Here is a 56,677-nt window from a genome sequence, read left to right as displayed (position 1 = left end):
ATCAACTGTTCGAATACCCCGAGCACGCGCCGATAGAAGAAGTGCTCTTGACCATCGCCCGCAGTTTCCAGGCCCTGATCAGCAGTGACGAAGCCGTCAAACTCAGTCGCCTGATCATGGCCCAGGGCAATAGCGATCCAGGCTTTGGCGAGTATTTCTACGAGGCCGGGCCCAAGCGGGTGCTGGCGGGAATGGAGGCCTTGCTGCGCGGGGCCGACGAGCGCGGGCTGTTGCGGATCGATGACCCGCTCAGGGCAGCGGAGCATTTCTTCTGCCTGGTAAAAGGCGCGCCGGATTACCGCCTGATGCTGGGCTGCGCCGAGCCGCTGTGCGGCGAAGCGGCCGAGGCGCATGTGTGCGAGGTGGTCGAGGTGTTTCTGCGCGCATTCAGGCCCTGAGTCGGACCAGACTCGACAACCCACGTTGGTCGTCCAGGGTTGCCTGCGGCGCAGGGCCCGGCCACTCTCATGCGGTGCTCAGCCTTTCAAGGCCTTCTTGGGGTAGATGTCATAGCGGCTCGACTTGCCCTCAAGGCCGTGGCTGGGTTTGGGTCCGTCGATGATCGGCGCCTTGCGCGGTCGCTTGACCACCACGCGGTGGGTCGCCAACGCCAGCGCCGCTTCGAGCAGCGCCGGGGCGTCCAGGTCGTCGCCGACCAACGGGCGGAACACGCGCATTTCCTTTTTCACCAGTGCGCTCTTGTCCCGGTGGGGAAACATCGGGTCCAGGTAGATCACCTGCGGCGGCTCGCCTTCCCAGTTGCGCATGCACTCGATGGCGTTGCCCGTCAGCAGGCGCATGCGCGCGACGATTGGCCCGACGTCCTCATCGGCACGGGCCCGCACCAGCCCGTCTTCCAGTAGCGCAGCCACAAGCGGCTGGCGCTCGATCAGGGTCATGTGGCAACCCAGACTGGCCAGCACGAAGGCGTCCTTGCCAAGCCCTGCGGTAGCGTCGAGTACCACCGGCCTCACACCCTGGGCGATGCCCACGGCCTTGGCGATCATCTGCCCGTTGCCACCGCCGAACTGGCGCCGGTGGGCAGCCTGGCCTTCGACGAAGTCGACCCGCACCGGGCCGGGGGCCTGGGGCCCCAACTGCTGGACCTGCAAACCCTCGGGGCCCAGCTGAACGGCGAACTGCGCGTCGTCATCCTGCAAGGGCAAGCCCAAGCGCTGCGCCCATGCCTGCGCCTGGCCCGCATACTCCTCGGACATCGCCTCGACCCTGATCCCCACGCCTTGCTCTTGCATCGCTCACACCTGAAAAAAACAACCTGGCCCTTAATGAACCGGCCAACGCGGCCGATACAGGCAATATCCCGCTATTCTGCCAGAGCACAACGCGCGCGACTGCCATGTCAGAAATTCTTCCTATCGGCTTGACCTACCTGTCGCCTGTCGACAACTACAGTCAGCACAACACCCAGGCACTGGGGGGCGTCAGCCACCTGTGGCAGGATTTCTTCGCCCGGGCAATGGCGGAGCAATCTGAAACGCCCGTCGACAGCGTCAGCCAGTCATTCGTGCAGTACGACCAGGCCAGCGGAGAACCTGTCGGCGGCGCCCGTGCCCTGGCCTTGATCGACGCGCAACGCGCCTGCCCGGTGCAAGACACCGTGGTCGCGCCACCCGAGCCGTTGTTCCTGCCCAAGGCCGAACTGGAGGCCAACCTGCTGCCGCCCGCCCCCGAGCCGTTCGGTGCGCTGGAAATGATCGAGCAGCAGCGTCAGCTTGATATCGACAACAGTTGGGTTCGGCCCGTGGTCGCCCGTCAGGGCCAACCCTTAGCTGAACCGGGTCCCGGCCCTGCACCACGGCCTCTGTTCCTGCCGATCGCCGAGTTCGACAGCACTTTGCTGGACCCGGCCCCCGAACCGTTCGATGAACCGACCCTGGCACGCCAGCAGCACGACCTGGCCTTCGACATGCACTGGGCGCGCCCAGTGGTGTTGAACAACGTGCGCGCTTACGCCTGAGGCTAACGGCACACCTGCCAACGGCCCATGTCTACATGAAAGTGATCGCGGTGCGCAGCATTGTACTCCGGCCCCAGCACCGTGCTGAAGTGCTCGCACGCCGCCTGACGTACCTCACGCAAGAACATCGCCTTGTCCCCGGTCCCCTGCCAGTCGCGCGCCAGGACGATGCGTTGGCCGTCCCGCAGACGAAAACCTGCAATGTCCAGGGCGTTGGCGCTGGCATGCTGGCTCAAGCGCCCTGCCTTGCGGTTGTAGACGTTGCGGCAGGCAAAGCTACCCAGGTGATCGACCTGCACCACCGACTGGCCCAGCACGCGCTGAGCCACCGGCTGCAGGCCGTGGCGCTCGAACAGGGCGTAGGCGACCGCCAGCGGGCAGCTGGCCAGGAAACTGCTGCTCAAGCGGGCCTGCCCACCTTCGATACGCCAGACATTGCTCAGTGGGCATTTGGCCGAGGCTGGGCTGTCAGCCTGCGCCCGGTAGCGCAGTTGACTGCTTTGAAGCGCCTGTTGGCAAAGCGCCGGGTCGTCGCGCAGACGCTTGAGCTTGAAGCCAGTCAGCCAGTTGGGCGGCTGGCTGACGTCCAAGGGGGCAAGCGGGTTCCACTGCGCAGGCGGGCGCCAGCCCAGGTGCCACGCCTGGCCGGCGGCCAGCACCAGCACGCCCAGAAGCAGCAGAACGACTTTCATCCGCGGCGGAACAGCTCATTGAGCTGATCGAACGGCAAGGCCTGCTCGGCGTAGCCAAACGTACCCTGTTCACGGATTTCCTGCGCAGCCCGCTGTAAGGCGCCAAAGGCCGCACGCGCCATCGACGAACCGACGCTAACGCGCCGTACACCCAGGTCCTGAAGCTGGTTGACGCATAACGGCACCCCCGCCATGCCCATCAGCACGTTCACTGGGCGAGGCGCCAGCGCCTGCACCACTGCCCGCACTTCCTCGGCCGTACGCAGCCCAGGGGCGTAGAGCACATCGGCGCCCGCCTCGGCGAAAGCCTGCAGGCGCTCGATGGTGTCGTCCAGGTCCTGGCGCCCGTGCAGCAGGTTTTCCGCGCGCGCGCACAAGGTGAAGGGAAAAGGCAGGCTGCGCGCCGCCTGCACGGCAGCACGAACACGCTCCACCGCAAGGCCCTTGTCGTAGATAGGTGACGCGGCGCGGCCACTGGCGTCCTCGATGGAGCCACCGACCAGCCCTGCTTCAGCAGCGCGCAGAATGGCCTGGGCGCAATCCTCGGGCAGATCCCCGAAGCCGTTCTCAAGGTCCGCAGCCACTGGCAATGCGGTGGCGTCGACGATTTCGCCTGCGTTGTCCAGCACGTCATCGAGGCTTAGCGCCCCTTCGGCATCCGGGCGCCCCAGGCTGAAGGCAAGCCCGGCGCTGGTGCTGGCCAAGGCCTCAAAACCCAGGCTGGCCAGCAGCTTGGCTGAACCGGCGTCCCAGGGGTTGGCCATGACGAAGGCGCCATCGCGTTGATGCAAGGCCTTGAAGGCTTCGGCTCGCAGGGTTTGCACATCCATGATCAAGCACTCCGGCAATGGGGAAGAAATCAGAGCAGGCCCAGCTGTTCGACCTCCGGCGCTCGCGGCAATTCCGGCAGTGCGGCCAGCCCGGGCAGGCGTAGCATGAGCCGCTGGTGGAAACGTTGCGCCAACGCGGCCGCCAGGCGGTTGTCAGCAGTGTGCAAGAAGATGTACGGGCTGCGCCCCTCTTCGATCCACGCAGCCAACTTGTCCACCCAAGGGGTCAGGAAGGGTTCGTTGTACTCAAGCGCCGGATGGCCGATGAAGCGCACCTGCGGACGCTGACTGAACGCGGCTGGTCGCGGCGGAACGTTGGGCTTCTTGGACTGGGCATGCACGATGGCGGGGTCAGTGGAGGTACAGCTGAACAGCGCCCTGGGATCGAGACACACCCGCTCGACACCCAAGTCGGCCAGCAGGCGGTTGAGCGCGCGTTCATCCTCGCCCTTGGCGAAGAACGCCGGATGGCGCACCTCCACTGCAACGTTTACACCCACCTGCTGCAGGAACTGGCTCAGCTCTGCCAGTCGCCCCGGGCCGTACGAAGCGGGCAACTGCAGCCAGTAAGGGGACACGCGCGGCCCGAGCGGCGCCATCAGGCGAATGAAGTCAAAGGCAGGTTCGAGATGGTCGCGCAGGTCGCCACCGTGGCTGATGTCGCGGGGGAACTTGGCCGTGAAGCGAAAATGCGCTGGCATCGTTGCCGCCCACCGGACCACCGTGGCAGGCGATGGCCTGGCATAGAACGTGGTATTGCCTTCGACGGCATTGAAGACCTGGCTGTACAGCCCAAGCATCTGCGCGGCGCTGGCGTCGGCAGGGTACAGGTACTCACGCCAGGCGTTTTCGCTCCACGAGGGGCAGCCAATGAAATAGGGGATGGACGGCAGGCTCATCCGTCAAATGTACAGGTCTAGCCCCAGTACTTCCATGTCCCAGTCGGTAAAGCCCGCTGTGCTCAGGTAACTGGCGAGTGCCGAGGCGGTGCGCCGGTCACGGGCGCGGGGGAACACCATGTCCTGCTGACGGGCTGGCAGCGTCCCGGTACGGCGACGAGCAGCAGGCTCCTGGGCTGCCATGGCGATCTCTTCCACCAGTTCGCCATCATCGGCCACGTCATCATGCACCGCTGCCTTGCGCGGCGTGCGCTTGATCGGAAAGGACTGTGATGAGAAACCGTCGACACGCATGGCATGAGCACCCAGGACCAATGATGGCAATTTAGCAGCATTGATGGCCCGCCGCTAATGCTCGGTTGAGAACTTGACCACACTTTATGCAAAAGGTTGTAGCACTATCGAGCGTGCCCGACGAACAGCCTTACTGCTTTTTGGGCGTTGCCACGTTATCGCGCAGGTAAATCGGCTGAGCCTGCTCAGCTGCGATGGCTTCACCCCGGGCCCAGGCAAAGCGCGCCAGGCTCAGCACATCAAGGGCACTGGGCAAGGCCGAGGGGTCGCTTGCGTCAGCAGTGACCGCCAGGCGCTCGGCATAGCCCCAACCCGTACCTGCTCCGAACCATGGTCCTTGCGCCCCTGCTGGCAACGCCACACATTCGGGTGGCAGCACCGCTTCAGCACCTTGCAGGCGCATTTCCCCGGCTACGGCCTGATAGCAGCCCCAGTACACTTCGTCCATACGCGCATCGATGGCGGCGGCCACTTGCTGGGCACCCTGTTGACGCAGTGCGCCCTGGGCCAGCGCTGCGAGATTGGACACCGGCAACACGGGCCGCTCCAGGGCGAAAGCCAGCCCCTGCACCACGCCGATGGCAATGCGCACACCAGTGAACGCACCCGGGCCACGGCCGAACGCAATGGCATCGACCGTGCCCAGGGCTACGCCGGATTCGGCCAGCAGTTGCTTGATCATTGGCAGCAACTTCTGGGCATGCATGCGTGGGATCACCTCGTAATGGCTGGTTACCTCACCGTTATGCAGCAGTGCAACGGAACAGGCTTCGGTGGCGGTATCCAGGGCCAACAAGGTGGTCATCGAACAGGTATCCAGGTGTGAGTGGGAAAGAGCGCGAGTATAGAGCAGCCGCGCCTTCGTGTCCCAAAGGGCCGCCGTGTGGGCTGCCGGGGATACGCCCACACCGCACAAGGCCAAAAACGACAACGGCCCGCAAGCGGGCCGTCGTTCAATGACAACGTGCCGATCAGCTCAGCGCGGCCAGTACCTTGGCAGTGATCGCTTCTACCGAGCCCACACCTTCGATGTGGCTGTACTTGGGCTTGCCACCGTTGCCCGCCGACAGCTTCTGGTAGAAGTCTACCAGTGGCTTGGTCTGGCTGTGGTAGACCGACAGGCGATGGCGAACGGTTTCTTCCTTGTCGTCATCGCGCTGGATCAGGTCTTCGCCAGTGACATCGTCCTTGCCTTCGATTTTCGGCGGGTTGTACTGGATATGGTAGGTACGGCCCGAGGCCAGGTGCACACGACGGCCTGCCATGCGGCCAACGATCTCTTCGTCGTCCACGGCGATCTCGACCACGGCATCAATGTCCACGCCCGCAGCGACCATGGCCTCTGCCTGCGGGATAGTGCGGGGGAAACCGTCGAACAGGCAGCCGTTGGCGCAATCAGGCTGGGCGATGCGCTCTTTGACCAGGCTGATGATCAACTCGTCGGAGACCAGTTGGCCGGCATCCATGACTTTTTTCAGCTCCAGGCCCAGGGGCGTGCCGGCCTTGACCGCCGCACGCAGCATGTCACCGGTGGAGATCTGTGGAATACCGAACTTTTCGGTGATGAACTTTGCCTGAGTACCTTTACCGGCCCCGGGAGCTCCCAGCAGAATTACGCGCATCTTGTGCTCCTCAAATTTTTGTATGCAATTCAATGGATTCGGCAACCAGGGCCAAGTCCGGAAATTAGGTATGACCATGAATCGGTCAGAAGGCTGCTCAAGATACACAGCGCCTGCCAGCCCGACAAGCGTCCCAAAGTTGCATGAATGCACCACTTCAGGTCGAGCGGGTCAGTGGTTGCGCCCAGCGCAACCCCCGTGCCGTCGCTGTTCGATGCCCCCCTGCACCTTTCTGAAGCAGCCCCGCCCCCTCCCCTCAACCGGTGTTGCGCAGCCCCGCGGCGATACCGGCGATGGTCACCAGCAACGCCTGCTCCAGCGGGCTGTCCAGAGCGGCCTGGCGGTCACGCGAACGCGCCAGCAGTTCTGCCTGTAGCCGATGCAGCGGGTCCAGGTAGGTGTTGCGCAGGCGGATGAATTCCAGGGTTTCGGGGCTATGCGCCAGTAGCACCTGCTGCCCGGTCAGGCTCAGCACGACCTGGCACGACTGCGACAATAGGTCGCGCAGCTGTGTACCTAAAGGTAGCAGGTGCGGTTGCACCAGACGTTGGTCGTAGGCCTCTGCAATTTGGGCATCGGCTTTGGCCAGCACCATCTCCAGCATGTCGATGCGCGTGCGGAAGAACGGCCACTGCTCGCGCATCTGCGCAAGCAACGGGCCCTGCCCGGCAGCTAGCGCGTTGTTCAGTGCCGTCTCCCAACCCAGCCAGGCTGGGAGCATCAGTCGAGTCTGGGTCCAGCCGAAGATCCAGGGGATGGCGCGCAGGCTTTCGATACCGCCGGCACGTCGCTTGGCCGGGCGACTGCCCAGCGGCAGGCGCCCCAACTCCTGCTCGGGGGTCGACTGGCGGAAGTACTCGACGAAGTCCGGGTGCTCACGCACCACGTCGCGGTAGGCCTTGACCCCATCGGCAGCCATCTGATCCATGAGGTCGCGCCAGGCCGGCTGCGGGGGCGGCGGTGGCAGCAGCGTGGCTTCGAGCACGGCGGCCAGATACAGGTTGAGGTTCTGCTCGGCAATGCCAGGCAAGCCGAACTTGAAGCGGATCATCTCCCCCTGTTCGGTGGTGCGGAACCGCCCGGCGACCGAACCCGGCGGTTGCGACAAAATGGCGGCGTGAGCCGGGCCGCCGCCGCGCCCCACCGTACCGCCCCGGCCATGGAACAGCAGCAACTCGACCTGGTGCTCGGCGCAAATGCGCACCAGGCTTTCCTGGGCGCGGTACTGGGCCCAGGCCGCGGCCGTGGTGCCCGCATCCTTGGCCGAATCGGAATAGCCGATCATGACCTCCTGAGGGCCATGCAGGCCGGCGCGATAACTGGGCAGCGCCAGCAGACGCTGCATCACCGGGCCCGCGTTATCCAGGTCAGCCAGGGTTTCGAACAGCGGCACCACCCGCATCGGACGGGTCAGGCCGGTTTCCTTGAGCAGCAATTGCACCGCCAGCACGTCCGACGCAGCACCTGCCATCGAAATCACGTACGAGCCCAGCGAGGCGCCTGGCGCCGCGGCGATCTCCCGGCAGGTGGCCAACACCTCGGCCGTCTCGTCCTGAGGCTCGAAGTGGGCTGGCAGCAGCGGCCTACGGTTGGCCAGCTCCTGTTCCAGGAAGTCGATACGCTGTTCCTCATCCCAGTCGGCATACCGGCCCATGCCTAGGTACTCGGTGATTTCGCTCAGCGCATCACGGTGACGCGCGGCGTCTTGGCGCACGTCCAGCCTGACCAGGAAGAGGCCGAAGGTCACGGCCCGGCGCAGGCAGTCCAGCAGCGGGCCATCGGCGATGATGCCCATGCCGCAGTCATGCAGCGACTGGTGACACAATTGCAACGGTGCAACCAGCTCGCGGTTGTCCACCAGCACGTCAGGCCCAGGCGGTACGTTGGCAGACAGTGCCGAATGGGCCCAGCTGCGAGTTGCCCGCAAGCGCTCGCGCAGTTGCTTGAGCAGCGCACGGTAAGGCTCCGGGCTGTCGCCCACGTGCTCGCGCAAGGCCGTACTGGCCTGTTGCATGGAAAGCTCGGCCGCCAGCGCATCGATATCGCGCAGGAACAGGTCCGCTGCCATCCAACGCGCCAGCAGCAGGACTTCCCGGGTGACCTTGGCGGTAACATTGGGGTTGCCGTCCCGGTCGCCGCCCATCCACGAAGCGAAGCGGATGGGGGCCGCCGTCAGTGGCAGCCGCTGGCCGGTCGCCTCCTGCAGGGCGTGATCGACTTTGCGCAGGTGGTTGGGGATGGCGTGCCACAACGAGTGCTCGATCACGGCGAAGCCCCATTTGGCCTCATCCACGGGCGTGGGGCGTGTACGGCGGATTTCCTCGGTATGCCAGGCCTCGGCAATCAGACGGCGCAAGCGGTCGCGGATCTGCGCGGTTTCGGCGGGGGTCAGGTCGCGATGATCCTGGGCAGCCAGCTGGGCGGCGATGGCGTCGTACTTCTGGATCAGGGTACGCCGCGAGACTTCGGTAGGGTGCGCCGTGAGCACCAGCTGGATATCCAGGCCAGCCAACTGCCGCGCCAGGTCCTGATCGTCATGGCCGGCCTGCTTGAGGCGGGCCAGCAGCTCCGGCAGCACGCGGGCCTCGAAGGGCTCGGGCTGGTCGGCATCGCGGCGTCGTATCAACTGGTATTGCTCGGCCATGTTGGCCAGGTTGAGGAACTGGTTGAATGCCCTGGCCACCGGCAACAGTTCGTCATCGTCCAGATCACCCAGGGTCGAGCTGAGCTCTTCGCCGGCATTGCGTCGATCAGCTTTCGCGCTGTGACGAATATCCTCGATCTTCTGCAAAAATTCATCGCCATACTGGTGACGAATCGTGTCGCCGAGCAGCTCTCCCAGCACATGGACATCTTCACGCAAACGCACATCGATATCGGTCATTGGCCCTCTCCGTGGCGCAGCTCAAGCGCCTGGCATGCCTTGTTAGGCTCATCGCGCTGCCTGTGAGGCCGCGACCTCATGCCAGAGTGCCAAGAGCAAGGCGGCGATGGCAAGCCATGCACACCCAAAGCAAACTAATGTCGATGCTCACCACTCTCATGCCTTGCATGCCCTAGCAGGCGCTAACAGAGGTCATCATGAAAATTCGTGAACTCGCCCAGCACTGGGAACAGAACGCGGCCGGCACCCTCAGCCGTACCGAACATGTGTTGCACCTTGATCTGGAGTCCGAAGCGCGCCTGGCAGCGCTCATCGACATGTACCCCAAGCGAACCGCCGAAGCGCTACTTGGCGAACTGGTCGGTGCGGCGCTGGAGGAGCTGGAGGCAAGCTTCCCCTATGTCCAGGGACGCCAGGTCATCGCCACCGATGAAGAGGGTGATCCCTTGTACGAAGACGTAGGGCCCACGCCCCGCTTCCTCGCACTTTCGCGTCAGCATTTGCATGCGCTGAACGGGGCGGGGGGAGATGAGAAATGACCGTCGCCCGACCAAGACTTCGGTTGCTGGCCGTAGCGAAAACCGCTTGGGCAGGCAAAAGTTCCGCTGAATTTCAGCTGACCGATTAGTCAGAAAGAGTTACTCGTAATCTGGACTTTTTACTGAACTATTCGAAAATTCTTCCAGTCGGAGCCAATAGCCATCACGCTAAAACCCTGCACACCGGTACTTGTGCGCCATTCAGCTGAAGCGCATGAAAACGGTCCGGGGAATGAGCGATGGACTGCTACGGACATCGTCATTATCAGGAGTGATCCAATGGAGCTGACCACCATGAAAACCCGCACTGTCAAACCTTCATCCACTTACGTGCGCGGGTTCAAGCTGGCCGCGCTGGCCCTGGGCAGTAGCCTGGTCCTGGCTGGCTGTGCAGGCAACCCGCCAACCGAACAGTATGCTGTGACCCAGTCCGCCGTGAACTCTGCCGTCAGCGCAGGCGGCACCGAGTACGCTGCTGTCGAAATGAAAGCAGCTCAGGACAAGTTCAAGCAGGCCGAAATCGCCATGCATGACAAGAAGTACGACGAAGCCAAGCGTCTGGCCGAACAGGCCGAATGGGACGCGCGTCTCGCCGAACGTAAGGCCCAGGCGGCCAAGGCCCAGAAGGCCGTACAGGACGCCCGTCAAGGCGCCCAGGACGTACGTGAGGAAGGCCTGCGCAGCGCTCAATGAGCCCTGCCCTGTCTCCCTTAGCCTTCGCACTCGATCAAAGGATGAACACTATGCGCAAACACGTCATGATTCCCGCCCTCCTGGCCCTGAGCGTCGGTCTCGCTGCCTGCTCGCACGACCCGAACGCCAACCTGGAAGCGGCTCGCACCAACTTCTCTTCCCTGCAGAGCGATCCGCAGGCCAGCAAAGTGGCTGCCCTTGAAACCAAGGATGCCCAGGACTGGCTGAACAAGGCTGACAAAGCCTACATGGACCGCGAAGACGAGCAGAAGGTCGACCAACTGGCCTACCTGACCAACCAGCGTGTTGAAGTGGCCAAGCAGACCATCGCCCTGCGCACTGCTGAAGGCGACCTGAAAAACGCCGCCGCGCTGCGCGCACAGGCCAAGCTGGACGCCCGTGACGCCCAGATCGCCAAGCTGCAGCAAAGCCTGAACGCCAAGCAGACCGAGCGCGGCACCCTGGTAACCTTCGGCGACGTGCTGTTCGACTTCAACAAGGCTGAGCTCAAGAGCAATGCCTACCCGAACATCACCAAGCTGGCTCAGTTCCTTCAGGAAAACCCTGAGCGCAAAGTGATCGTCGAGGGTTACACCGACAGCGTCGGCTCGGCCAGCTACAACCAGTCCCTGTCCGAGCGTCGCGCCGGCAGCGTACGCATGGCACTGGTCCGCGCAGGCGTAGACCCAGCGCGCATCGTTGCCCAGGGCTATGGCAAGGAATATCCGGTAGCGGATAACTCCAGCAACTCGGGCCGCGCCCAGAACCGTCGTGTGGAAGTGACCATTTCCAATGACAACCAGCCAGTTGCACCGCGTTCTTCGATGAAGTAACGCTGCACGGCAGGAACAAGAACCCCGCGCTGGAGCGTCCCTCCAGCGCGGGGTTCTTTTTTGGTGCTACCGGTTAGCCACGTAGGCCCTATCGCACCTGCTGCGGCGTATCGGCGCCCACGCAGCGTACGGCGCGCTTGCGGCTGTCGACGAGCACGCCACTGAGGCCTTTTTGCTGGGTGTCGAACAGTACCAGCACGCCATCGGCGCACTGGGCTACCTGCGCTGCGGGCTCCAGTGACACCTTGTAGTCTTCGCCCGGTACCGTCTTGAGCATGGTGAAATCCTGCAGCAACAAGGCATCCTCAGGCTTGGCGAAGTGCAGGTAGCCGTAGTACCACAGGGCCCCTACCGTCACGATAATGCTGCCGACTCCTGTCAGGATCAGCGGTATGGCGTTGCGTTCTTCGCTCATTGCGGGTTCTTCTCGTCATAGGCATTGGGCACTTCGGCGAGCCGCCGCAGGCCGGTGAAGTGGCTGGGGTCATCCAGAAAACGCAGCATCACTTCACGCCAGGTAGGGTCGGCGAACGTCTGCACGTGTCCACCTCGGGTCAACTGCAGCACCCGTGGAGGGGGTGCCTGCTGATACAGGCGGATGACGTTGTTCATGGGCACCAGGTCATCATCGATGCTGTGGAAAAAGAGCTTGGGCGGGCTGGTCAGCTGCCCGACGGACTCGATGGCGCTATCGGCATCGGGCACCAGCCAGGACAACGGCACCTGAAGCGGCCAGGTCATCCACGAGGTGCTCAAGGCGTATCGGCCCACCGCCCGGTAGCTGGCCGGAACGCCGTCGAACACCAGAGCGCTGAAGCGTTCGCGCTGCTCGGGATGGGCCGCCAGGTAGTGGATGGCCATGGCACCGCCCAGGCTCTGCCCCAGCAAGACCAGGGGTTTGCCCTTGACCTGCGGAGACTGGTCGAGCCAGGCCATGGCGGCGGCGATATCCTGATAGACCTCAGGTAGCCGCGGCTTGCCATCGGACAGGCCGTAGCCTCGGTAGTCGATCATCAGCACTTGGTAACCCTGCTCCGGCAACCAGTAGCTGCCGCCCAGGTGACCGGGCAGATTGCCCCCATTACCGTGCAGGTGCAGTACCGTGCCCTTGACCGCCACACCTGGCTTGGCCGGCAGCCACCAGGCATGCAGGCGTACACCGTCGGCGGCGACCAGGGTGACATCGCTGTAGGCGAGCCTGGCGCGCTCTGGCGTGAACGCTTGGCCCCGCTCAGGGTAGAACAGCAAGCCGCTGCACCCGCCCAGCAGCACCAGCACCATGCCCGCCGTCAGCAGGCGGAGCCCGTCAAAGGATATTCGCGTAGTCGGTTTCAATACGGTCCAGGCTCAAGTGGTTGAGGAAGTTGGAAAAGCACATCCAGGCCGACAAGGCGTTCAAGTCGCGGAATTGCTCAGGCAGGTACTTGGGCGGCTCCACCAGGCCCTCCTCGACAAGCTGGCGCAGGGTGCGCATGTCTTCGAGGGTGGTCTTGCCACAGAACAGCAGCGGTATCTGCTCCAGCTTGCCCTTCTTCACAGCCAACTGAATGTAGTTGTAAACCATGATGAAGCCCTTGAGGTAGGACAAGTCCTTGGTGAATGGCAAGCCATTGGGCACCGACCCACGGAATACCCGGCTGGCATTGCTGTAGCTTTGCCCCATGTCGAAGCCCTGCTCCTGGAAGAACCGGTACACCTGCATGAAGTCCGCACCGTCCTCGACCATGTGTATGGCGCGGGTGCGGTTGGTCAGTTTGCGCAGGCGGCTGGGGTAGGAGGCGAAAGCGATGACTTCCATCAGGATGGCCAGGCCTTCCTGGGTCACCGTCGAGGACGGCGGGCCCTTGGCCAGGAACGTGCAGATAGGCTGGTTCAGGCCATTGAGGGTAGTGCCCACGTGCACCAACCCCTCGTGCACTTCCAGGGCCCGTACATCGCGCGCGTTGAACATGGCATCGGCACGCACCTTGATGTAGTCGGCACCGGCGGCGGCATCGGCCACGATACCGTCGGACTCGAACACGCGAATGGTCCCCTCGGCTTCACCGAACACCTTGTTCAACCGGCACTGGAGGATTTCCACCGCCTGCTTGGCCGTCAGGTCCTTCGGCTCGTCCTTGAGGTCACCGCGTCCATCGATGTTGTTCAGGTAGTCCGACAGCATCAGGCCAAGGTCGGCCAGGGTCGGGTCACCGGCATGGAAAACATCGGAGGCAGCGCCGTACAGCTCCTGGGAAATCAGACCGAAATCTTGCGTACCCCTGGCCTCGAGCATGCGCACGACCATGCGGTACTCGCGGCACATGCGTTTCATGATCTGCCCCACGGGGCTGAACTGGCCAAGCTGGCGAATGATGTCACGCTCGATAGCCTGGAACTCCGCCTTTACAGCGCTGGAGTCGAACCCCAGTGAGCGCGCCTGATAATAGGCACGGTCCACGGCAGGCGGGACCTTGCCCTTGGCCTCGAAGAAGCCGCGACGGATGCCATCGTCCCACTTGACTGCATCGAGCACGCGAATCGGCGTTTGCGCAGCCACGATGCGGTCGGACAGTGCGCGAATGGTTTGCTGGTACTCGTCCACAAAGAAATCCTTATCGGCCATCAGGCCAAGCCATGTCCCGCTCGTGTCGGCCGACTCAAGTGTCGAGCAGCCGAGGCGAGAGTGCGCCCTTGGCGCATCCGCGAATCACCAGAGACTTGCCCTGTCACTGGCCAGCGCGTTTGAAGCGCACTGCCTCCACGAACAGGTCCGAATTCGCTGGGTCGTTGAGGTAGGCCAGGACACGCGCTGGTGGGCTGTCGACCAGCAGACCCTCGCCGTTGTCCTGCGCCACCTCGGTGCTGTGCCCGCTCAATTCCTTGCTGTTCACGGCCTGCTGCACTTGCTGCAGATCGAGGTTATAGACCACCAGCTCCTTGCCATCGACGATATCGAAACCACCGATCACGTAGTTGCCGCCCAGGTCGCCAGGCACTCGCGCCGACAGGTACCAGCGGTTACCCTGCTGGGCCACATTGAATACATAGGTTTGGGCAGATTTGCCCTTGGGTGTGGCCACCGCTTTGTAGGCACCTGCGTCGGCACGCGTGATGACCAGCTTCAGCGGCTCGCCCCAGGCGTCCTTGGTGGTCCAGCTGCCCACCAGCCCCTTGGGGGCCGAGGACTTACCGGGTAGCGGTTCGGAAAAGGTCACCAGACAACCGCCCAGCATCAGGAATGACAGCGTCAACAGCACCACACGCCAGGCTTTCATCAGGTTTCTTCCTCGAAAAGGTCGGGCTCAAGCCGACGCCAGCACCAACTGCAAGTATCGGGTAAGCATCGCCAGCATCGGCCCATCGGCCTGCGCCTCGGCGTGCTTGAGCAGGCCCTGATATTCCATCTGCTCGATAATCGCCGTCAACATCTGTGCATCCTGTTCGGGCTGTCGCGAGCCAACGACCTGCAGCAGTTGGCGCGTACCGTGCAGCAGAATCTGCTCGTGAGCACAGACCAGCTCGGCCAGGCGTGGGCACAGCAGCGCTTCCTGGCGAAACGCCTGCTCGGCCATCATGAAATCGCGGCGGGTGAGCAGTTGGCGCTGCACGTAATCGGCCGTCATGCGCGCCACTTCATCGGCCAGTTTTGCCCGTGCCTGGGGACTGCCGTCACCTTGGGCCAGCAGTTGGCGCAACACTGCTTCGGTGTTGAGCCAGAGCTTGGCCATGTAGGCGGCGCTGCGTTCGACGTACTGGGCGAACGTGTCGGTGAGCAGGTCCTCGATGTCCTTGAAGTAGTAGGTGGTGGCCGACAGCGGCACCCCTGCCTCTGCGGCGACGGCACGGTGTCGCACGCCCCGCACGCCATCGCGCACCACGATGCGCATGGCGGCGTCCAGAATCAGTTGGCGACGCTGCTCACTGCCTTGCCGGGCCGTCTTGCGGCCCTGGTAGCGCACGCTTTCGGCAACGGCAGTGGCGATGCCTGCAGCCCCTTGTTGAGCCATGGCGGTTGTCATGGAGTACCTCATGTACGGTGTCTGGTCGGAGCATGCCCGTTCGCGTCCGATCTGCCCCCAGGCGTTGGAATCGCAGATTGCTTCGCAGGCGCTTGGATCGCGAGCGGGCCGGTAATGACAACATAATGCTTCAGGCAAGAAAAAGCCGCCTGAAAAGGCGGCTTTTTCGACTTCACTCAGCCCTGCGGACGCATGTGCGGGAACAGGATCACATCGCGGATCGATGGCGAGTTGGTCAGCAGCATCACCAGGCGGTCGATGCCGATGCCCTCGCCCGCCGTTGGCGGCATGCCGTATTCCAGCGCGCGCACGAAGTCGGCGTCGTAATGCATGGCCTCGTCGTCACCGGCATCCTTCTCGGCCACCTGGGCCAGGAAGCGCTCGGCCTGGTCTTCGGCATCGTTGAGCTCGGAGTAGGCGTTGGCGATTTCGCGCCCGCCGATGAACAGTTCGAAACGGTCGGTCACCGCAGGGTTCTCGTCGTTGCGACGGGCCAGCGGCGAGACCTCGAACGGGTACTCGGTGATGAAGTGCGGCTGCTCCAGCTTGTGCTCGACCAGCTCTTCGAAAATCATCACCTGCAGCTTGCCCAGGCCTTCATGGCCCAGCACCTTCGCACCGGCCTTGCGAGCGATGTCGCGGGCGCGGTCGACATCCTGCAGATCGGCAGCGGTGAGCTCCGGGTTGTATTTGAGGATCGAGTCGAACACCGACAGGCGCACGAAGGGCTCGCCGAAGTGGAAGACCTTGTCACCGTACGGCACATCGGTAGATCCCAGCACCAGCTGCGCCAGCTCGCGGAACAGTTCCTCGGTGAGGTCCATGTTGTCGCGGTAGTCGGCGTAGGCCTGGTAGAACTCGAGCATGGTGAACTCGGGGTTGTGGCGCGTCGAAACCCCTTCGTTGCGGAAGTTGCGGTTGATTTCGAAGACCTTCTCGAAACCACCGACGACCAGACGCTTGAGGTACAGCTCAGGCGCGATACGCAGGAACATGGCCATGTCCAGCGCATTGTGGTGGGTTTCGAACGGCTTGGCCGCTGCACCGCCCGGGATGGTCTGCAGCATCGGCGTCTCGACTTCGAGGAAGTCGCGCTCGATGAGGAACTTGCGAATGTGCGAGATGACCTGGGAGCGCACGCGGAAGGTGTGGCGTGTCTCTTCGTTGACCATCAGGTCGACGTAGCGCTGGCGGTAGCGCTGCTCGGTGTCGGTCAGGCCGTGGTGTTTGTCGGGCAGCGGACGCAGCGACTTGGTCAGCAGGCGCACCTGGGTCATTTCGACGTACAGGTCACCCTTGCCCGAGCGAGCCAGGGTGCCCTCGGCGCTGATGATGTCGCCCAGGTCCCAGGTCTTGACCGCAGCCAGGGTTTCTTCGGGCAGGGTCTTGCGGTTGACGTAGACCTGGATGCGGCCGGTCATGTCCTGGATGACCATGAACGAGCCACGGTTGAGCATGATGCGGCCCGCCACCTTGACCGGGATCGCGGCTGCTTCCAGCTCTTCCTTGGTCTTGTCCGCGTACTGTTTCTGCAGGTCGTTGCAGTAGCTGTCGCGACGGAAGTCGTTGGGGAAGGCATCGCCCTTGGCGCGTTCTGCTGCAAGCTTTTCCTTGCGCAGGGCGATCAGGGCGTTTTCTTCCTGTTGCAGGTCTTGCGATTCGGTCTTCAGGTCGCTCATGTCGTCTTTGTTTCCATCAGGTATTCGTTGCCCTTGGCGGGCAGGGCGCGCGCTACCGGCACGAGGCCGGTGGCGCGGCGATAGGGTGTGGCTTACAGCCCCTGTTTGAGGCTCGCTTCCAGGTACTGGTCAAGGTCACCGTCCAGCACTTTCTGGCAGTCGCTGCGTTCCACGCCGGTACGCAGGTCCTTGATGCGCGAGTCGTCCAGCACGTACGAGCGGATCTGGTGGCCCCAGCCAATGTCCGACTTGCTGTCTTCCAGCGCCTGCGAGGCCGCATTGCGTTTCTGCATCTCCAGCTCGTACAACTTGGCCCGCAGCATTTTCATGGCGGTGTCCTTGTTGGCATGCTGGGAGCGTTCGTTCTGGCACGCCACCACGGTGTTGGTCGGCACGTGGGTGATACGCACTGCCGAGTCGGTGGTGTTCACGTGCTGGCCGCCGGCGCCCGAGGAGCGGTAGGTGTCGATGCGCAGGTCCGACGGGTTGATCTCGATTTCGACCTTGTCGTCGATTTCGGGCGAGACGAACACGGCCGAGAACGAGGTGTGGCGGCGGGCGCCGGAGTCGAACGGGCTCTTGCGCACCAGGCGGTGCACGCCGATCTCGGTGCGCAGCCAGCCGAAGGCATATTCGCCCTTGATGTGCACGGTGGCGCCCTTGATGCCAGCCACTTCGCCCTCGGAGAGTTCGATGATGGTGGCGTCGAAACCACGCTTGTCGGCCCAGCGCAGGTACATGCGCAACAGAATGTTGGCCCAGTCCTGCGCCTCGGTCCCGCCGGAGCCGGCCTGGATGTCGAGGTAGGCGTTGTTCATGTCCATCTCGCCGCTGAACATGCGACGGAACTCGAGCTGGGCCAGGTTTTCTTCAAGGCCATGCAGTTCGGTCACGACGTCGCCGACAGCGCCCTCGTCGCCCTCTTCGACGGCCATGTCCAGCAGGTCCTTGCAATCGGCCAGGCCGTTGGACAGCTTGTCCAGCGTCTCGACGACCTGCGCCAGCATGGACCGCTCACGGCCCAGGGCCTGGGCGTACTCGGGCTTGTTCCAGACGTTGGGGTCTTCCAGCTCGCGATTGACTTCGATCAGGCGGTCATGCTTGAGATCGTAGTCAAAGATACCCCCGAATGGACTGGGAGCGGTCGGAGAGGTCCTTGATGGTGTTCAGGATCGGTTGGATTTCCATGGGCAGGCTACTCGTGCGAATTCGGTGAAAAGCCTGCGAGTATAACCGAGTCGGCCGCGTGGCGGCAGACCCGCCTGGCAGGCATCGACAACCAGCCGCCGGGTGCAGCCGCTCGAAAGGAGCACCCCTCGCCCAGCGCGCTAGGCGACACCCACCTGGTTGCGGCCACCGTTCTTGGCCTGGTACAGCCCTTTGTCCGCCGCCGAGATCAATTGCCGACAGAGGCTGCCGATAGCGGGAACCTGCGTGGCCAGGCCCACGCTGACGGTCAGGTACGCTCCGGCAGCCGGTGCCGTGTGCTCGATCGCCAGGCCCAGCACGCTCTGGCGCAGTTTCTCGGCAACCAGCCTGGCGCCACCTGGGGAGGTGTTGGGCAACACCAGGGCGAACTCCTCGCCGCCGTAGCGGGCCGGAAGGTCGCTAGGCCGCGAGCACGAGCCACGGATGGCTTCTGCCACGCGCCGCAGCGCTTCGTCTCCGGCCAGGTGGCCAAAGGTGTCGTTGTAGGCCTTGAAATAATCGACGTCGATCATCAACAGCGACAACTGTTGCTGCTCGCGCATCGCCCGTCGCCACTCAAGCTCCAGGTACTCATCGAAATGGCGTCGATTGGACAGGCCCGTCAAGCCATCGGAGTTCATCAGCCGTTGCAGCATCAGGTTCGAATCGAGCAACTGCTGCTGGCTGACCCGCAGGGCGCGGTAAGCTTCGTCGCGCTGCAATAAGGTCAGGTAGGAACGCGAGTGATAGCGAATGCGCGCCACCAGCTCGATGGTGTCGGGCAGTTTGACCAGGTAATCGTTGGCCCCGGCCGCGAACGCGGCGCGCTTGACCAGCGGGTCTTCCTTGGTCGACAGCACGATGATCGGGATGTCCTGGGTGGCCGGGTTGCTGCGGTACTCACGCACCAGCGTCAGGCCATCGAGCCCGGGCATGATCAGGTCCTGCAGGATCACCGTGGGCTTGATGCGCATGGCCTGCTGCACCGCCTGGTGCGGGTCGGCGCAAAAATGAAAATCGATGTTGTCCTCATGGGCCAGGCCCCGCCGCACGGCTTCCCCGATCATGGCCTGATCGTCGACCAGCAGCACCATCGCCGAATTTTCATCGGCGGCGGTGAACCCTTCGATGGGGAGCTCATTCATGGCTGTTCACCTGAACACTGCCGGCCGGGCGGCATGATTCGTTACGCTTCATCATTGTGAAAAAATTTCCGTCAGACGCCCGGCTATGCCTTCAAGCGGGCGGATTTCCACTGCGGCATCGATCGCCGCAGCAGCCTTGGGCATGCCATAGACAGCACTGCTGGCCTGGTCCTGGGCAATGGTCAGAAAACCCCGTTGGCGCATCATCTTGAGCCCCTGTGCTCCGTCACGCCCCATGCCGGTGAGCAATACCCCCACTGCCTCGCCTGACCAGTAGCGCGCCACGCTTTCGAAGAAAACGTCGATGGAGGGGCGGTAGATTTCATTGACCGGTTCGGCAGTGTAGGCCAGTTGCCCGTTCTGTAGCAGGCGCAGATGGTGGTTGGTTCCGGCCAGCAGCACCTGCCCAGGTTGCGGTGGCTCGCCTTCGCGCGCCAGGCGCACCGGCAGCCCGGCCGCACTGCTGAGCCATTCGGCCATGCCAGCGGCAAAGACCTGATCCACATGCTGGACCAGCACGATCGCGGCCGGGAACCCGGCTGGCACTCTTTTGAGCAGTATTTCCAGGGCCGCCGGACCACCTGCCGAGGAACCGATGGCCACCAACCCTCGTCGCTGGCTCGCTTCACGCAGCGGTGCGGCAACCGGCCTGGGCGTCGGCGGGCGCTGCTGTCCAATCAGCCAGCTGATATTGAGAATCTTGCGCAGCAATGGCGCGGCGGCTTCGCGGGCGTCGCCCGCACCCAGCGCCGGTGTGTCGACCACATCCAGTGCACCATGCCCCATAGCTTCGAATACCCGGTGCACATTCTGCTTGCGATCGACCGTAACGATGACGATGGCGCACGGGGTGTCGGCCATGATCCGGCGAGTCGCTTCCACGCCATCCATCACCGGCATGATCAAGTCCATCAGGATCAGGTCCGGTTGCTGCTCCTGACAGCGTTGCACGGCTTCGGCGCCGTTGCTGGCCACCCACACCACCTCATGGGCAGGTTCCAGCGCGACGGCCCGGCGCAAGGCCTCCACTGCCAAGGGCATGTCATTGACGATGGCGATCTTCATCCGTGAGCACCTCCGATCAGTTCGACTACAGCATCCAGCAACGCATCGTCGTGGAAACTGGCTTTAGCCAAATAGTAGTCGGCCCCGGCATCCAGGCCGCGCCGTCGGTCTTCCTCCCGGTCCTTGTAGGAAACCACCATGACGGGCAGCGATTGCAAGCGTTGGTCACGGCGCACCAGGGTGACCAACTCGATGCCGTCCATGCGCGGCATGTCGATGTCGGTGATCAGCAAGTCGAAATCGTCGCCGCGCAGAGCGTTCCAGCCATCCATGCCATCGACCGCCACCGCGACGTCATAGCCGCGATTGCCCAGCAGCTTGCGCTGCAGCTCACGCACGGTCAGCGAGTCGTCGACCACCAGGATGCGTTTGCGCGCCAGGCCAGAGGCGCCGGCACCGCCGCGCTCGACGCGCTCGAGCGTACCGGTGCTGAGCAGTTTGTCGACCGAGCGCAAAATGTCCTCCACATCGACAATCAGCACCACCGAGCCGTCGTCCAGCAGCGCCCCTGAAGAAATGTCCTGCACTTTGCCCAGACGCGGATCGAGCGGCATCACCACCAGCACCCGCTCGCCGATCAGCCGCTCGACCGCCACGCCATACAAGCGCTCGCGCTCGCGGATGACCACGACCCGCAGGCTGTTCTGATCGGTTTGCCCGGCCGGCCGGTGCAGCAACTGGCTGGCGGCTACCAGGCCGATGTGCTGGCCGTCATGCCAGAAGTGCTGCCGCCCTTCTATCTGCACGATGTCGTTGGCGTCCACCGCCAGGGTGTGTTCGATATGCGCCAGAGGGAAGGCATAGGCCTCCCCGCCGACTTCCACGACGAGGCTGCGCACGACCGACAAGGTTTGCGGTACCTGCAGGTGGAAGCGGCACCCCAACCCCGGCGTCTGGGTCAATTCGATTGCCCCGCGCAATTCGCGGATCATGTGCTGCACGGCGTCAAGCCCCACACCCCGCCCGGACACTTCGGTCACCGTATCCCGCAGACTGAAACCCGGCAGGAAGAGGAAGGTGAGCAATTCATCGTCACTCATGCGCTCGACGGTTTCGGCCGGAGACAGGGCACGTTCCACGATGCTGGCACGCAGGCGATCCAGGTCCACGCCGGCACCGTCGTCCATCAGCTCAAGGCTCAGCATCCCGGCGTGGTGCGAGACGCGCAGGCGGATCAGCCCTTCTTCGGGCTTGCCCGCCAACAGCCGCCTGTCTGGCAGTTCGATGCCATGATCGACCGCGTTCCGCAGCAAGTGGGTCAGCGGCGCTTCGAGTTTTTCCAGGACGTCACGATCGACCTGGGTTTTCTCCCCTTCGATGATCAGGCGCACCGGTTTGCCCAGGGCGCGGCCCAAGTCGCGCACCATGCGGCTCTGCCCGGCCAGCACATCGGCAAATGGTCGCATGCGACAGGCCAGGGCGGTGTCGTAGAGCAGTTGTGCACGCTGGCTGGCCTGCCAGCCGAACTCGTCCAGGTCGGCCGCTTGCTGACGCAGGATCTGCTGGGTTTCGGCCAACAAGCGTTGGGTCTGGGCCAAGGCCTCGAGCACCTCGCCACCCTGGCCGCTGTCTTCGAGTTGCAGGCGCAGCCCATCGAGCGCCTGCATGCCCTGGCCATGCATGCGCTTGAGACGCTGCAAGGTGGCCAGGTAGGGCTTGAGACGCTGGGTTTCCACCAAGGACTTGCTGGACAGGTCGAGCAGGCTGTTGAGCCTGTCGGCGGTCACCCGCAGCACCCGCTCGCCCCCCTCTACTGTGCGCTTGCCGGCCTTGCGACGCGGCGCAGGCTCAGCATCGTCTGGCGGCTCAGACGCTGGTACAGGCGCCGCCGCCGGTGCCTGGCTCGCCACCGGCGGCGGCGCCATCGGTGCACCGGCCTGTGCGGGAACGGCAGGTGCTGCGCTCGGCCCCCCGGGCTCCAATACGGCGGCCATCAGCACCAGGAAGCCGGGCACATCGTCCTGGGCGGCGGTGTCGCCAGGTGTGGCAATGCGCATCAACAGGTCGGTGCCCTGCAGCAGCGCGTCGATATGCTCCGCGCTCAGGCGCAGGCGACCTTCCTGGGCTGCCACCAGGCAGTCCTCCATCACGTGCGCAACGGTGACACCGGCATCCACCCCAACGATGCGTGCAGCCCCTTTGAGGGAATGGGCCGCGCGCATGCAGGCTTCTAGCTGGTCGGCCTGCGTGGGGTTGCGCTCAAGGGCCAGCAGCCCGGCGTTGAGCACCTGCGTCTGGGCCTCGGCTTCAAGGCTGAACAGTTCGAGCAACGAGGCGTCGCGCATTTGCTCAGGTGTCATGACAGGCTCCGCTGTACGGCAGACAACAGCTGTTGTTCATCCAGCACACGCACGCTGCGCCCGCGCCATTGCAGCACCGCTGCCGTGAAGCGCATGGCGTCGTGAGCAGGGTCCATGGGCCGATCAAGCCGATGAATGCCGTCGATTTCCTCGACGGCCATGACCACCGGGCCACCCTCGGCCGCCAGGATCAGCATGCGCGGCAAGCCACGATTGCTGCGCTGTTCAGTCACGCTGCCAGGCGTACCCAGCAGCTCCTGCAACGACAGGCACGGCACCAAGGCACCGCGTACATTGGCAACGCCCAACAGCACGCGCGAGCGCTGATGGGGTAGCGAATGCACGGCCTGCAAGGGCGCGATCTCGGCCAGGCATGCGGTAGGCAACGCCAGCCACTCCTCCCCCAGGCGGAACAACAGCATCGAGCGCCCTGTACAGGCCTGCTCGACTGGCTCCAAGTCCGGCTGGGCATCGGTGTCCTGCACCAGCGCATAGCGGTCCAGCAGACGCGTGGCAGCGGCGGCGTACACCTCGCAGTTGCGGCAATGGACATGACGCTCAAGCAGCGGGCACTGCTTGTTGCCATGCACACCGATGCGATTCCAGCAGTCGTCGATGCGCACATCGGTTTCGGCGAGCAGGTCGGTCACAGCCTCATCGTTCATCGGTCAGCCTCCCGACCGGCACGCATGGCACGGCTCTGCAAACGCAGGGCCCCGGCCTGATCACCTTGGGCCTGCAACAGCACGGCCAGGTGAACGAGCGCTTCTGGGTGCTGCGGCTCAAGGTACAGCGCCTTGCGGTAGTGAACCTGTGCTTGTTGCAAATCACCTTCGGTGTCGCTGAGCAGACCCAACCAGTAGTACACCTGGGCCGACGGCGGGTACTGGCGCAGGTAGCGCTGGCAGGCATCACGCGCCTGCTGGCTATTGCCGGCATTGGCATGCTCGGCAATGCTTGCCAGCAATTCGTGGGGGCCGGTCCGGGGGGCTTCGACGGTCTGCCGGTCAGGCACAGGCCCAAGGGACCCGCGCAAGCGCGGCACCGGGGCGCTGGCCGAGCGGTAGCCGGTCAACGGCTTGATGGGGTCGCGTTGAATCGGCACGGCCGGCACCGGGCGTTGCTGGGTCACATCGTCCTGGCGGACATAGGCAAACGACTGGGCAATACCCACCGGGCGCATGCCAAGGCGAGCCAGCAGGCTGCCTTCGGCAGGCCCGATGAACAGCACGCCTTGAGGATGAAGCAGGCGCTTGAGGGTTTCGAACACCCGTTGCTGGGTAGGCACATCGAAATAGATGAGCAGGTTGCGGCAGAACACGAAGTCGTAGAGGCCCTCCCGGTTGGCCAATGCCGGATCGAGGACATTGCCCACCTGCAGGGTCACTTGCTGGCGCACGCGGTCATGCACGCGATGGCCTTCGTCAGCGACATCGAAATAGCGTTCGCGAAAACCCAGGTCATCGCCACGAAACGCATTGCGCCCGTAGAGACCCTGGCTGGCCTTGGCCACGGACGCAGGACTGATGTCCATACCGTCGATCAGGAAGGATGCCGGGGGAATGCCGGCATCGAGCAGCGCCATCGCCAGTGAATAGGGCTCCTCCCCTGTCGAACAGGGGAGGCTGAGCAAGCGCAGTGGGCGAGCGGCGGCCAATTTGGCCAGGCGTTTGTGCGCAAGGCCTGTCAGCGCAGCGAAGGACTCGCGGTAGCGGAAAAACCACGTCTCCGGCACGATCACCGCTTCGATCAGCGCCTGCTGCTCGGCCGGCGATTGCTGCAGGCGCACCCAGTAGTCGTCCAGACCGCTGGCACCCAGTGCCGCGCTGCGCTGACGCAGGGCACGCTCGACCATCGACGCGCCTACCGATTCGACATCCAAACCTATGCGCTCACGCAGAAAATGAAAGAAATGCCGTTCGTTCATGCGCAGGTCCCGCCCTGTGGGTCAGGGTACAGCACTCGGTGCACGGCCTCGGGCAACACCTGGTCGACCTCGATGCGCTGCACCAGCCCCAGGGCATCCTGGCGGACCGGCCCCAGGAAAGGTGCGGGGTCATTGTTTACGCCATAGGGTTTGAATTCATCAGCACGGCAGCGCAGGGTTCCGGTGGCATGCTCCAGAATCAGGCCCAGTTGCAGTGCGCTGCGATAGCGCACCAGCACCAGGCGGGTACTGGTACGCTGCAGCGCCGGCCGCCCCACGCACAAGGCAGCCAAGTCCACCACCGGCACCAACTGACCCCGGTAGGCAAGAATGCCCGCCACCCAGTGCGGCGCTTGCAACACTGGCTTGAGAGGCTGACGGGGCAGTACCTTGATCACGTCCTGTACAGACAGGGCAAAACGCTGGTCGCCCAGGTGAAACTGCAGGTACAGCGCGCCGTTGTCGTGGCCTGCCGGCACGGCGCGCGGTTGCATGTCGATCATCGCCTTCAGACTTTGAAGCGCGACACGCCGCCGCGCAGGCCGGCGGCGACCTGGCTCAGCTCGTCGATGGCAAAACTGGCCTGGCGCAGCGACTCCACGGTCTGGGTACTGGCGTCGCTCAGTTGCGCCAGGGCCTGGTTGATTTGCTCGGCACCGGTGGCCTGGGCCTGCATGCCTTCGTTGACCATCAGTACACGCGGCGCCAGTGCCTGGACCTGATGAATGATCTGGCTCAATTGCTCACCGACCTGCTGAACCTCGAACATGCCGCGGCGCACCTCTTCGGAAAACTTGTCCATGCCCATGACCCCGGCCGACACGGCCGACTGGATCTCGCGCACCATCTGCTCGATGTCATAGGTCGCCACCGCCGTCTGGTCAGCCAGGCGGCGCACTTCGGTGGCCACCACGGCAAAACCGCGGCCGTATTCCCCGGCCTTCTCGGCTTCGATGGCCGCGTTGAGCGACAGCAGGTTGGTCTGGTCGGCCACCTTGACGATGGTGACGACCATCTGGGTGATGTTGCTGGCCTTCTCGTTGAGGATGCCCAGCTTGGCGTTGACCAGGTCGGCCGCACCCATGACCTGGTGCATGGTTTCTTCCATGCGCGCCAGCCCTTGCTGCCCGGAGCCGGCCAGGCTCGACGCCTGATCGGCGGCCGAGGTGACTTCGGTCATGGTGCGCACCAGGTCGCGGGAAGTGGCGGCGATTTCACGCGACGTGGCACCGATTTCGGTTGTGGTGGCGGCCGTCTCGGTGGCGGTGGCCTGCTGCTGCTTGGAGGTGGCCGCGATTTCCGTCACCGAGGTAGTGACCTGCACCGACGAGCGCTGCGCCTGCGCCACCAGATTGGCCAGCGCCTCGGCCATTTCATTGAAACCGCCCTGAACCGCGCCGAACTCGTCCTGGCGATCCAGGTTCAGGCGCATGCTCAGGTCACCCGAGCGAAGCCTGTCCAGCGCAGTCACGATGAGGCTCATGGGCGAGGTGATGGCGCGCAGCAGCAGCAAGCCACAAATACCGGCGGCCACGATGGCCAGCAACAGTGACACAACCATGCTGCCCTTGGCCGTGTTCACCGCGCTGACGATTTCTCGGGTGGCCGCGTCGGCGGACAGGCGATTCTGTTCGATCACCTCGTTCAGGTGCTTGCGCCCTTCGACCCAGGTGGGGGTCAGCACTTGGGAGATCAAACGCTGGGCTTCGGCATAATTGCGTTCGCGATACGCACTGAGCACCTGGTTGACGTTCTGCATGTAGGCTTGTTCCAGCTTCACGAAGGCGTCGAAGCGGGCCTGGTCCTCGCCATCGCGAATGGTGGTCTGGTAACTGGCCATGTGTTGCTTGAGCCGGTCTTCGAAACTCTTGAAGAGTTCCATGTCGGCCGAGCTGATCTCGCGCCGGTCAGAAAGCCCGACCAACTGTTGGCTGGTGACGTAACTGTCCACCCATGCGCTGCGGATCATCGAGCTGTAGTAGACCCCTGGAATGCTGTCGGCCCCAACTTCCTGCTCGGCAGATTCGATGGTCACCAAGCGCGAATAGGCCGCCACGATCATCAGCAGCATGATGGCGATGATCACGGCGAAACTTGCCAGGATCCGTTGGCGCAACGTCCAGTTCTTCACATTCAGCCCTCAGGGATTCACTACGAGCAGGAAAAATCGCCGAAGTATAGCCCAGGCGTCCTACAGAATTGCGTGTCATGTTCTGACAGAACGCCCAGACAACGCAGTGACCCTCCCGATCAGGCCAAAACTGCACGCGCGGCTCAGACCTGCCGCGCCTGCTTTTCCAGCTCATCGCGCAACCCTTGGGCCAACCCCAGCTGGCGCGCCAGTTCGTCCAGATAAGCACGTTCCATGTAGTTTTCCTGATCGACCATCATCACGCTGGCCAGGTACATCTCGGCAGCGATTTCCGGCGTCTGGGCCGCCCGGGCCACCTCGGCCGGGTCCAGCGGCTTGTCGAGCTCCGCATGCAGCCACTGCTGCACTTCACGGTCACCGTCCAGGCGGGTGAACTCCCCCTCGATCAGCGCGCGTTCGCGCTCATCCACATGACCATCGGCCTTGGCCGCAGCGACCAGTGCACGCAGCACCGCCTGGCTGTGCTGCTCCACCTGGGCCGCAGGTACGCGGTCTACCGTCTGGGGCTCTGGGGTGGGGGTCTGTTGGTTGGCCTGCTGGGCCTGCCAGTTGCCATAGGCCTTGTAGGCAAGCACGCCAAGCGCGGCGAGCCCCCCGTAGGTAAGCGCCTTGCCACCAAACTTGCGGGCTTTCTTGCTGCCGAGTAACACGCCCAGCGCACCGCCGCCAAGCAGGCCACCACCTGCGCCTGACAGCAACCCGCCGAGCCCGCCGGCGCCTGCACCCGTCTTGGCCCCGCCTGCCTGCTTTTCTAGCAGTTGCTGGCCGGATTTGAGCAATTGATCAAGCAAACCCCGGGTATTCATCATGCGCATCTCCACATCATGGAAGTCAGCAGCCAGATTAAGACTTGCCCCACAACACGGCACAGAGGATTTGCTTCCAGATGTTGCATCGCCGGAGGCGGCTTGCCGGTGCCTGCACACCCGCCGCCGGCATCCACGTCCTTTCAGTCGCGCAGGTCCGATTCGTGAATTGGGCTCGACCGGCTGGTGGCCCGCTGGTATTGCGCCGGCCAGGTGGCCTGGTGCCCGCCCAGGTCGTCGTCTGCATGCAACGGCCAGTACGGGTCGCGCAGCAGCTCCCGGGCCAGGAAAATCAAGTCGGCCTGGCCTGTGCGCAGGATGTGCTCGGCCTGGGCAGGCTCGGTGATCATGCCCACGGTGCCCGTGGCCATCTCCGACTCCTTGCGCACGCGCTCGGCAAAGCGGGTCTCGTAGCCAGGGCCGGTCGGAATCTCGGCATTGCTGGACGTGCCACCTGAAGACACATCGATCAGATCCACGCCAAGCACACGCAGGCGCCGGGCCAGCTCGACGGTTTCGTCCGGGTTCCAGCCGTCTTCCACCCAGTCGGTGGCCGACACCCGCACGAACAATGGCAACTCGGCCGGCCAGACTGCGCGAACCGCTTCGACCACCTGCAAGGTCAGGCGGATGCGGTTCTCGAAGCAGCTGCCGTATTCATCCTGACGCTGATTGCTCAACGGCGACAGGAACTGGTGCAACAGGTAACCGTGGGCAGCGTGCACCTCGACCACTTTGAAGCCCGCGTCCAGCGCGCGCCTGGCCGAGGCGACAAAGGCCTGCACCACGTCCTGGATCTGCGCATGGGTCAGCTCACTGGGCACGGTGTGCTCAGGATCGAACGCGATCTTCGACGGCCCGACCGGCTGCCAGCCGCCCTCCTCCAATGTGACGCTGCCATGCTTGCCCAGCCAAGGGCGGTAGGTGCTGGCCTTGCGCCCGGCATGGGCGAGCTGGATACCCGGGATGGACCCTTGAGCGGTGATGAAACGGGTGATGCGCTGCAAGGGGGCGATCTGCGCGTCCTCCCACAGGCCGAGGTCTTCAGCGGTGATGCGCCCGTCGGCCGTGACCGCCACGGCCTCGGTGACGACCAGGCCCGCACCGCCGACAGCGCGACTGCCCAGGTGCACCAGGTGCCAGTCGTTGGCCAGGCCATCGACCGAGGAATACTGGCACATCGGTGATACGGCGATACGGTTCGGCAGGGTCAGCTGACGCAGGGTGTAAGGCTCGAGCAGCATGCTCATGAGGGCACCTCCCAATGGCTGCAAAGTGATCCGGCCGGGCACTCGTTCACACATTCCTGGCCCGGTACCGGTCTGTGTTCAGACTAGACCAGATTGGGTAGGGGGAAGGTTCCATGGGATTTGGCAGTGATGCCCTGGGCGCTGTGTGAAAAGCCTCGATACGCGGTGAGGCTGGGTTAAATACAGCCAGGCCTCTTCTCGAAACGTTTCACACAGATCCTGGCTCAGCGCGGCTCCATGTGGGCGATCATCAGTTGCACGCTTTCATTGCCGCGGAACTCGTTCACATCCAGCTTGTAGGCCAGCTCCACCCAGCGCACGGTCGGGTTGGGCCAAACCTCGCGGTCGATACCGAAGGCGATGCCGTCCAGGCGCACCGTGCCGCACTCGCTTTTGAGCACGACTTTCAGATGGCGCTCACCCACCACGCGCTGCTCGACCAGCTGGAACACACCGTGGAACAGCGGCTCCGGAAAATGTTGCCCCCAAGGCCCGGCTTGACGCAGCGCCTTGGCCAGGTCCAGGTGGAATTCCTCCACCGCCAGACTGCCATCAGACAGCAGTCGCCCGGTGAGGTCGTCCTCGCACAGTTGGCGGCGGACCTCCTGGTCGAAGGCCTCGGCGAACGCGGGATAGTTGGCTTCGGGCAGGGACAGCCCCGCCGCCATGGCATGGCCGCCGAACTTGCTGATCAGCTGCGGATGGCGCGCGGCCACCGCATCGAGCGCGTCGCGGATGTGAAACCCCGGCACGGAGCGCGCAGAGCCCTTGAGCATGCCGTCACCGGCATCGGCGAAAGCGATGGTTGGGCGGTGATACCGTTCCTTGAGGCGAGAAGCCAGGATGCCAATGACGCCCTGGTGCCACTCTGCATCGAACAGGCACAGGCCATAGGGCATCGATTCGACCGGCAAGTCCCGCAACTGGGCCAGTGCTTCACGCTGCATGCCCTGTTCGATGGACTTGCGGTCCTGGTTCAGGCCATCCAGTTGCTGAGCCATGTCCAACGCCAGGGCATAATCCTCGCAGAGCAGGCACTCGATACCCAGGCTCATGTCGTCCAGGCGCCCGGCGGCGTTCAGCCGCGGGCCCAGAATGAAACCCAAGTCGGTGGAGGTGATGCGCCGGTGGTCGCGCTTGGCTACCTCCAGAATTGCCTTGAGGCCAGGCCGGGCGCGCCCGGCACGAATGCGCTCCAGGCCCTGATGCACCAGGATGCGATTGTTCGCGTCCAGCGGCACCACGTCAGCTACGCTGCCCAAGGCAACCAGGTCCAGCAGTTCGCCAATGTTCGGCTGCGGCCGGGTGTCGTAGCGGCCCAGGCTGCGTAAGCGCGCGCGCAGGGCCATGAGAACGTAGAAAATCACCCCGACGCCTGCCAGCGACTTGCTCGGAAACGGGCAGCCTGGCTGGTTGGGGTTGATGATGGCATCGGCGTCCGGCAGCGCCTCGCCAGGCAAGTGGTGGTCGGTCACCAGGACCTTGAGGCCAGCCGCCTTCGCCGCCGCGACGCCGTCGACGCTGGAAATCCCGTTGTCGACCGTGACCAGCAGCTGCGGTTGGCGCTGCAATGCCACTTCGACGATTTCCGGCGTGAGGCCGTACCCGTATTCGAAGCGGTTGGGTACCAGGTAGTCCACGTGGGCCGCACCGAGCAGGCGCAAACCCAGCACGCCGACGGTACTGGCCGTGGCGCCATCGGCATCGAAGTCACCGACGATCAGAATGCGCTGGCCTTGGTCGATGGCCTGCACCAGCAGGTCGACGCCCGCGTCCATGCCCTTGAGCTGCTGGTAGGGCAGCAGGCGCGCCAGGCTCTTGTCCAGCTCGGCCTCGCTTAGCACGCCACGGGCGGCGTACAGGCGCGTCAGCAAGGGTGGCAGGTTGCCAAGAAACGGCAGGGTCGGGGGCAGCGGGCGAGATTCGATACGCATGGGATGGTTCAGCCACGCTCCCCCAGCAGCCACTGCAATTGCACTTCGTGCTGGCCACGGTCATCGGTCACGAACACCGTGCCTTCGCTGATCATCACATCCCATTTGATGCTGCGGGGCATGTCGGTGGCCAGGGTCTCGAGCACCTCCTGAGGCACGGCCGCGATGCTGAGGTTCTTGAGGTTCTTCACCGCGCTCACCACCTTGCCTTCCCACACACGCAGACTACCGTAGGCCAGCAGGCTGGTGCGTTCGGTACGGCGAGAGCACCAGGTCAGGCGATCGGCATCTGGCTGGCCTACTTCGATCCAGTGCAACACGCGGTCGTCCAGGCTCTTTTCCCAGAGCGCCGGCTCATCGACGTCCGACAGCCCCCGGCCGAATGTCAGGTTTTCGTTGTACCACAGCGCATAGGCCAACAGACGAACCGCCATACGCTCCTCGGTTTCCGACGGGTGCCGCGCGATGGTCTGCTTGACGTTCTCGTAGACATTGCGGTCGAGGTCGGTCAGGTTCAGTTCGAATTTGTAGGTGGTGGACGGCTGGGCCATGGTCGGGGTGCTTCTTGCCTGAAGAAAAGTCGCACAGTCTAACCGATCCAGTCCACGGTTGCGCCGCGGCAGTATCTGCCGCATCGCAGCTGTGATAAAAACACCGCCCTTCATAGCTGCCACGGATGCCCCATGTCGACGTCAAGCAAACCCCTCGCCGGCCTTAAAGTGGTCGAGCTCGGCACCTTGATCGCCGGGCCATTCGCATCGCGCATCTGCGCCGAATTCGGCGCGGAGGTGGTCAAGGTGGAATCGCCCGACGGCGGCGACCCGTTGCGCAAGTGGCGCAAGCTTTACGAGGGCACCTCGCTGTGGTGGTTCGTGCAGGCGCGCAACAAGCGCTCGCTCACCCTCAATCTCAAGCACCCCGACGGGCGCGACGTCCTGCGCAAACTGCTGGCCGAGGCGGACATCCTGATCGAAAACTTCCGTCCGGGCGTGCTCGAGAAGCTCGGTTTTGGCTGGGACGTGCTCCATGCGCTCAACCCACGGCTGGTCATGGTGCGCCTGTCAGGCTTCGGCCAGACCGGGCCCATGAAGGAGCAACCAGGCTTTGGCGCGGTGGGCGAGTCCATGGGTGGCTTGCGTTACATCACTGGGTTCGAGGATCGCCCGCCCGTGCGCACCGGTATTTCCATCGGCGACTCCATTGCGGCGTTGTGGGCGGTGATCGGCGCACTGATGGCCCTGCGTCATCGCGAGGTCAACGGGGGTTTGGGCCAGGTGGTCGACGTGGCGCTGTACGAGGCCATCTTCGCCATGATGGAGAGCATGGTGCCGGAGTTCGACGTCTTCGGTTTCATCCGCGAGCGCACGGGCAACATCATGCCGGGCATCACGCCCTCCTCCATCCATACCAGCGCAGACGGCAAGCATGTACAGATCGGCGCCAATGGCGATGCCATCTTCAGGCGCCTGATGTTGACCATCGGCCGTAGCGACCTGGCCGAGGACCCGAGCCTGGCCACCAATGACGGGCGAGACCTGCGCCGCGATGAGCTGTACGGGGTCATCGATCGCTGGGCCAACGGATTGCCACTGGAGCAGCTTATGCAGGCCCTGACCGCAGCCGAGGTGCCGGCCAGCCGCATTTACTCGGCCGAAGACATGTTCAGCGACCCTCAGTACCTGGCGCGCGAGATGCTTCTGGAGGCGCGCCTGCCCGATGGCAAGGCAGTGCGCATGCCGGGCATCGTCCCAAAGCTATCCGACACCCCAGGCTCTGCCGATTGGGTCGGGCCAGCACTGGGCGAACACACCGACGAGCTGCTAAGCCAGCTGGGCTATGATGCGGCCGCCGTCGCCGCCCTGCGTCAGGCGGGCGCTGTCTGAGCCTGTCGCTGTTCCATTGCCTGCGCCCCGTTAGGTTGGCATGGACGGGTGCCCTACTGGCTGCACTGCTGAGCGTGCCATCAAGCGCTCAGGAGCGATTGCTGTGGCTGATGCGCGATCTGCCACCGTTCAGCGTATCCGAGGGCCCGGAAGAAGGTCGTGGGGTGATCGACCAGCTGTTACCGCAGCTGATCCAGCAGATGCCCGAATATGCCCACAGCACCGTGCGGGTCAATCGTGCGCGTGGCTTGCAGATGCTGCAGGACAGCAGCAGCCTGACCTGTGATCCGATGCTGCTGTGGACTGCCGAGCGCGCTCGCTATGTGCGCTTTTCCATCCCGTTGCTGGGCGTGCAAACCAGCGGCCTGGTCGTGCGCAAGGAAAACCACGCCCTGGTGGCGCCCCACCTCGACGGTGAGGCGGTCGATCTTCAAGGCCTGCTGAGCGACCCATCGCTACGCCTTGGGGTAGTGGCAGAGCGCAGTTACGGGGCTGTGATCGACGATACGCTGAGCCACTTGCCAGATGCCTCCGTCAGCCGGCACTACGGCACGCAGGCCACCGCCAACCTGCTGCAGATGCAACGCTTGGGCCGACTGCGCCTGGTGCTCGGCTACTGGCCGGAAGTTCGCTATCTGATCCAGCAACAGGGCGGATCGCCTGCTGACTACCAATTTCACCCGGTTCAGGGTGTGAAGCCCTACCAATTCCTGCATGTAGGCTGCTCGGCCAGCCCGCAAGGGCAAGCCGCCATGGCCCACATCGATCAGGTCTTGACCCAGCTGCGCCAGACGGTGCTACCGAACCTGTATGCGCATTGGCTCGACCTCGCTCAGCGGGCGGACTACCTTGAACACAGTCGCGCTTTCTTCAGCGAGCACACGGCGGCACACGCCGAACGCCCTGAACAGGACGAGCGCCACGCCGCTGGGCCGATCAACCTTCAAGATCCCCAACCCAGATAAAAAGAAACCCCGGACGCTGGGGAAGAACGTCCGGGGTCAAGCGAAAGCCCTTGGGCTTCCAGCGACAGCAGTGGCCATGCGGGAGCAAAGCAGTGGCCGGCTGTACTGATCAATCTGATGACTCGCTCAGGCAAAGGTTCCCTGAGGTTGCTGACGCTGCTGCAATGCAGCAATCACGCAAGGTTGCAGCCGCCCTTCGGCGATCTGCAGATCACGGTGCAGACCATCGACCATGTCCACCAGCAGACGTTGCTCCTGCAATTGACGCTCGCTGACCGTGCGCTGTAATACCACCCTGGCCAGGTGGTCGTGGACGGTCAATTGCCGGTTACCGTGGCTATCGGCCAGGCCCAAGTGCGCCTGGTAAGGGGTGAGGGCTTGGTTGAGCAGTCTGCAGATTCGTTCCATCCGGATTACTCGCTTGCTTGATGAGTTGTAAGGAGCAGACCTGCAAGCGAAGCGGAAAGTTCTAACCCTTCATGCTGTTGAATGCGCCGTCAGTGCGTTGATGGGTTGCGACCTTTCACGTTCGGACGGGCTTGGCAGTATTTGCAACACCCTTTGCAGGGCCGGGGAAGACAATGGCCATGGCAACTCCGCAATGACTTGCAAGCCAAAACCGCGGGCCTGATCAGCCAGGTTGCGTCGCCGGGCACCTGCCTGACCGACGAACAGCACCGGGCAGGCCAGCGGTAGCCGCTTGAGTATCGCAATGCCTGTGCGGGTGGGCATGGCATGGTCGAAAATCAATAAATCCGGGAAGAATGCGCCCGAAAGGCACGCGTCGAGCTCGGCCTTGTCCTGACAGACCCGCACCCGAAACACGCCCTGGGCATTGAGGGCCTGGTGCAGAAGGATCTGGTGGGACGGGCGCACCTGATGAATCAGTACATGGGGCTGTTGCATGAGCCGCTCCTGCTGGGAGGACCGGCTAATCTAGGCGCGATGACGATCGGCCAGAATAGGATTTTTCTGAATTAATGCATCGAAACCACTGAGGCTCCGGATCGGCCCGACCCGGAGCCTGCAAGGTCAGAGCGGCTTGCCGCGATTGCCGTGCTGGCTGACGAAGCCTTGTACTGCCTTGAGGTCATTGGGCAATACGGTGCATCGCTCTTCACGGCTGAACAGGTCGCTCATGTGCACGGGCAATTCAAGCGCCTTGCCAACGCCTGCCTGCTCGACCGCTTCAGGGAACTTGACCGGGTGTGCGGTACCCAGCACAACCATGGGCGTATCCAGGCTACGGCGGCACTCGCGACCGGCCTTGACGCCGATGGCCGTGTGCGGGTCCAGCACCTCGCCGGTCGTCTCAAACACCTCGGCGATGGTCTGGCAGGTCTGTTCATCGGTGACGGCCAGCGAATCGAAGAGCTTGCGCGCCTCGGTCCAGCGGTCCTGTTCGACGCTGAAGCCGCCGCCTTGGCGGAAGTTGGCCATCAACTCGGCAATCGACGCGCCGTTGCGACCGTGCAGATCGAACAGCAGGCGCTCGAAGTTGGACGAAACCATGATGTCCATCGACGGCGACAAGGTGGCGTGCAACTGCTCCTTGACGTACTGGTTGCCGCTCATGAAGCGGTGCAGGATGTCGTTGCGGTTGGTGGCCACCACCAGCTGGCTGATCGGCAGGCCCATGTTGCGTGCCAGGTAGCCTGCGAAGATATCGCCGAAGTTGCCGGTGGGCACCGAGAAGGCCACCGAACGGGCCGGGCCGCCAAGCTGCAGGGCTGCGTGGAAGTAGTAGACGATCTGGGCCATGATCCGCGCCCAGTTGATCGAATTGACAGCTACCAGGCGGGTGCCCTTGAGGAACGACTGGTCGGCGAAGCTCGCCTTGACCATTTCCTGGCAGTCATCGAAATTGCCTTCGATGGCGATGTTGTGGATGTTCTCGCCGAAGAGGGTCGTCATCTGCCGACGCTGCACTTCCGAAACCCGCTGGTGCGGGTGCAGGATGAAGATGTCGACATTGTCGCACCGACGGCAACCTTCGATGGCCGCAGAGCCGGTGTCGCCGCTGGTGGCACCGATGATCACCACACGTTCGTTACGCTTGGCCAGCACGTGGTCGAGCAAGCGACCGAGCAGTTGCAAGGCGAAATCCTTGAATGCCAGGGTCGGCCCGTGGAACAGCTCAAGCACCCACTCGTTGCTGTTGAGCTGGCGCAGCGGGGCAACGGCAGCATGGGCGAATTCGCCGTAGGTTTCTTCGAGAATTTTCTTGAAGTCGGCATCGGCGATGCTGCCCTCGACGAACGGGCGCATGACGCGGAAGGCCAGCTCGTGGTACGGCAGGCCCGCCCAGGATGCGATTTCTTCCTGCGTGAAACGTGGCAGGTTTTCCGGGACGTACAGGCCACCGTCGGTAGCCAGGCCGGCGAGCAATACGTCTTCGAAGTTCAGGGCCGGTGCCTGGCCGCGGGTACTGATATAGCGCATGGGACAAACCTTTGGTTTGAGCGGCAAGCCTGGTTTACCCGCAGCAGAAAAGGGCCGGAGGCCTCGTTCCTGGGCGGCACGCCTTGGCTTGCCGTGACTATAGGGTGTTCTAAAGCCCCTACGCTGCGTATGGCTGCAGCGCCGGGGGTGTCGCTGGGGCTCTGTGCGAGAAGCCCCGGTACTCGGTCACGCATGTCCGAAAACAGCATTGCCGGACGTTCGTCACAAGGCTGTTCAGGCCAACCCTAGTTGAGCTGCTCGACGCGAATGCGCACGACCTGGCCTACCACATCCTGCAGGGCCTCGAGGGCAACGATAGCGTCGTTGATGCCCTGCTCCACCACCCGGTGGGTCAACAGGATCATCGGCACCAAGCCGTCTTGCTCTTCGGCTTCCTTTTGCATGATCGATTCGATGTTGATGCCACGCTCGGACAGAATGCTCGCCACCTGGGCCAGCACCCCTGGATGATCCTTGGCCTGAATACGCAGGTAATAGGCGCTCTCGCAGGCTTCGATCGGCAGGATCGGGTGCGCTGACAGCGAATCGGGCTGGAACGCCAGGTGGGGTACGCGGTTTTCCGGGTCAGAGGTCATGGCACGGACCACGTCCACCAGGTCACCCACCACCGAGGACGCGGTTGGTTCCATTCCTGCGCCTGCACCGTAGTACAACGTCGAGCCGGCGGCGTCGCCGTTGACCATCACGGCATTCATCACCCCATTGACGTTGGCAATCAGGCGGTCGGCCGGAATCAGCGTCGGGTGCACGCGCAACTCGATACCTTCGGCGGTACGGCGTGCCATGCCCAGGTGCTTGATGCGGTAGCCCAGGGCTTCGGCGTAGTTCACGTCCGCCGTGGTCAGCCGGGTGATGCCTTCGGTGTAGGCCTTGTCGAACTGCAGCGGAATGCCGAACGCGATCGATGCCAGGATGGTCAGCTTGTGCGCCGCGTCGATGCCTTCGACGTCGAACGTCGGGTCGGCTTCGGCATAGCCAAGCGCCTGGGCTTCGGCCAGCACATCCGGGAAGGCACGGCCTTTTTCGCGCATTTCGGTGAGGATGAAGTTGCCGGTACCGTTGATGATCCCCGCCAGCCAGTTGATACGGTTGGCCGACAGGCCCTCGCGAATGGCCTTGATTACCGGGATGCCGCCGGCCACCGCTGCTTCGAAGGCGACGATCACGCCCTTTTCACGGGCTCTGGCGAAGATTTCGTTGCCATGCACGGCGATCAGCGCCTTGTTGGCGGTGACCACGTGCTTGCCGTTCTCGATGGCCTTGAGCACCAGGTCGCGGGCCACGGTGTAGCCCCCAATGAGCTCGATGACGATATCGATCTCGGGGTTGCTCGCGACTTCGAACACATCAGCGGTAATGGGGGTACCGGTAATCTGGCAGTTCGGGTTCTGCGAGCGCATGGCGATCTGTGCCACTTCAATACCGCGCCCGGCACGGCGGGCAATCTCCTCGGCGTTGCGCTGAAGTACATTGAAGGTTCCGCCACCGACGGTCCCCAACCCACAGATGCCTACTTTGACCGGTTTCACTGTGAACTCCCCATTGAACGGCCGACACCTTTGCCGACCGTGAAACATGCCGTCACCCCATGACGACGGCGTATAGAACTGTATTACTTGGCAAGCGCCAGCTTGGCGACCTGCGGTGCAGGCTGGTAACCCGGAATCACCTGGCCATTTTCGAGCACGATGGCCGGTGTACCGTTGACGCCGATCGACTGCCCCAGCTGGAACTGCTTGCTGACCGGGTTGGTGCACTTGGCTGCCTTGATTTCATCACCCTCGACCATCTTGTCCATGGCTTTGCGACGGTCGCTGGAGCACCACACCGCCTGCAATTGCTGGTCGCCGGCCGAGCCCAGGCCCTGACGCGGGAAGGCGACGTAACGCACTTCGATACCGCGGCGGTTGAGTTCGGGCACTTCGGCATGCAGCTTGTGGCAGTACGGGCACGTGGTGTCGGTGAAGACGGTGATATGGGACTTGGTTTCGCCCTTGGCCGGATACACCACCATCTCACCTGCCGGAATGCCATTGATGAGCTTGGCTATGCCCAGGCGCTCGGCTTTTTCGGTCAGGTTGACGGGCTTGCCGTCCTGGATCTGGAACAGGTAGCCCTGCATCACGAACTGGCCATCAGCGCTGGCGTACAGCACACGCCCGCCTTGCAGCTTGACTTCGTACAGGCCGCTGACCGGGCTGCTGGCCACGCTCTCGACAGGCACTTCCAGGGACAGGTTCTGCAATGACTTGCGAATGGCCTGCTCGGCGCCGACTGGCGTATCGGGCGCCGCAGCCACGGCAAAGGTGCTGGCCAGCGCCAAGGCGGCGGCGGCGAAAAACGGGGTCACGCGCATGGATACTCCTGAGGGCGGACAGGGGCCGCAGAGCGTCACCTGAGTAAAACGACGAGGTGACTGGGCGGCCCTTGGTGCTAACCGCCCAAGCCTACCACATCACGCCTGGCTTGAAGCCGCCGCAGACTGCCGGTTGGGCGAACATGAAAAACATTCATCCGCGTGGATGGTGCTCGGCGTGCAGTTGCTGCAACCGTGCCTTGGCCACGTGGGTGTAGATCTGCGTGGTCGACAAATCGCTGTGGCCCAGCAACAGCTGCACCACGCGAAGGTCCGCACCGTGGTTGAGCAGGTGCGTGGCGAATGCGTGTCGCAGCGTATGCGGCGACAAGGCCTTGTCGATGCCCGCCATCTGGGCATGGTGCTTGATGCGATGCCAGAAGGTCTGCCGGGTCATCTGCTCGCCGCGCAGGCTAGGGAACAGCACATCGCTGGGACGGCCGTTGAGCAATTCGGCACGGCCGTGGCGCAGGTAGCGCTCCAGCCACACCACCGCCTCCTCGCCCATGGGCACCAGCCGCTCCTTGCTGCCTTTGCCCATCACCCTGAGTACGCCCTGGCGCAGATTGACCTGATCGAGCGTGAGGCTGACCAGCTCGGTGACGCGCAGGCCGCAGGCATACAGCACTTCGAGCATGGCGCGGTCGCGCTGGCCGATGGCCTCGCCAAGCTCCGGGGCTTGCAACAAGGCTTCCACATCGGCCTCGGACAGCGACTTGGGCAGCGGTTTGCCCAGTTGTGGCATGTCTACCTGAAGCGTCGGGTCGATGGCGATGAGCTTTTCGCGCAGCAGGTAGCGGAAGAAACCGCGTAGCCCGGACAGGAAACGTGCGGTCGAGCGCGGCTTGTAGCCTTGGTCCAGGCGCCAGGCCAGGTGGTCGAGAATCAGTTCGCGGCCCGCATCGGGGAGGTTGACCGAGTGTGCTTGTAGCCAGCCGTTGAACAGGGCGAGGTCGCTGCGGTAAGAGGTGCGAGTATTGTCGGACAATCCCTTTTCGAGCCACAGGGCGTCCAGGAATTGATCGATGAGCGGGTGGTCCAGGGCGGGCATGCTGGGGGCTATTTGCGGCTGTGGGGGCGGTAGTGTTTCATAGCGATTGGCGGGTTGTCTGTATTTGGGGTGGGCTGGCTTGCAGTGCTTATCGAGGTTCGCGGGTTTTTATGGACCGGCGGCGAAGGGGGCGCGGTGAGATTAAATAATCGGTATGAACGTTTGAGCGCCTTGGGGCCTTGGCGCCTTAGCTTGGGCGTATGTGGCAAGTTGGTATTCATTGGCGAGGGGGGCGCACAGTCACCCTTCCGCCCTTACGGCGGCTCACTTTTTGTCTTGGCAAAAAGTAAGCAAAAACCGCCTGCTCCTATCATCCGGCCCCTGCGCTGCGCTCCGGGGTTCCCTCGCTCCGGGCTTGCTCCCGGGAGGACCGCGCTGCAGGCCCCATCCTGGGGCCCAGCGCTTGACAGGCATCCATGCCTGTCACCTCCCTCCGCAAGCCCTGCGCTCGGCCTCCTGAAGTCGCGATCTGTGTTGCCTGGACTACCGCGCGCTTAGAAGCAACAGCAACAGCAACAGCAACAGCAACAGCAACAGCAACAGCAACAGCAACAGCAACAGCAACAGCAACAGCAACAGCAACAGCAGTTTTACTTAGAGTAGGCAGGAGTGCCTGCAATACTGAACCGGATTAGTATGAATGAGAAGGGACAAATAAGATGCACTTACAGAATCATGACAAGGCACTGTTACCCAAGTTGTAACGAGTGGCCAACTTTGCGTATGGGCGTAAGAACGCCCACGCAATTACAACATAGCCTCAACTACACCAGCACAAGCCACCATCACCGTTGCGGATCCAACACCCGCTCAAGCTCCGCCGCCCGCTCTCGGGTCATGTCCATCAGGCAGGTCCCGCCCTCAAGCTGCGCCATGGTGCCGCCACTGGCCGTGCGATGAAACTGGCAGTTGGCATCCCGATAAGCCAGCCACTTGCGCTGCACATCACGCAGGCTCTTTTGCTGATCCGCCGGTAGTTTATTCATCAGCTGTTTGTAGACGCGGTTCAGACGCTGGTCCTGTACCTGCATCTCGGCCTTGAGGCATTCACCCATGGCCAGGGTACTGGAGGCATTGTCCATACAGCGGGCATAAGCGGGCGACGGATCGTCGGCCATGGCCAGCGGCGTGCAGCACGCCAATGCCAGCCCAGCCAGATAGTGCTTGATCATGCGAACTCTCCGTGAAGGTCAAAGCGTTTGAGGTTGCTCCGGCGGCATCAACACCCTGCTCGGCTCGAAGCGCAGCGACGGCATCTGTGTGGCGGCATACAACATCACCGCCAATGCTGCAATCAGGGTAACGTCCGCCCAATTCCACCCAGGCATATCAGCGGCTTGGCGCGCTTTCAGACAGTACCAGCCCTGACCAAAGCAAAACACCAGCATCGCTGCCACCCACACGTAGAAGCCTGCCGCCAAGCCCGTCAGGTCGTGGAACTCATAACTCTGGTTGTCAGGCAGGCGGTCGATACCCAGGCTGGTCCCTGCCAGATACAGCGCACAAAGCCCCAGCAGCAGGGCCAAACGGCGAAAGCGCCGATGCGCCAGGATGGCCAGGGCGAGCAATGGGTTGGCAAACCACTGGTGCAGGCCGAATGGTATGCCCCAAGGCCCGTACAGCAGCATCTGCAGGGCGGGCATGTGGTGGCCGTCACTCATCGAGGCGCCATCGAGACACAGGGCGACCAGGTACAACAGGAGGGTAATGCTGAGGTAAAAAGCGGGCAAAGGACACCTGGAAGGTCGGCACAGGGGATGACCATAACCCATGTCATCCCCCGCTTCCAAACTGGGTGATCGCAGCCTCTCACGCCACCGGCGGTTCCAGCAGCAGCCCGTAGATACCCGAGTCCGACAGCTCACCGCCCACGCACCAGCGCGCTCGCAGGGTGCCCTCCAGCACGAACCCCTGGCGCTCCAACGTACGCGCCGAGCCTTGGTTGCGAGGGTCGATCTCGCCTTCCAGGCGGCGCATGTGCAGGGTATTGGCGATGTAGTCGATAAAGCACGTCAACGCTTCATCCATGTATCCCCTGCCCTGCACAGCGCTGGCCAGGCAATAGCCGATCTCACCTCGCCGGGAGGTGTCGTCGATGTTGAACAGTTGAACCATACCGATCAGTTCGCCGTTGTCCCGGCGGTACATACCCAACTTGAGTTGCTCGCCATTGGCGTACGCTTCACGGTCAGCTGCCAGCGCGCTCTGGGCTTCAGCCAGATTCTGCCAGGGCGCGTGGTGCCAGTACCGCATGACCTCAGGGTCGGCCATGATCGCCAACCACTTCGCCGCATCGGCGTGGCGCATGGGGCGCAGGTAAAGGCGCGGGCTATCGAGACACAGATCACTCGGGAAACTTCGGGGTGGGGTCACGCCGGCTCACCTGTCCATTGCTGGGTAAGATGACAGTTTAGCGTCAAGCGCGACCTTCAGGCAGTGCAAAACTGCACGGCGGGCCACAGTCGACAGCCAACGCATTCAGCTTCGCATCGCGACTCTGTCAGAGATGGCGAATCCTACCGACTTCCATGTCAACGATTCAGATCCAAGACGCTCGTGCGCGCACGCTTAGATACGGGCTTAGGCGACCTCAGCCCCATCATCGGGCCAATGCGGCTCATTCGCCCCAGGCGGGGTCAATGGCGGTAGCCCGTAGGCGGCCCGGGCGGTATCACAGCGTGGGTTGTGTACGCCCCCTTCCCACGACGCCTCGAACTCGCGGCAGGGACTGGAACGGTTGGCGTAGATGGCGCAGGCCACGCCCTGCCCCACCTCGCCCTGCAGGCTAATGCAGCGGCAGGGCTTGGCGTCGGTGCCAATCATGGCCACCCGAGACGGACTCACTTGCACCACCAGATCGTCAGGCACCACACCGCCGGAGGACTGGCATTCACCCCAGAAGAAGGACACACGGAAGTACCCGCAGCAAGCGCCGCAGTCAAGGCAAGGGTTATATTCGGACATGATTGCACGGAAGAAAGGTGGTTGAGATCGGGGCTGGCCCGAGCAGCCATTCTCGGTCCAAGCGGGGGTGATTGAATAGAGGGGCAGAAAAAAATAACCGCAGGCGCTTGGCTTTCACCAGACACCCTATTCGCCCCTCGATTTCAGTTAGCGCAGCGCTTTATAGGTATCGCCATCGCATTGATTCAGGCCAAGGCCCGCGGCTGGGCGATAGGGATCACCGCGCACATGGCTGAAGGTCGTTTGCCGGGTGCCCTGGTGTAACAGCCGGTCGTCAGGGCTACCTTCGGTCACAAGGGTGTAGGACGCACGACGCATTGCTTGGTACCGGTCCTCACAGTCTGCCATTGCCTTGTGATAGGCCATCACTTGTCCGTCACTCAAGTTCAGGCACTTGGCCAATTCGACACCCCAGCGCCTCAGGCATACTTCGGCGTAGTGCCTGACCACCAAACCCGGCTGGACGAGCACTTCGCCGCTGCCCGCACCGTCAACCGACGCATTCCCCACCAACGTCGCGTGCCGACCCGGCATGGGAAACACGCTTATCCGGGTACCGGGTTGCACGCCTGGCACCACACAGGCGAACCCTTTGGAGCGTTCGTCACGGGAGTAGAAGCCCACATACTCGCGCACATTGCCCGGCAGCATCACGCGCTCTGGCTGCACATTGCCAATGCCTGGAACCGGGTCAATGGTAAAAATGTTGACCGGGACATCGCACAGTTCAGGGTCCTTGGCCATGGCATTGGCCAGCATGTGGCAGCTGATGCCGCCGCGGCTCCAGCCGACCAGGTTGACCTGGGTAGGCACGCGCGGCTTGCGGAACAGATGAATGATGCGCTCTTGCAGCTCTTGCGGCGTGGGGTGGCGATCGCCGTAGTCATAGGTTCTCCAGAACCACGAAGCGGTCGAAGCCACCTCTGGCACAGGAACGCCGGCATCCTTGAGGCGTTTGTACTCGGCTTCGCTTAGCTTGGTGCGCTGCCAGCGGCTTTCGCCCTTGATGATCTGCAGCACATGGCTGACGTTTTCTTCCCAGCCACGGCCAAACAACTGCCCTGTCCAGTTGTAGTAGCCGCCGGGATCGACGAACAGGCTGTCGTCCTGGAGATTGCCGCTGCCCGGACCGTCGACAGCGACCCAGTGGGCAAATTCGCGGCCTTGGTCATGGCTTGCCAGGGTCGAGACCAGTTCGCCGTTCCAGAAGTTGGTGTTGGTGTCGTCGAAGCGATGGGAACCTGTCCCACAGAAATAGGCGGTAAAAACACTCATGTCACTATCATCGTGCGAGAAATGAGTGCCGAAGGTAATCAGTCAGCGAAGCAAGGCACATTCGGAAGCCCACCCCACCATTGAGCGCAGCGCAGCGCACCTGCCGCCGGCAACGCCAGCGGCAGGGCGTCACGGATTACTTGCGCGCCAGCCCGTCAGCCCGGAACATCTGGCGGATACCGCGGATGGCCTGACGGATCCGGTCCTGGTTTTCGATCAGGGCAAAGCGCACATGGTCATCACCATAGTCCCCAAAGCCGATGCCTGGCGAGACACATACCTTGGCCTCGGCAAGCAGCTTCTTGGAAAACTCGAGCGAACCCAGGTGTGCGTACTCAGGCGGGATCTTGGCCCAGACGTACATGGACGCCTTGGGGTTCTCGACCATCCAGCCCAACTCGTGCAAACCCTTGACCAGCAAATTGCGACGCTGGCGGTACTGCTCGGCAATATCCCGTACGCACTGCTGATCCCCTTCCAGCGCTGCAATGGCAGCCACCTGCAAAGGCGTGAACGTGCCGTAGTCGTGGTAGCTCTTGATGCGCGCCAGGGCATTGACCAGTTCGGGGTTGCCGACCATGAAGCCGATCCGCCAGCCGGCCATGTTGTAGCTCTTGGACAAGGTGAAGAACTCCACCGCAATGTCCTTGGCGCCAGGCACCTGCATGATCGATGGCGCTTTCCAGCCGTCGTACACGATGTCGGCATACGCCAGGTCGTGGACCACCAGCACGCCATATTGCTTGGCCAATGCCACAACGCGTTCGAAGAAGTCCAGCTCCACGCATTGGGCAGTCGGGTTGGACGGGAAGCCGAGAATCATCATCTTGGGCTTGGGGATCGACTCGCGAATGGCCCGTTCAAGCTCGTTGAAGAAGTCCACGCCCGGCACAAGCGGGACAGAACGCACCTGGGCCCCGGCGATGACAGCCCCGTATATATGGATCGGGTAGCTGGGGTTGGGTACCAGTACCGTATCGCCTTGGTCCAGTGTGGCCAGCATCAGGTGCGCCAGGCCCTCTTTCGAACCAATGGTGACGATGGCCTCATCTTCGGGGTCGATGTCGACCCCGTACCGTTCCTTGTACCAGTTCGAGATAGCGCGACGCAGGCGCGGGATGCCGCGGGATGTGGAGTAGCCGTGGGTATCCTCGCGCTGAGCGACCTGCACCAGCTTCTCGACGATATGCGGCGGCGTGGCGCCATCGGGGTTACCCATGCTCAGGTCGATGATGTCCTCGCCACGGCGGCGGGCAGCCATCTTGAGCTCGGCAGTGATGTTGAAGACGTAGGGCGGGAGACGATCGATGCGCGCAAAACGGCGCGGCAAACCTGGAGTGGCCATGGTTTCCTCTAAAAAACGTAAGCGCCCGGAACCGTCCGAGCGACGCTGGCCGCATGCGGCGACCTGACTCAGAAGATAGTGCCGATATAGATGTCTTGTAAAGGGTAATCTGCTGTTTTTTATTATCTAAACAGGGGCATTTTTTGTAACGCCAACGCGCGCAGTGGTGCGCTTCACCATCGCTGGTAGGCCTGTTCCAAAAAAGCTCTACAAACCAAGCGAGGGGTCTGGCTCACCCGCCACAGGCCCCAAATAGACATAAAAAAACCCCGGCGCACAGGCCGGGGTTTTCGTGAAGCAGGCGTGGTTTCAGCGTGCGTAGGTCATCAGCACGTCAGCAGCCGTCTGGCTGTCCACCCCCATCATCAGGCTCAGGGCCATGACGGTGAGGATGGAAAAGCCGAACACTTTGCGCGCCCACTTGCTGTCGTCTTCAGCCTTGTAGCCACCCCATGCCATGTACAGCCAGTAAAGGCCCATGGCAGCTGCCACGGCCATGTAGCCGAGGCCAGCGTAACCACCGAGGGTGAGCATCAAGGTCGCAAGCACGAACGCCAGCACATACAGCACGATCTGCTTCTTCGCAGCCAGGATGCCACGCGCCACCGGCAATACCGGAATGTTTGCGGCGCTGTAGTCCTTGAAGCGGAAGATGGCGATGGCAAAGCTGTGCGGCATCTGCCACAGGCTGAACATCACCAGCAGGGTCACAGCCGCCAGGTCGAAGCTATTGCTGACAGCGCAGTAGCCAATGACAGGCGGCATGGCACCGGACAGGCTGCCGACCAAGGTGCCGTGCACCGATTTACGCTTGAGCCACAGGCTATAGAAGCCTACATAGACCACGAAGCCGATCAGTGCGCAGTACGCGGACAAGGGGTTGGCCTGCACGTACAGCAAGCTGAAACCCGCCACCCCAAGCAGGGTGGCGTAGATCAGCGCGAGGGGCAGTGACATGCCACCCTGTACCATCACGCGGTTCTTGGTGCGCTCCATTTTCTGGTCGATGTCGCGGTCGATGCAGTTGTTGAATGCACAACCGGACGCCACCACCAGGGAAGTACCAACGACCACTGCCAGCAGCAGGGCGAAGTCCACATGGCCCTTCGCGGCAAGGAAGAAACCGCCTGCCACGGAAAGCACGTTACCGAAAATGATCCCCGGTTTGGTGATTTGGATAAAGTGCTTAACGGACATGCAGTCTTACCTCACTTGGCCAGCATTTCGACGTGGATGCTGAACATGATCCACAGCGACAGGCCAACCAGCAGCGCGATCACCATGGCGGTGAACAGGAACGTCGATACGTTGTTGCGTTGCTCTTTCGAGCGGTCCATGTGCAGGAAGTACACCAGGTGTACCACTACCTGAATCACGGCCATGGCCACAACGATCAGAACGGTCAGGTTCTTCGGCAGGCTTGGGTACATCACCAGGCCGAACGGAATCGCGGTCAGGATGATCGACAGGACGAAACCGATCATGTACGACTTGACGCTGCCGTGGCTGCCTTCGTGATGAGTGTCGTGTGCGTTAGCCATTACAGAACCCCCAGCAGGTAGACGACGGTGAATACGCAGATCCAGACCACGTCCAGGAAGTGCCAGAACAGGCTCAGGCAGCTCATGCGGGTCTTGGCGGTCGGCGTGATGCCGTGCTTGTTGATCTGGTACATCATGATTGCCATCCAGATCAGACCAGCCGTCACGTGCAGACCGTGGGTGCCTACCAGCGCGAAGAAGCCCGACAGGAAGCCACTGCGGTTCGGGCCGAAGCCTTCGCCGATCAGGTGATGGAACTCGTAGATTTCCATCGCGATGAAGCCCGCACCGAACAGGAAGGTCACAGCCAACCAGCCCAGTACGCCTGCCTTGTTACCGGCGAACATCTTCAGCATGGCGAAGCCGAAGGTGATCGAGGACAGCAGCAGGAACAGCGTTTCGACAGCTACGAACTTGAGCTCGAAGATGTCATGACCCGACGGGCCGCCGGCAAAACTGCCGGACAGCACCGCGTAGGTGGCGAAGAGCGACGCAAACAGGATGCAGTCGGTCATCAGGTACAGCCAGAAGCCCAGTACGGTCATCTGGCCCGAGTCGTGGTGGTGATCGTCGTGCCCATGGTCGTGACCATGAGCACCGTGCATTACTTGACTGGACATTGATTACACCCGCTCAAACGATTCGACACGTGCGCCGGCAGGCAGAGCACCTGCATTGGCCAACGCTTTCATGCGCTCGCCTTCGATGCGCGCCACTTCTTCGGCCGGAACCATGAAGCCCTGGTCGTCACGCGCAGCGTGGCGAACGAAGACAGCGATGGTTGCAACCAGGCTTGCGCCGACCAGCCACCAGATGTGCCAGATGAAAGCGAAGCCGAAGATGGTCAGGAACAGACCCATGAACAAACCGGTAGAGGTATTGCTCGGCATGTGGATCGCTTCGTACTTGCCCGGCACCTTGTAGGCAACACCGGCTTCCTTGGCTTCGTGCCAGGCATCCAGGCCAACCTTCTCAGGCATGTGGGCGAAGTTGTAGAACGGAGGTGGCGACGAAGTCGACCATTCCAGGGTACGGCCGCCCCATGGGTCGCCGGTCACGTCCAGGTTCTGGTGACGATCGCGAACCGATACGAACAGCTGGATCAGCTGGCAGGCGATACCGAACAGGATCAGCACGGCACCGACCACGGCAACGTACAGGTAGGGTTCCCACAGTGGGTTGTCCGAGTGGTTCAGACGACGGGTCATACCCATGAAGCCCAGTGCGTACAGCGGCATGAATGCCACGTAGAAGCCCGAGATCCAGAACCAGAAGGCAGCTTTGCCCCACTTCTCGTTCAGGGTGAAACCGAAGGCTTTCGGGAACCAGTAGGCGAAGCCGGCGATGTAGCCGAATACCGCACCACCGATGATCACGTTGTGGAAGTGGGCGATTACGAACAGGCTGTTGTGCAGCACGAAGTCAGCACCCGGTACAGCCAGCAGAACGCCAGTCATGCCACCGATGGAGAAGGTGATCATGAAGCCCAGGGTCCAGAGGATCGGCGCAGTGAAGCGCAGACGGCCCTGGTAGATGGTGAACAGCCAGTTGAACAGCTTCACACCCGTCGGAATGGAGATCAGCATCGTCGCCAGGCCGAAGAAGGTGTTGACGCTGGCGCCGGCACCCATGGTGAAGAAGTGGTGCAGCCAAACCGCAAAGCCCAGTACAGCGATCGCACCCGATGCGTAGATCATCGCGTGGTGGCCGAACAGGCGCTTGCCGGAGAAGGTGGAGGTCACTTCCGAGAACACGCCGAAGGCCGGCAGGATCAGAATGTAAACCTCAGGGTGACCCCAGGCCCAGAACAGGTTGACGTACATCATCGGGTTCCCACCAAGCTCGTTGGTGAAGATGTGGAAGTCCAGATAACGGTCAACGGTCAGCAGTGCCAGTGCAGCGGTCAGGATCGGGAACGAAGCCACGATCAGGACGTTTGCCCAGGTGCAGGTCCAGGTGAAGATAGGCATGTCCATCAGCTTCATGCCAGGTGCGCGCATCTTCATCACGGTGACGAGGAAGTTCACGCCTGTCAGCGTCGTACCCAATCCTGAGAGCTGTAGCGCCCAGATGTAGTAGTCGACACCCACGCCCGGACTGTACTGAATACCCGCGAGCGGCGGATAGGCAACCCAACCGGTCTTGGCGAATTCACCAACGCCCAGCGAGATGTTCACCAGCAGCACGCCTGCCAGCAGCAGGTAGAAGCTCAGGGAGTTCAGGAACGGGAAGGCCACGTCACGCGCACCGATCTGCAGAGGAACCGCGAGGTTCATCAGGCCGGTGAAGAATGGCATCGCCATGAAGATGATCATGATCACACCGTGGGCGGTGAAGATCTGGTCATAGTGTTCAGGCGGCAGGTAGCCTTCGGAACCACCGGTGGCAACAGCCAGCTGGGTCCGCATCATGATGGCGTCGGCAAAGCCGCGCAGCAGCATGACCATCGCGACGATGATGTACATCACCCCGATTTTCTTGTGGTCGACGGTCGTCAACCACTCGGTCCACAAGTAGGACCACTTGCGGAAGTAGGTGACCGCACCAACGACAGCGATACCACCGAGCGCGATAATGGCGAGTGTCACCATGACTATCGGCTCGTGATAGGGTATCGCCTCCAGGCTTAATTTACCGAACATCTCTTACTCCTCTGCACCGGCAGCTGGTTGCATACTCGATTCCACACCCTTGGTAGTGGCCAGGTCTTTGCTGCCAGCTTCTTCGTGGCTCGAACGACCGCGGTTCATGCCTTCGTACTTGTCGACGATCAGCTGGAACTGGTCAGGCGAGGCCTCGCTATACAGCGTGACTGGGTTGTTTTCGCTTGGTTTGGCCAAGGCTTCGTATTCGGCCTTGCCCAGCTTCTTCGGCGACTGCTTGACTTCGGCGACCCACTTCTCGAAGTCTTCCTGGGACGTGGCAGTAGCCTTGAATTTCATGCCGGTGAAGCCAGCACCGCTGTAGTTGGCGCTGATACCGTCAAACACGCCGTTCTCGTTGGCGATCAGGTGCAGCTTGGTGGTCATGCCCGCCATGGCGTAGATCTGGCCGCCCAGGCCCGGGATGAAGAACGAGTTCATCACGGCGTCGGAGGTGACGCGGAAGTTGACCGGGGTATTGGCCGGGAAGACGATCTTGTTGACCGTGGCGATACCTTGTTCCGGGTAGATGAACAGCCACTTCCAGTCTAGCGCGACGACGTCGATCTGCACGGGCTTCACGTCGGAATCCAGAGGACGGTACGGGTCGAGCCTGTGGGTGGACTTGTAGGTCACGTAACCCAGCACGATGATGATCAGAATCGGGATGATCCACACCGCAGCCTCGATCTTGGTCGAGTGAGACCAGTCCGGGGTGTAGGTGGCTGCCTTGTTGGAAGCGCGATACTTCCAGGCGAACACCACGGTCATGATGATGACTGGCACGACGACCAGCAGCATCAGGCCGATTGCGATCAGGATCAGGTTCTTTTGCTCAATGCCGACCTGTCCCTTCGGGTCGAGCAGGGTCCAGTTGCACCCACTGAGTAAAAGCATGCCTAAAAAGGGCAATATGCCAAACAGTCTGGGGTAACGCTTTTTACTCATCTCACGACCTCTAGATCAGCTTGCTTCAATGCAATTGGTGTTTGGTAGCCAACACTTCGTCCAACCAAGTGAGGCATTGCGCGCCCGTACCCGCTCCTGCCTGGGCCCGACTGCAGGACCTTGGCTTCAAGCGAGTTAGCGGTGCTTTTGGTTTCGTAGGCAAAGGCCTGTATAGCAGACCAATTCCATTTGGTGCGGAAAACGCGGAGGGGGGTCCGCCCGGTATCGCCGTTGGGCGAAACTTGACGAAGTCAGCAAAAAGGAGCGCTGGGGCTTCCTTCAATCCTGCGACTTGCAAGCAGTGCCGAACGGAAATTGGGGGCGATTGTAGATAGGTCGCCAACCCTTGACTATGACTTATTGAGCAACAGTCCTTTACAGGATCTGTAACAATAACGCCGATAAATTCAACTTCGCGACACTTTGTCGCACCCCTGGCTATAGCCCTGCAACCCGCATTCAGCAAGGGCTACAGCTTGATCTGGATCAACTTCCCAGGGGTTTCCCGACCTTGATCGAGCGCCTGAAAACCTTGTTGGATTCAGGGACTTTTGTCTAAGGGCGGCGACGGTTGCGGTAGATGCCAAGTGGCACCAGCAACGCCGTCAGGACGAAGGCAATCAATGCCCATTGCGCCAGCGAAAGGCCCAGCACCGGTGGGTAAGGCGTGCTGCAGAAGCCGTCCACTTGAAACGCCAGCGGCCAGAGCTTGGCCAAGGGCAAGTCATCGACGATGGGCTGCAGGGTATCGATGCCACAACTGACCATGGGGTTGGCGAGTATATACACATGGTTGCCGGCTGCAATGATTCCGCCAATGGCGCTGACCACCACCAGTGCCTCGAAGAAGGTCAGGCTGCGTCGCCCGGGCATGGCTGCGGCCAGGAATGCAAAGACGGCGATGAACAGGAGCGCATAGCGCTGAAGGATGCACAACGGGCATGGCGCCTCGCCCAGCACTACCTGCATGTAGAGCGCGCCACCGATCAGCGAAACGCAGATCAGGCCCAACAGTACCAGAAAGCGCCGTTCCCGATTCAGGCGCGATGTTTGATCATTCATTGCCGGTTCCTTGGATGGATAGTCGCAGCGTATTCCGCCAGCCCGGCGTAATTCTACACAGACGCCGGCTGCCTGGGCGCCCCGCCTTTCATGGATACATATTCCAGGCGGCAATGGGGTGTGGCTCAGACCGGGCATTGGCAGGACGGTTCAACGAGGGGCAGCGAAAATTGAAGCTACCGAACAGGCCGCAGTTGCCGCCTGCTTCTCGCTCAGCAGGAGTGAATGGCAGCTGGGTTAATGCAGGATTAACGCTCAGACACGTATCGCCCTGGCGATCTCGTCTTCGCAGGAAGGGGCTGCCTTGCAGCCCCAGAGACGGCCGACCTTGCGCCTGGCCGTTACGCTTCTTTATATATAGTCACTAGGCGCTAATGCTCTTACGCCAGCGATGCGGCCGGCCCGAAGCACTCGTAGCGGGTCTGTTGCTCGGGTACGCCCAAGGCCAGAAGCTGGCGTTTAACGGCGGCCATGAAGGGCTTCGGCCCGAGGAAGTAGGCGTCCACATCGCGCTCGCGAGGGAGCCATTCGCCCAGCAGATGCTGGTTCAGCAGCCCCACGGCATCGGCGTGGGCTGCTTCATCCGCTTCGGCGTAGCAGTAGAAACGCTTGAGCTGCGGATGTTGCGCTGCCTGAGTGTCGAGCCACTCGCGAAATGCATGCACCTGTCCATTGCGCGCGCAGTGAATGAAGTGCACCGGCCGCCCGGTCGGCAAGGCTGCTTCTAGCATGGCCAAGGTAGGCGTAATGCCCACGCCCCCACTGATCAGCACTAACGGTCTGTCACTGGCGGCCAGTGTGAAATCACCGGCTGGCGGGAACAATTCGAGGGTGTCACCTACCCTCAGGTGGTCATGCAGGTAGCTGGAGACCTTGCCATCGGATTCGCGTTTGACGCTGATCCGATATTCACGCCCGTCGCACAAGGCAGAGAGCGAATAGTTGCGGCGTTGCTCTGCACCATCGATCATCAGCCTCAGGCCGATGTACTGCCCTGGTTCAGCCTTGAGCACCGGCTTGCCGTCCACCGGTGCGAAGTAAAAGGAGACGATCTCGAGGCTTTCTTCCACCCGCCGTGCCAGTCGGAATTCGCGAGCTCCTCGCCACCCGCCGTCGGCCTCTTCCTTTTGCTTGTAAAGGTTTTCTTCAGCACCAATGAGTATGTCTGCCAACTGGCCATAGGCTGCGCCCCAGGCATCGATTACCTCGGCCGTGGCAATGTCTGTGCCCAACACTTCCTCGATGGCCCGCAGTAAACAGCGGCCAACGATCGGGTAATGCTCGGGCAGGATCTGCAGCGCCACATGCTTGTTGATGATCTGGCCCACCAGACCGCCCAGCTGTTCGAGCTGGTCGATATGACGGGCATACATCAGCACGCCATTGGCCAAGGCACGGGGCTGGTCACCGCTGGCCTGATGCGCCTGGTTGAACAGTGGGCGTACCTCGGGATACTCGTTGAGCATCATCTGGTAAAAATGAGTGGTCAGTGCCTCGCCGCCTGTTTCCAGCAATGGAACGGTGGCCTTGATGATCGCACGTTGTTCGGCATTGAGCATTGCAGCAACTCCTGAGCCTGGGGCTTCGAATGATGCTCAGTCTTTTCATCATTCGTGCCAAGTCCAGCGCGCAGCAAATCCGCGGCCTTCAAGCCGCACCATGTCTAAATGACTCAGGTCGGCGTATAGTCAATTAGACCCACAGGAGTCCCTATGACTGCCAAGCCACTGCTTACCGCCTTGCTGCCACTGGTCAGCGACCTGTCTCGCGACCTGCCTGATCAGGAACGCTATCGCCGTTTACTGCAAGCCATGCGGAGTCTGTTGCCCTGTGACGCTGCCGCCTTGCTCCGGCTCGATGGCGAATGGCTAGTGCCCTTGGCCGTGGATGGCCTGAGCCCAGACACCCTTGGACGTCGCTTCAAGGTCAGTGAGCATCCACGTTTTCAGATCCTGTTGAGCAGCCCCTCCCCTACCCGCTTTGCCAGCGACTCCGAGCTGCCGGACCCGTACGATGGCCTGGTCAATACGCCGGATGTGGACCTTGAGGTTCACGACTGCATGGGTTGCCCTTTGATGGTCGATGAGCGCCCGTGGGGGCTGGTCACCCTCGATGCCCTGACGCCCGGCCAGTTCCAGAGCCTGGAGCTCGACGCCTTGCAAGCCTTTGCCAGCCTGGCCGCTGCGACGGTGACCGTGGCCGAGCGGATCGAACGCCTGGCCCTGCGTGCGGAAAATGAGCATCAGCGGGCGGAGGTGTACCGCCAGGCCAGTGGTCAGGACCGAGAGCTGATCGGCCAGAGCCCGGCCCACCAGCGCATGGTGGAGGAAATCCGACTGGTGGGCAGCAGCGATCTCACCGTGCTGATCACCGGCGAGACCGGGGTGGGCAAGGAGTTGGTGGCCCAGGCCCTGCACCAGGCGAGCAGCCGGGCCCACAAGCCGCTGATCAGCCTGAACTGCGCAGCGCTGCCCGACACGCTGGTGGAAAGCGAGCTGTTCGGCCACGTGCGCGGGGCCTTCACCGGCGCCCATGCAGACCGCCGGGGCAAGTTCGAACTGGCCCATGGGGGCAGCTTGTTTCTCGACGAGGTGGGCGAGTTGCCGCTGGCGGTACAAGCCAAGCTGCTGCGCGTGTTGCAAAGCGGACAGTTGCAGCGGCTGGGTTCAGACCGCGAACACCACGTCGATGTGCGCCTGATCGCCGCCACCAACCGTGATCTGGCCGCCGAGGTGCGCAACGGGCGCTTGCGTGCCGATTTCTACCACCGTCTGAGCGTCTATCCGTTGCATGTCCCTCCTCTGCGGGAACGCGCACGCGACGTGTTGCTGCTGGCAGGCTACTTCCTCGAACAGAATCGCTCACGCTTGGGCCTGAGCAGCCTACGACTGGGCGCGGACGCTCAAGCTGCACTCCTGGCCTACGACTGGCCGGGCAACGTGCGTGAACTGGAGCATCTGATAGGCCGCTCGGCGCTCAAGGCGTTGGGCCGACAAACGGTACGCCCCAGGATCTTGTCCTTGACCGCTGCCGATCTGGATCTGCAACCACCTACCTCACTCCATTCGCAGCCCGCTCCAGCCCCTGAGACGACGGTACCCGACCTGGGTGCTGGAGGCCTGCGCCAGGCGCTGGACATCTACCAACGCCAGCTGATCCAGGCCTGCCTGGATCAACATCAGGGCAACTGGGCAGCCACCGCAAGAGCGCTCGAACTCGACCGCGCGAACCTCAGCCGCCTGGCCCGGCGGCTAGGTATCCGCTAGGGATGCCTCACAAAAGGATTAACCCAGAAAGCCTCTGGTTGGTCTGAACACGGCTGCTATATCTCCTAAACGCCCATGCCTCGACTCACCAGTCGAGGTTGCCGCATCGCGTTCCAGAGGACCTGGTGCAGCAATGCCGGCCACATTCAGGCCGGGGGGGATCAGTCGACCAGCAGGGAGCACTTCATGGAAAACATCGTCGTCGCCGATAAGCAGTCCGCCGTCGCCACCCAGAATGCCTGGGGCAATATCAGTCTCAATGGCCCAGGCGTCGTGCAGATGCCCGTCGCCCCCGACCAGGTCGCCACCGTCACCCAACGCGGGCAGGATTTGATCGTCACGCTCAAGTCCGGCGAGAAGGTCACCATCGGCAATTTCTTCGCGGTGAATCAGGCTGGCGTTGGCAGCGACATGGTGTTCGTCGGCGAAGACGGTACCCTCTGGCAAGCCGAATACGACGCCCAGGCGTTCACCGGCTTCACCTTCAACGAAGTGGCTTCTCTGGACGAACTGGTTGCAGGCATCGGTACGGCGGGCGATGCCATGCCGACGTGGGCCATCGCAGGCCTGGGGTTGCTCGGCGTGGGCGGCGGCGCGGCGGCGGTAGGCGGCGGTAGTGGCGGCGGCGGCGGTGGTGGCGGTGCAGTGCCTGACACCACGGCCCCGGCGACCCCCATCGACCTGCTGGTTTCCCCGGATGGCCTGCGCCTGTCGGGGCGCGGTGAAGCGGGTGCGATCGTGAACATCCGCGATGCGGCTGGCAACCTGCTCGGTACCGGTACGGTCGGGGCCGATGGCAGCTTCGATGTAGCGCTCAACGCCCCCCAGATCAACAGCGAAAACCTGCAAGTGACCTTGACCGATGCAGCCGGCAATGTGTCTGCACCAGGCACCGTGACCGCACCGGATGCGACCGCTCCGCTGGCGCCAACCGAACTGGCGATCGACGCTCAGGGTACAACGCTTACCGGCCGTGCCGAGCCAGGTTCCACGGTGTCGGTCAGAGGGGCCGACGGCGTGCTGCTGGGCTCGGCCACGGCAGGGACGGATGGATTGTTCAGCGTTACCCTGCAACCGGCACAGACCGCCGGCCAGGCCTTACAGGTCACGGCCGAGGATGCGGCGGGCAACACGTCCGCCGCAGCCGGTATTGCCGCTCCAGTGGTCGATGGCACCGATACTACCCCTCCTGATGCGCCCGTGGCGCTCGCTGTGTCCGCTGATGGCACGCGCCTTTCGGGCCGTGGCGAGCCCGGCACTACGGTCAATGTTCGCGACGCTGCCGGCAATGTGATCGGCAGCGGCGTGGTGGGGGCCAATGGTGCCTTCGAGGTGGTGCTCACACCCGCGCAGCTCGATAGCCAGAACCTGCAAGTTACCCTTACCGATGCCGCTGGCAACGTCTCTGCACCGGGTGCTGTCGTAGCGCCAGACCTCACGGCGCCGCTCGCACCGACCAATCTGGCCGTCGATGCCCAGGGTGCCACCCTGACCGGGCGGGCCGAGCCCGGGTCTACCGTTTCGGTACGCGGCCCCGGCGGCGCGTTGCTGGGCACCGCCATCGCGGGCGCTGACGGCCTGTTCAGTATCACGCTACAACCCCCGCAGACCACTGGCCAGGCCTTGGCCGTGAGCGCCACCGACGCGGCAGGCAATACGTCGCCGGCAGCCAACATCACCGCGCCCTTGGTCGATGGCGGTGACACCACGCCGCCGGATGCACCGGTGGACCTGGTGGTAGGCCTGGCTGGCACCCAACTGACCGGCCGCGGCGAAGCCGGCACCACCGTGCAAGTGCGCGACGCGGCAGGCAACCTGCTCGCCACGGGCACCGTGGGTGCTGATGGCACCTTCACCGTCAGCCTGGACCCTGCCGTCAAGGACGGCAGTAGCCTTCAAGTCACCCTGACCGACGCGGCAGGCAACATTTCGCCAGCCGCCAGCGTGGCATCTCCAGATCTTGTGGGGCCTGCGCAACCCACCGACCTGGCCCTGGCCGATGGTGTCACCTTCACCGGGCGCGGTGAGCCAGGCGCTACCGTGCAGGTGCGCGACGCTGCCGGCACCGTGATCGGCACAGGCACCGTAGGCGCAGACGGCGCCTTCAGCATCACCCTCTCCCCTGCCCAGGCCAACGGCCAGGCACTGGACGTACGCCTGGTCGATGCGGCAGGCAATGCCTCGGCACCCTTGCAGTTCGATGCC

The 56,677-nt window shown here is 62.8% G+C and carries 54 protein-coding genes (1 of these 54 running past the window's edge); 9 read left to right on the top strand and 45 right to left on the bottom strand.

The window, feature by feature from the left end; genetic code table 11:
• On the top strand, nucleotides 1–398 hold the 3' portion of the coding sequence (locus tag CRP40_RS00610; protein WP_027913855.1) for a TetR/AcrR family transcriptional regulator C-terminal domain-containing protein. 244 nt of this gene lie to the left of the window's left edge; 398 of the gene's 642 nt are visible here — the last part of the coding sequence; its start codon lies off the left edge, out of view; it ends in the stop codon at nucleotides 396–398.
• Between the two features lie 78 nt (nucleotides 399–476).
• Here the strand turns inward: CRP40_RS00610 and CRP40_RS00605 are convergent, their stop codons facing one another.
• The gene (locus CRP40_RS00605; protein WP_027913854.1) at nucleotides 477–1,253 is read right to left on the bottom strand and encodes a class I SAM-dependent methyltransferase; all 777 of its coding nucleotides are present in this window, start codon (nucleotides 1,251–1,253) and stop codon (nucleotides 477–479) included.
• A 104-nt stretch (nucleotides 1,254–1,357) separates the two neighbouring features.
• On the opposite strand from CRP40_RS00605, the gene CRP40_RS00600 reads away from it, so the two are divergent.
• Nucleotides 1,358–1,978 (top strand): hypothetical protein, encoded by a 621-nt coding sequence (locus CRP40_RS00600; protein WP_027913853.1) that lies wholly within the window; start codon nucleotides 1,358–1,360, stop codon nucleotides 1,976–1,978.
• Nucleotides 1,979–1,980: 2 nt separating this feature from the next.
• On the opposite strand, the gene CRP40_RS00595 is transcribed toward CRP40_RS00600, so the two are convergent.
• The 7 genes from CRP40_RS00595 to ppc all read right to left on the bottom strand — a co-directional run bounded on the left by CRP40_RS00595 (nucleotide 1,981) and on the right by ppc (nucleotide 9,199).
• On the bottom strand, nucleotides 1,981–2,670 hold the full coding sequence (locus CRP40_RS00595) for an extensin family protein (protein WP_027913852.1): 690 nt from the start codon (nucleotides 2,668–2,670) through the stop codon (nucleotides 1,981–1,983).
• Entirely contained in the window at nucleotides 2,667–3,500 is an 834-nt protein-coding gene (locus CRP40_RS00590) for an isocitrate lyase/phosphoenolpyruvate mutase family protein (RefSeq protein ID WP_027913851.1), read from the bottom strand. Before CRP40_RS00590 ends, CRP40_RS00595 begins: the two co-directional genes overlap by 4 nt.
• Before the next feature lie 29 nt (nucleotides 3,501–3,529).
• Nucleotides 3,530–4,399: a DUF72 domain-containing protein gene (locus tag CRP40_RS00585; RefSeq protein WP_027913850.1), complete on the bottom strand. Its 870-nt coding sequence runs from the start codon at nucleotides 4,397–4,399 to the stop codon at nucleotides 3,530–3,532.
• Nucleotides 4,400–4,402: 3 nt separating this feature from the next.
• Nucleotides 4,403–4,693, bottom strand: a complete 291-nt coding sequence (locus CRP40_RS00580) for a hypothetical protein (RefSeq protein WP_027913849.1) — start codon at nucleotides 4,691–4,693, stop codon at nucleotides 4,403–4,405.
• Nucleotides 4,694–4,823: 130 nt separating this feature from the next.
• Complete coding sequence (gene tsaB, locus CRP40_RS00575; protein ID WP_027913848.1) at nucleotides 4,824–5,498, bottom strand: tRNA (adenosine(37)-N6)-threonylcarbamoyltransferase complex dimerization subunit type 1 TsaB; 675 nt, start codon at nucleotides 5,496–5,498, stop codon at nucleotides 4,824–4,826.
• 166 nt (nucleotides 5,499–5,664) lie between these two features.
• A complete protein-coding gene (gene adk / locus CRP40_RS00570; protein WP_027913847.1) occupies nucleotides 5,665–6,315 on the bottom strand; it encodes an adenylate kinase in 651 nt (216 codons plus the stop codon).
• Nucleotides 6,316–6,571: 256 nt separating this feature from the next.
• Nucleotides 6,572–9,199 carry a phosphoenolpyruvate carboxylase gene (gene ppc / locus CRP40_RS00565; RefSeq protein ID WP_027913846.1) on the bottom strand — a complete coding sequence of 876 codons (2,628 nt, stop codon included), beginning with the start codon at nucleotides 9,197–9,199 and terminating at the stop codon, nucleotides 6,572–6,574.
• Nucleotides 9,200–9,396: 197 nt separating this feature from the next.
• Here ppc and CRP40_RS00560 point away from each other — a divergent pair, with 197 nt between their 5' ends.
• The 3 genes from CRP40_RS00560 to CRP40_RS00550 all read left to right on the top strand — a co-directional run bounded on the left by CRP40_RS00560 (nucleotide 9,397) and on the right by CRP40_RS00550 (nucleotide 11,264).
• Nucleotides 9,397–9,738: a hypothetical protein gene (locus tag CRP40_RS00560; protein ID WP_027913845.1), complete on the top strand. Its 342-nt coding sequence runs from the start codon at nucleotides 9,397–9,399 to the stop codon at nucleotides 9,736–9,738.
• A gap of 279 nt (nucleotides 9,739–10,017) precedes the next feature.
• Complete coding sequence (locus tag CRP40_RS00555; RefSeq protein WP_023534068.1) at nucleotides 10,018–10,431, top strand: DUF4398 domain-containing protein; 414 nt, start codon at nucleotides 10,018–10,020, stop codon at nucleotides 10,429–10,431.
• A gap of 50 nt (nucleotides 10,432–10,481) precedes the next feature.
• Nucleotides 10,482–11,264: an OmpA family protein gene (locus CRP40_RS00550; RefSeq protein ID WP_027913844.1), complete on the top strand. Its 783-nt coding sequence runs from the start codon at nucleotides 10,482–10,484 to the stop codon at nucleotides 11,262–11,264.
• Nucleotides 11,265–11,352: 88 nt separating this feature from the next.
• Here CRP40_RS00550 and CRP40_RS00545 read toward each other — a convergent pair whose 3' ends face one another.
• The 18 genes from CRP40_RS00545 to CRP40_RS00460 all read right to left on the bottom strand — a co-directional run bounded on the left by CRP40_RS00545 (nucleotide 11,353) and on the right by CRP40_RS00460 (nucleotide 31,262).
• Nucleotides 11,353–11,679, bottom strand: coding sequence for a hypothetical protein (locus CRP40_RS00545; RefSeq protein ID WP_023534135.1), 327 nt, complete (start codon nucleotides 11,677–11,679; stop codon nucleotides 11,353–11,355).
• A complete protein-coding gene (locus tag CRP40_RS00540) occupies nucleotides 11,676–12,599 on the bottom strand; it encodes an alpha/beta hydrolase (RefSeq protein WP_027913843.1) in 924 nt (307 codons plus the stop codon). Before CRP40_RS00540 ends, CRP40_RS00545 begins: the two co-directional genes overlap by 4 nt.
• Nucleotides 12,571–13,869 (bottom strand): flavohemoglobin expression-modulating QEGLA motif protein, encoded by a 1,299-nt coding sequence (locus CRP40_RS00535; protein WP_173645886.1) that lies wholly within the window; start codon nucleotides 13,867–13,869, stop codon nucleotides 12,571–12,573. Before CRP40_RS00535 ends, CRP40_RS00540 begins: the two co-directional genes overlap by 29 nt.
• Nucleotides 13,870–13,972: 103 nt before the next feature.
• Nucleotides 13,973–14,521, bottom strand: a complete 549-nt coding sequence (locus CRP40_RS00530; protein WP_027913841.1) for a hypothetical protein — start codon at nucleotides 14,519–14,521, stop codon at nucleotides 13,973–13,975.
• Nucleotides 14,522–14,548: 27 nt separating this feature from the next.
• Nucleotides 14,549–15,253, bottom strand: a complete 705-nt coding sequence (locus tag CRP40_RS00525) for a TetR family transcriptional regulator (RefSeq protein WP_027913840.1) — start codon at nucleotides 15,251–15,253, stop codon at nucleotides 14,549–14,551.
• A gap of 188 nt (nucleotides 15,254–15,441) precedes the next feature.
• Nucleotides 15,442–16,944 (bottom strand): lysine--tRNA ligase, encoded by a 1,503-nt coding sequence (gene lysS, locus CRP40_RS00520; protein ID WP_027913839.1) that lies wholly within the window; start codon nucleotides 16,942–16,944, stop codon nucleotides 15,442–15,444.
• Nucleotides 16,945–17,036: 92 nt separating this feature from the next.
• A protein-coding gene (gene prfB / locus CRP40_RS00515) for a peptide chain release factor 2 (protein ID WP_097223500.1) occupies nucleotides 17,037–18,132 on the bottom strand; the annotation gives its coding sequence in 2 pieces (ribosomal slippage) (nucleotides 17,037–18,059 and nucleotides 18,061–18,132; 1,095 coding nt in all).
• Nucleotides 18,133–18,272: 140 nt separating this feature from the next.
• A complete protein-coding gene (locus CRP40_RS00510; RefSeq protein ID WP_027913837.1) occupies nucleotides 18,273–19,277 on the bottom strand; it encodes a PleD family two-component system response regulator in 1,005 nt (334 codons plus the stop codon).
• Nucleotides 19,278–19,328: 51 nt separating this feature from the next.
• A complete protein-coding gene (locus CRP40_RS00505; protein WP_027913836.1) occupies nucleotides 19,329–20,342 on the bottom strand; it encodes a chemotaxis response regulator protein-glutamate methylesterase in 1,014 nt (337 codons plus the stop codon).
• A complete protein-coding gene (locus CRP40_RS00500) occupies nucleotides 20,339–22,642 on the bottom strand; it encodes a hybrid sensor histidine kinase/response regulator (protein WP_027913835.1) in 2,304 nt (767 codons plus the stop codon). Before CRP40_RS00500 ends, CRP40_RS00505 begins: the two co-directional genes overlap by 4 nt.
• Complete coding sequence (locus CRP40_RS00495) at nucleotides 22,639–23,307, bottom strand: chemotaxis protein CheW (protein ID WP_027913834.1); 669 nt, start codon at nucleotides 23,305–23,307, stop codon at nucleotides 22,639–22,641. The genes CRP40_RS00500 and CRP40_RS00495 overlap by 4 nt, the downstream gene beginning before the upstream one ends.
• On the bottom strand, nucleotides 23,304–24,569 hold the full coding sequence (locus tag CRP40_RS00490) for a CheR family methyltransferase (protein ID WP_027913833.1): 1,266 nt from the start codon (nucleotides 24,567–24,569) through the stop codon (nucleotides 23,304–23,306). Before CRP40_RS00490 ends, CRP40_RS00495 begins: the two co-directional genes overlap by 4 nt.
• On the bottom strand, nucleotides 24,566–25,072 hold the full coding sequence (locus CRP40_RS00485) for a chemotaxis protein CheW (RefSeq protein ID WP_027913832.1): 507 nt from the start codon (nucleotides 25,070–25,072) through the stop codon (nucleotides 24,566–24,568). Before CRP40_RS00485 ends, CRP40_RS00490 begins: the two co-directional genes overlap by 4 nt.
• 5 nt (nucleotides 25,073–25,077) lie before the next feature.
• Nucleotides 25,078–26,700, bottom strand: a complete 1,623-nt coding sequence (locus CRP40_RS00480; RefSeq protein ID WP_027913831.1) for a methyl-accepting chemotaxis protein — start codon at nucleotides 26,698–26,700, stop codon at nucleotides 25,078–25,080.
• 143 nt (nucleotides 26,701–26,843) lie between these two features.
• Nucleotides 26,844–27,527 (bottom strand): tellurite resistance TerB family protein, encoded by a 684-nt coding sequence (locus CRP40_RS00475; RefSeq protein WP_027913830.1) that lies wholly within the window; start codon nucleotides 27,525–27,527, stop codon nucleotides 26,844–26,846.
• A gap of 143 nt (nucleotides 27,528–27,670) precedes the next feature.
• A complete protein-coding gene (locus CRP40_RS00470; RefSeq protein WP_027913829.1) occupies nucleotides 27,671–28,777 on the bottom strand; it encodes an NADH:flavin oxidoreductase/NADH oxidase in 1,107 nt (368 codons plus the stop codon).
• 224 nt (nucleotides 28,778–29,001) lie between these two features.
• Nucleotides 29,002–30,711, bottom strand: a complete 1,710-nt coding sequence (gene recJ / locus CRP40_RS00465) for a single-stranded-DNA-specific exonuclease RecJ (RefSeq protein ID WP_027913828.1) — start codon at nucleotides 30,709–30,711, stop codon at nucleotides 29,002–29,004.
• 8 nt (nucleotides 30,712–30,719) lie between these two features.
• Nucleotides 30,720–31,262 carry a YaeQ family protein gene (locus CRP40_RS00460; protein ID WP_023534041.1) on the bottom strand — a complete coding sequence of 181 codons (543 nt, stop codon included), beginning with the start codon at nucleotides 31,260–31,262 and terminating at the stop codon, nucleotides 30,720–30,722.
• 132 nt (nucleotides 31,263–31,394) lie between these two features.
• Here CRP40_RS00460 and CRP40_RS00455 point away from each other — a divergent pair, with 132 nt between their 5' ends.
• Nucleotides 31,395–32,594 carry a CaiB/BaiF CoA-transferase family protein gene (locus CRP40_RS00455; protein WP_027913827.1) on the top strand — a complete coding sequence of 400 codons (1,200 nt, stop codon included), beginning with the start codon at nucleotides 31,395–31,397 and terminating at the stop codon, nucleotides 32,592–32,594.
• A gap of 110 nt (nucleotides 32,595–32,704) precedes the next feature.
• Nucleotides 32,705–33,559 carry a TIGR02285 family protein gene (locus CRP40_RS00450; RefSeq protein ID WP_230396055.1) on the top strand — a complete coding sequence of 285 codons (855 nt, stop codon included), beginning with the start codon at nucleotides 32,705–32,707 and terminating at the stop codon, nucleotides 33,557–33,559.
• Nucleotides 33,560–33,685: 126 nt separating this feature from the next.
• On the opposite strand, the gene CRP40_RS00445 is transcribed toward CRP40_RS00450, so the two are convergent.
• The 19 genes from CRP40_RS00445 to hmpA all read right to left on the bottom strand — a co-directional run bounded on the left by CRP40_RS00445 (nucleotide 33,686) and on the right by hmpA (nucleotide 52,765).
• The gene (locus CRP40_RS00445) at nucleotides 33,686–33,967 is read right to left on the bottom strand and encodes a DUF3509 domain-containing protein (RefSeq protein ID WP_023534040.1); all 282 of its coding nucleotides are present in this window, start codon (nucleotides 33,965–33,967) and stop codon (nucleotides 33,686–33,688) included.
• A gap of 69 nt (nucleotides 33,968–34,036) precedes the next feature.
• Nucleotides 34,037–34,465 carry a response regulator transcription factor gene (locus CRP40_RS00440; protein WP_027913826.1) on the bottom strand — a complete coding sequence of 143 codons (429 nt, stop codon included), beginning with the start codon at nucleotides 34,463–34,465 and terminating at the stop codon, nucleotides 34,037–34,039.
• A 126-nt stretch (nucleotides 34,466–34,591) separates the two neighbouring features.
• Nucleotides 34,592–36,001: a threonine synthase gene (gene thrC / locus CRP40_RS00435; RefSeq protein ID WP_027913825.1), complete on the bottom strand. Its 1,410-nt coding sequence runs from the start codon at nucleotides 35,999–36,001 to the stop codon at nucleotides 34,592–34,594.
• Between the two features lie 245 nt (nucleotides 36,002–36,246).
• Nucleotides 36,247–37,551 (bottom strand): homoserine dehydrogenase, encoded by a 1,305-nt coding sequence (locus CRP40_RS00430; protein ID WP_027913824.1) that lies wholly within the window; start codon nucleotides 37,549–37,551, stop codon nucleotides 36,247–36,249.
• An 83-nt stretch (nucleotides 37,552–37,634) separates the two neighbouring features.
• A complete protein-coding gene (locus CRP40_RS00425; protein ID WP_027913823.1) occupies nucleotides 37,635–38,378 on the bottom strand; it encodes a thioredoxin fold domain-containing protein in 744 nt (247 codons plus the stop codon).
• A gap of 154 nt (nucleotides 38,379–38,532) precedes the next feature.
• On the bottom strand, nucleotides 38,533–39,429 hold the full coding sequence (gene xerD, locus CRP40_RS00420) for a site-specific tyrosine recombinase XerD (RefSeq protein ID WP_027913822.1): 897 nt from the start codon (nucleotides 39,427–39,429) through the stop codon (nucleotides 38,533–38,535).
• Between the two features lie 785 nt (nucleotides 39,430–40,214).
• Nucleotides 40,215–40,601: a lysozyme inhibitor LprI family protein gene (locus CRP40_RS00415; protein WP_027916561.1), complete on the bottom strand. Its 387-nt coding sequence runs from the start codon at nucleotides 40,599–40,601 to the stop codon at nucleotides 40,215–40,217.
• Nucleotides 40,602–40,619: 18 nt separating this feature from the next.
• Nucleotides 40,620–41,159 (bottom strand): hypothetical protein, encoded by a 540-nt coding sequence (locus CRP40_RS00410; protein ID WP_027916562.1) that lies wholly within the window; start codon nucleotides 41,157–41,159, stop codon nucleotides 40,620–40,622.
• A 79-nt stretch (nucleotides 41,160–41,238) separates the two neighbouring features.
• Nucleotides 41,239–41,802, bottom strand: coding sequence for a GNAT family N-acetyltransferase (locus tag CRP40_RS00405; RefSeq protein WP_027916563.1), 564 nt, complete (start codon nucleotides 41,800–41,802; stop codon nucleotides 41,239–41,241).
• A 207-nt stretch (nucleotides 41,803–42,009) separates the two neighbouring features.
• Nucleotides 42,010–42,393 (bottom strand): YkgJ family cysteine cluster protein, encoded by a 384-nt coding sequence (locus CRP40_RS00400; protein WP_027916564.1) that lies wholly within the window; start codon nucleotides 42,391–42,393, stop codon nucleotides 42,010–42,012.
• 147 nt (nucleotides 42,394–42,540) lie between these two features.
• A complete protein-coding gene (locus CRP40_RS00395; protein WP_027916565.1) occupies nucleotides 42,541–43,668 on the bottom strand; it encodes a hypothetical protein in 1,128 nt (375 codons plus the stop codon).
• A gap of 136 nt (nucleotides 43,669–43,804) precedes the next feature.
• A complete protein-coding gene (gene alaC, locus CRP40_RS00390) occupies nucleotides 43,805–45,013 on the bottom strand; it encodes an alanine transaminase (RefSeq protein ID WP_027916566.1) in 1,209 nt (402 codons plus the stop codon).
• Between the two features lie 309 nt (nucleotides 45,014–45,322).
• On the bottom strand, nucleotides 45,323–46,210 hold the full coding sequence (cyoE, locus tag CRP40_RS00385; protein WP_023533464.1) for a heme o synthase: 888 nt from the start codon (nucleotides 46,208–46,210) through the stop codon (nucleotides 45,323–45,325).
• A gap of 11 nt (nucleotides 46,211–46,221) precedes the next feature.
• Nucleotides 46,222–46,554, bottom strand: a complete 333-nt coding sequence (gene cyoD, locus CRP40_RS00380; protein WP_023533459.1) for a cytochrome o ubiquinol oxidase subunit IV — start codon at nucleotides 46,552–46,554, stop codon at nucleotides 46,222–46,224.
• Nucleotides 46,554–47,174, bottom strand: a complete 621-nt coding sequence (cyoC, locus tag CRP40_RS00375; protein WP_023533465.1) for a cytochrome o ubiquinol oxidase subunit III — start codon at nucleotides 47,172–47,174, stop codon at nucleotides 46,554–46,556. Before cyoC ends, cyoD begins: the two co-directional genes overlap by 1 nt.
• 3 nt (nucleotides 47,175–47,177) lie before the next feature.
• The gene (gene cyoB, locus CRP40_RS00370) at nucleotides 47,178–49,196 is read right to left on the bottom strand and encodes a cytochrome o ubiquinol oxidase subunit I (RefSeq protein WP_023533473.1); all 2,019 of its coding nucleotides are present in this window, start codon (nucleotides 49,194–49,196) and stop codon (nucleotides 47,178–47,180) included.
• 3 nt (nucleotides 49,197–49,199) lie between these two features.
• Nucleotides 49,200–50,144, bottom strand: a complete 945-nt coding sequence (gene cyoA / locus CRP40_RS00365) for a ubiquinol oxidase subunit II (RefSeq protein ID WP_023533467.1) — start codon at nucleotides 50,142–50,144, stop codon at nucleotides 49,200–49,202.
• 555 nt (nucleotides 50,145–50,699) lie between these two features.
• Nucleotides 50,700–51,206 carry a disulfide bond formation protein B gene (locus CRP40_RS00355; RefSeq protein ID WP_027916567.1) on the bottom strand — a complete coding sequence of 169 codons (507 nt, stop codon included), beginning with the start codon at nucleotides 51,204–51,206 and terminating at the stop codon, nucleotides 50,700–50,702.
• Nucleotides 51,207–51,586: 380 nt separating this feature from the next.
• Entirely contained in the window at nucleotides 51,587–52,765 is a 1,179-nt protein-coding gene (gene hmpA, locus CRP40_RS00350) for an NO-inducible flavohemoprotein (RefSeq protein ID WP_027916568.1), read from the bottom strand.
• A 153-nt stretch (nucleotides 52,766–52,918) separates the two neighbouring features.
• Here hmpA and norR point away from each other — a divergent pair, with 153 nt between their 5' ends.
• Nucleotides 52,919–54,472 (top strand): nitric oxide reductase transcriptional regulator NorR, encoded by a 1,554-nt coding sequence (gene norR / locus CRP40_RS00345; protein WP_027916569.1) that lies wholly within the window; start codon nucleotides 52,919–52,921, stop codon nucleotides 54,470–54,472.
• A 186-nt stretch (nucleotides 54,473–54,658) separates the two neighbouring features.
• On the top strand, nucleotides 54,659–56,677 hold a 2,019-nt coding region (locus tag CRP40_RS00340), incomplete at its 3' end, for an Ig-like domain-containing protein (protein ID WP_141400899.1).

The organism is Pseudomonas sp. URMO17WK12:I9, assembly GCF_900230165.1.
Classification (GTDB): Bacteria; Pseudomonadota; Gammaproteobacteria; order Pseudomonadales; family Pseudomonadaceae; genus Aquipseudomonas; species Aquipseudomonas fulva.
This window is presented reverse-complemented; position numbering and strand designations above follow the sequence as displayed.

Bases quoted from the DNA above. Each gene is read 5' to 3' on its own strand.
- xerD (WP_027913822.1), bottom strand. From the start codon at position 39,429: ATGCCCGCCCTGGACCACCCGCTCATCGATCAATTCCTGGACGCCCTG.
- recJ (WP_027913828.1), bottom strand. From the start codon at position 30,711: ATGCGTATCGAATCTCGCCCGCTGCCCCCGACCCTGCCGTTTCTTGGC.
- CRP40_RS00400 (WP_027916564.1), bottom strand. From the start codon at position 42,393: ATGTCCGAATATAACCCTTGCCTTGACTGCGGCGCTTGCTGCGGGTAC.
- CRP40_RS00550 (WP_027913844.1), top strand. From the start codon at position 10,482: ATGCGCAAACACGTCATGATTCCCGCCCTCCTGGCCCTGAGCGTCGGT.
- CRP40_RS00460 (WP_023534041.1), bottom strand. From the start codon at position 31,262: ATGGCCCAGCCGTCCACCACCTACAAATTCGAACTGAACCTGACCGAC.
- CRP40_RS00590 (WP_027913851.1), bottom strand. From the start codon at position 3,500: ATGGATGTGCAAACCCTGCGAGCCGAAGCCTTCAAGGCCTTGCATCAA.
- CRP40_RS00490 (WP_027913833.1), bottom strand. From the start codon at position 24,569: ATGAACGAACGGCATTTCTTTCATTTTCTGCGTGAGCGCATAGGTTTG.
- CRP40_RS00560 (WP_027913845.1), top strand. From the start codon at position 9,397: ATGAAAATTCGTGAACTCGCCCAGCACTGGGAACAGAACGCGGCCGGC.
- CRP40_RS00475 (WP_027913830.1), bottom strand. From the start codon at position 27,527: ATGAATACCCGGGGTTTGCTTGATCAATTGCTCAAATCCGGCCAGCAA.
- CRP40_RS00510 (WP_027913837.1), bottom strand. From the start codon at position 19,277: ATGAATGAGCTCCCCATCGAAGGGTTCACCGCCGCCGATGAAAATTCG.
- CRP40_RS00545 (WP_023534135.1), bottom strand. From the start codon at position 11,679: ATGAGCGAAGAACGCAACGCCATACCGCTGATCCTGACAGGAGTCGGC.
- CRP40_RS00485 (WP_027913832.1), bottom strand. From the start codon at position 25,072: ATGATCGACATGCAACCGCGCGCCGTGCCGGCAGGCCACGACAACGGC.
- alaC (WP_027916566.1), bottom strand. From the start codon at position 45,013: ATGGCCACTCCAGGTTTGCCGCGCCGTTTTGCGCGCATCGATCGTCTC.
- adk (WP_027913847.1), bottom strand. From the start codon at position 6,315: ATGCGCGTAATTCTGCTGGGAGCTCCCGGGGCCGGTAAAGGTACTCAG.
- CRP40_RS00495 (WP_027913834.1), bottom strand. From the start codon at position 23,307: ATGAACGATGAGGCTGTGACCGACCTGCTCGCCGAAACCGATGTGCGC.
- CRP40_RS00535 (WP_173645886.1), bottom strand. From the start codon at position 13,869: ATGGCCGATAAGGATTTCTTTGTGGACGAGTACCAGCAAACCATTCGC.
- cyoB (WP_023533473.1), bottom strand. From the start codon at position 49,196: ATGTTCGGTAAATTAAGCCTGGAGGCGATACCCTATCACGAGCCGATA.
- ppc (WP_027913846.1), bottom strand. From the start codon at position 9,199: ATGACCGATATCGATGTGCGTTTGCGTGAAGATGTCCATGTGCTGGGA.
- CRP40_RS00505 (WP_027913836.1), bottom strand. From the start codon at position 20,342: ATGAAGATCGCCATCGTCAATGACATGCCCTTGGCAGTGGAGGCCTTG.
- cyoC (WP_023533465.1), bottom strand. From the start codon at position 47,174: ATGTCCAGTCAAGTAATGCACGGTGCTCATGGTCACGACCATGGGCAC.
- lysS (WP_027913839.1), bottom strand. From the start codon at position 16,944: ATGAGCGACCTGAAGACCGAATCGCAAGACCTGCAACAGGAAGAAAAC.
- CRP40_RS00425 (WP_027913823.1), bottom strand. From the start codon at position 38,378: ATGCGCGTGACCCCGTTTTTCGCCGCCGCCGCCTTGGCGCTGGCCAGC.
- CRP40_RS00355 (WP_027916567.1), bottom strand. From the start codon at position 51,206: ATGAATGATCAAACATCGCGCCTGAATCGGGAACGGCGCTTTCTGGTA.
- hmpA (WP_027916568.1), bottom strand. From the start codon at position 52,765: ATGCTCAATGCCGAACAACGTGCGATCATCAAGGCCACCGTTCCATTG.
- CRP40_RS00585 (WP_027913850.1), bottom strand. From the start codon at position 4,399: ATGAGCCTGCCGTCCATCCCCTATTTCATTGGCTGCCCCTCGTGGAGC.
- cyoD (WP_023533459.1), bottom strand. From the start codon at position 46,554: ATGGCTAACGCACACGACACTCATCACGAAGGCAGCCACGGCAGCGTC.
- CRP40_RS00580 (WP_027913849.1), bottom strand. From the start codon at position 4,693: ATGCGTGTCGACGGTTTCTCATCACAGTCCTTTCCGATCAAGCGCACG.
- cyoA (WP_023533467.1), bottom strand. From the start codon at position 50,144: ATGAGTAAAAAGCGTTACCCCAGACTGTTTGGCATATTGCCCTTTTTA.
- tsaB (WP_027913848.1), bottom strand. From the start codon at position 5,498: ATGACCACCTTGTTGGCCCTGGATACCGCCACCGAAGCCTGTTCCGTT.
- CRP40_RS00415 (WP_027916561.1), bottom strand. From the start codon at position 40,601: ATGATCAAGCACTATCTGGCTGGGCTGGCATTGGCGTGCTGCACGCCG.
- CRP40_RS00605 (WP_027913854.1), bottom strand. From the start codon at position 1,253: ATGCAAGAGCAAGGCGTGGGGATCAGGGTCGAGGCGATGTCCGAGGAG.
- norR (WP_027916569.1), top strand. From the start codon at position 52,919: ATGACTGCCAAGCCACTGCTTACCGCCTTGCTGCCACTGGTCAGCGAC.
- CRP40_RS00395 (WP_027916565.1), bottom strand. From the start codon at position 43,668: ATGAGTGTTTTTACCGCCTATTTCTGTGGGACAGGTTCCCATCGCTTC.
- thrC (WP_027913825.1), bottom strand. From the start codon at position 36,001: ATGCGCTATATCAGTACCCGCGGCCAGGCACCGGCCCTGAACTTCGAA.
- CRP40_RS00500 (WP_027913835.1), bottom strand. From the start codon at position 22,642: ATGACACCTGAGCAAATGCGCGACGCCTCGTTGCTCGAACTGTTCAGC.
- CRP40_RS00525 (WP_027913840.1), bottom strand. From the start codon at position 15,253: ATGGCTCAACAAGGGGCTGCAGGCATCGCCACTGCCGTTGCCGAAAGC.
- CRP40_RS00455 (WP_027913827.1), top strand. From the start codon at position 31,395: ATGTCGACGTCAAGCAAACCCCTCGCCGGCCTTAAAGTGGTCGAGCTC.
- CRP40_RS00445 (WP_023534040.1), bottom strand. From the start codon at position 33,967: ATGGAACGAATCTGCAGACTGCTCAACCAAGCCCTCACCCCTTACCAG.
- CRP40_RS00470 (WP_027913829.1), bottom strand. From the start codon at position 28,777: ATGAGCATGCTGCTCGAGCCTTACACCCTGCGTCAGCTGACCCTGCCG.
- CRP40_RS00440 (WP_027913826.1), bottom strand. From the start codon at position 34,465: ATGCAACAGCCCCATGTACTGATTCATCAGGTGCGCCCGTCCCACCAG.
- CRP40_RS00555 (WP_023534068.1), top strand. From the start codon at position 10,018: ATGGAGCTGACCACCATGAAAACCCGCACTGTCAAACCTTCATCCACT.
- CRP40_RS00600 (WP_027913853.1), top strand. From the start codon at position 1,358: ATGTCAGAAATTCTTCCTATCGGCTTGACCTACCTGTCGCCTGTCGAC.
- cyoE (WP_023533464.1), bottom strand. From the start codon at position 46,210: ATGTCCGTTAAGCACTTTATCCAAATCACCAAACCGGGGATCATTTTC.
- CRP40_RS00530 (WP_027913841.1), bottom strand. From the start codon at position 14,521: ATGAAAGCCTGGCGTGTGGTGCTGTTGACGCTGTCATTCCTGATGCTG.
- CRP40_RS00595 (WP_027913852.1), bottom strand. From the start codon at position 2,670: ATGAAAGTCGTTCTGCTGCTTCTGGGCGTGCTGGTGCTGGCCGCCGGC.
- CRP40_RS00450 (WP_230396055.1), top strand. From the start codon at position 32,705: ATGCGCGATCTGCCACCGTTCAGCGTATCCGAGGGCCCGGAAGAAGGT.